Below are 57,671 nucleotides of genomic sequence, written 5' to 3'. Positions count from 1 at the left end.
TTCCTCCCCGTGGGGAACGTACCGCGACATGTACGAGACGAATGTGACAGGAACCATTCATGTCATCGAGGGCTGCAAACAACACGGCACCCGGCGTCTGGTCCATGTATCGACGCCGAGTATTTATTTTGCTTTTGACGACAAGCTGGGGATCCGCGAAGATGAGCCGATGCCCGTACGGTTTGCCAATACATACGCACAGACCAAGTATCAGGCGGAGCTGGAAGTCGACAAGGCGTTTCTTGCAGGGCTTCCGACGATAACGATTCGTCCTCGGGCCTTGTTTGGCCCTGGGGACAATGCCATTCTTCCCAGATTGATCCGCGCCAATGAAAAGAAATTCGTTCCGCTGATCGACGGAGGCAAGGCGATCATTGATTTGACGTATGTGGAAAATGTCGTGGACGCGCTGATCTTGTGCATGGATTCTCCAGCGCACACATTGGGACAGGCTTACAACATTACAAATGGGGAGCCAGTGACGATGATCGAGGTGTTGTCAGATGTGTTCCGTCGCTTGGGAGTTCCTCTGAAAACGCGCGAGCTGCCATATTGGAAGGCGTATGCGGCAGCTTGGGTACTGGAGACACTCTCCAAGACCGTTTTGGGCTACCGCGAGCCGGTTTTGACGCGTTACTCGGTAGGTGTGCTCGCCAAATCACAAACCTTGGACATCTCAAAGGCGAAGCGCGATTTGGGCTATGAACCGCGGGTGAGCATTGCCGAGGGCATCGAGACGTTTACAGATTGGTGGAGGACGCAAGATGGACGTTAAACTGACGCTGATGGACACGGGCTACTGCAAGCAGCTCGAGATGTTTTCCCGAAAAGGCGGCAGGATGAAAAACATCCCGTTTCACGCCATCGCAGGGCTTATCGAGCATCCCGTCCACGGGTTGCTGCTCTTTGATACGGGCTATTCGCAGCGCTTTTTTGAAGCCACGAGCAGGCTTCCTTATTCGCTTTACGGCAAAATAACACCCGTATTCTCAGAGGCACACGAGAGTATTTCTGAGCAGCTCGCAGTACGCGGAATCAAAACGACAGACATATCAGGAATTCTTATTTCTCATTTTCATGCCGATCATATTGGCGGTTTGCGCGATTTTCCGCATGCGCGACTATACTGCTTCGAGAGTGCCTACAACCACGTCAAGGGAAAGACGGGGTGGGCCGCGCTACGGGAGGCGTACTTGCCTGATTTGATGCCTGACGATTTCGAAGAACGGGTGACTTTCATTGATCTGGGAGGGCTGGTGGCATTGCCTGAAGCTTTCGCGCCATACACCGAAGGCTACGATTTGTTTGCGGATCAGAGTTTGTTCATCGTCGATCTGAACGGACATGCAATCGGGCAGTTTGGTGTATTCCTGCGTGATCGGGAGCATGGGGATGTATTTTTGTGCGCGGATGCCGCTTGGTCGAGTGAAGCCTATCGCGGCAACCTGTTGCCTCATCCGCTGGCTAGGTTGATCATGGCAGATCGACAGGCGTATCGTGAACATTTGCACAAGCTGCATGTGCTATCCAGCCAACGTCCCGACATGAAAATCATGCCGACACACTGCGGGGAAGTCTGGCAGGCCAGCAGAGGAGAGTTCACATGGAGATCATGACGCTCTTAAAGCAGTATGTAAAAACGAAGATGCTTGCCCGTCGGTTTTCCTCGCGTGAGCAGCTGGTGAAATGGCAAGAAGCGCAGGTCAGAGCGATGTTGTCTCGCATTTTACCTGCTTCTCCTTTTTACCGAGAGAGATTGGGAGCGCCAGAACAATGGAGACAAATGGAGCCGATTGATAAAAAGCACATGATGGACCATTTTGACGAGCTGAATACGTACGGGATCAAGAAGGAAGAAGCGTTTGCGATTGCACTGAAAGCAGAAACGACACGCGATTTCACTCCCCAATTAAATGGCGTGACCATAGGCTTGTCTTCTGGGACATCAGGCAATCGCGGGCTTTTTCTCGTGGGACCGCAGGAGCAGGCAAAATGGGCAGGGGTGATTTTGGCGAAAGCACTACCTGGTCAGCTATGGTCGACACAGCGCATTGCTTTTTTCTTGCGAGCGAATAGCAACCTGTATACGGCGGTCAACAGGCGTCGCATTCAATTCTCGTTCTTCGATCTGCAAATACCGCTCGATCAGCACCTTGATCACCTGAATCAGTATCAGCCGACGGTTTTGGTAGCTCCAGCCTCGATGTTGAGAATGCTCGCGACTGCCCAGCGTCAAGGGAAATTGCGGATATCTCCGATCAAGGTGATCTCGGTGGCAGAAGTGCTGGACCCGTTGGATCAAACATACATCGCAGAAGTGTTCGGGCAGATCGTGCATCAAATTTATCAATGCACAGAAGGGCTGCTTGCGGTGAGCTGCTCACACGGGACATTGCATGTCAATGAAGACCTCGTAGTAGTGGAAAAAGAGTATCTCGATGAGCAAAAGGAGCGATTCTTTCCGATTATCACAGACTTTTCCCGGACGACACAGCCGATTATCCGTTATCGTTTGAACGACATTTTGACCGAAAAGCGTACGCCCTGTCCATGCGGCTCGGTGTTTATGGCGCTGGAATCGATTGAGGGCAGGGCAGATGATCTGTTTGTTTTTCGCCATGAAAACGAAGCGCGATGGATATCGGTCTTTCCTGATTTCATCCGGAGGGCTGTCTTTACCTCATCTGATGCGATTGAAGAGTATACGGTACGGCAGCTAAGCAACGAGCTAGTAGAGGTAGCCCTGCTCATGAGGGATGGGGAAGGGCCGTCCACGCAAGAGCAGGAGCGAGTACGCCAAAGCCTGGAGCGCGTCATTGCCGATCAGCAAGGACAATTGCCTGCGATTGTGTTTGCGCCGTACGAGTTGAATCTCGGTACGAAAAAATTGCGGCGGGTAGAGAGGATGTTTGTTCAAGGTGAGCAGGCAATTGATTGAATGGTATGAAGGGAGCTCGGCGGGGCAAATCCCTTGGGAACAGGCGCAGGATGCCGACTACGTCAAAAGCTATTTGTTGCCCATGATGACGGAACAACCATCCCGCTATGTGCAAAATGTACAGACGCAGATGCATGCACTCCGTGTAGGCGATCGGATCATGCCCGTAACGGTGAACGATACCGAGTACGACAACTCGTATGTCAGTTCGGTGTTTACCCATTACGTGACGTACGCGAAGGAAGAGCTAGGCATGCTCGATTCAGGGGTGCTGAGGCGGGGATTGTCGACTGTACTCACAGGGCTTGGACGCTGGATGAAAAAAAGTCAATGCAACCAAATGGTCATCGTCAACAACTGGCTGTTATCGACGAATCTGTATCACGATGTGAGTGCAGATGAAGTGAAGGACATCACGGAAAACTGCATCCAAAAGTTCCCCGGCCATATCATCGCGTTTCGATCTGTTTGTCGCAGGCTGTATCCGGATTTCCACAAGGGACTCGTACAGAAGGGGTATCTCATGGTTCCCAGTCGCTACGTCTACCTTTTTCACCCCGATTGGCCAGCGCAGGGCAAGTGGCGGGTCCGCAATACGCTCAATCGCGATCGGAAAATGCTTGCCAAATCCGGCTATCGCATCCTGCGCCATGAGGAGCTGGGAGAACAGCATGTCGAGCGAATCGTTGCTTTATATAACGCGCTGTATCTGGATAAATACTCCCAACATAATCCACAGTTTTCGGTGGAGTTCGTCCGACTGGCGATGCAAAAGAGGACATTGACTCTCATCGGCTTGGAAAAAGACGGACGGCTGGACGGCATTCTTGGCTATTTTGAGCGAAAGGGTGTGATGACGACACCGCTATTCGGCTATGATACGACGCTTCCCAAAGAGACCGGGCTGTATCGGATGCTGTCGTGCCTCTTGGTACAAGAAGCACAGAGCAAGGGCATCCTGCTGCATCAAAGTGCGGGCGTAGGCGCATTCAAAGCGGACAGGGGAGCCGAAGGGGAACCGGAATATACAGCGGTGTATGTCAAGCATTTGCCGTTTTATCGTCAAACGGTCTGGAAGGTGCTTGCTGTTTTGCTGAATCAAATTGGGATCAAGATGGTGGAGAAATACCGACTGTAAACTATTTGTACACTTCGACCCTCATCGAACTAACCGTCAGGTACACTACATGTAAGAAGAAACAAGTAGCTTGCCTGAAACGGGGGAACAACGTCATGAATCGAATTTTGTTCGGGATACTTGTCGTCGTGACGACATCATTGATGGGCTCGTCTTTTGCGGTAGGAAAGATTGGATTGGCCTATTTTTCACCATTGCTGTTGGTAGGACTGCGTTTTACGTTGGCAGGACTGATCATGGGAGCGTGGGTATGGAAAAAGCCGCTTCCGAAGTCGGCGGGTGACTGGGGGAAGCTGTGTTTGATCGGATTTTTGCAGACGGCCGCCGTCATGGGGTGTATCTTTTTGAGTCTGCGTACAATCACAGCGGGTGAATCCTCGATCCTGACGTTTATGAACCCACTGCTCGTGGTCATATGGGGAACGTTGTTTCTAGGAATATCCTATCGGCTGACGCAATGGATGGGTGTTCTGATTGGACTGGTTGGGGTGTTCATCACGCTTGGCTTCCATCTGCAATGGGAGACGGGCACGCTGTTTGGTATCGGGTCCGCCCTTGCGTGGTCAATGGCCACGATTCTCGTCAAAAAGTGGGGAGTCCGCTTCAATGTGTGGGTGATGACTGCCTATCAGATGCTGTTCGGAGGAATTCTTCTCCTCGTGATGGGGTTCACGCTGGAAACTCCGAAGCTGATGGTGACACCGACCGCTGTGTTCGTCGTCCTATGGCTCGCAATCATGGCTTCCATTGTGCAGTTTGCGACGTGGTTTTACTTGCTGAATCACGGAGATCCGGGCAGGACGAGTGCTTTTTTGTTCCTCGCTCCGTTCTTCGGTGTTTTGTCGGGGTGGGTGTTACTGGGTGAGGTCGTGCAATGGCATGTGTATGTGGGAGGAATGTTGATTTTCGTAGGGATTTTTCTCGTGAATTGGACGTTTGCCCCACGAAGACTAGTAAGTGAAAAAGCACAGCTGGCAGAGTAGCAGGTGGGAACGTGGCAATTACTCACGAAACACTTACACTAATGCTCCAGTTTGGCGGCTTTATTGTCGGACTGCTGGGCCTAGTCGTAACAATCGTTGTTGCCCTGACCAAAAAGAAATGACCGCCCTTGAGACTGGCATCCAAGGCGGTCATTCTTGACTAACCTAAAATTTAGCTGAGCCGATCCCCTTGTAGGGAACCGTCTATTGTACTGACCGGCATGGTGTTGGCGCACCGTGCTGGTTTTTTTATTGTTCCCGTAATCTCTTGAAGTTATCGGAATACCGAAAATTTTTCTATCTTCATAATAGCACTCATCTTGGATGCTGACAATCCTCACCGTTATTCAAAGCCTAAGTTACAATCTCGCTTAGCTGTGCTTTTTGCCTTCATCCACATGCAGTCCGAACTCGGTCATAAATCCAGAGATGCCTAACGGCGTGACACGGACTGCTCTCCCTCCCGGCACTCGCTCGATCCAGCCAAGCTCAAAAAAGCGGTTGGTGAGTGAGGCCCCGAGGCTGCCTGCCAAGTGGTGGCGACGCTCGCTCCAATCCAAACACGGACGGGCAAAGCGACGTCTACTCTTCGGCTTGGCCACAAGGTCTACGCCGAGTGATTGCAGCTTGGTTTTTCCCGCTTCACTGAGCACGTAGTCTTGACCGGATGCTTCAATCAACTGCAATTCCAGCATTCTCTGCGTCAGGGTAACGCCCACTTCGCCTGCGAGATGATCGTAGCAGGTGCGAGCATAGCGGATGGCTCGCAATTGGTCGGACTCGCGCAAGGAACGAACCGGCTTAGGTGCAGCGATAGTCATTAACGATTCCAGGGCATGGGCGACTTCGGGGCTGGCCAGGCGATAGTAGCGATGTCGGCCGTGAGACTCGCTGACCAAAAGACCGCCTTCCACCAGCTTTGCCAAATGCGTGCTTGCCGTTTGGGGGGTGACTTTTGCGTTTCGGGCTAGTTCACTGGCGGGGAGTGCCTTACCGTTCATCAGGCTGACCAGGATGGAGACGCGGGATGGTTCTCCTATGAGAGACGCGACCTCTATAATATTTGGGCTGGTACTCATCAGACAGTGGACCTCCTCATCATTTTCTCTTCTTATCCATGACTCTAGCAGAATCTTACCGCGAAAAAAACAAGAGATGTTCCGAGAAAAATTGTTGTAAAATATATCCAAACACGAGATGGGGGAGATCCACATGGAGACCAAGCAATGGCGAGTAGGAATTTTTTTGTTTGACGATGTGGAGGTGTTGGATTTTGCAGGTCCGCTTGAAGTATTCTCGGTGACATCCATGGAAAATGGCAGCCATATACCTTTTCGTGTAAAAACGGTATCGGAAAAAAGGAACATGATTCAAACGCTGAATGGTCTAAAGGTTCAACCTGATTACAGCTTTGCCAATATGCCTGTTTTTGATATTCTCATGCAAAAAAGCAACGACCCATTGGGCAAGTCTCGAACGAATGGAAAAGGAATTTCCAGAAATCGTTGTGCAAAAAGGAGTAAAATTCATAGATGAAGGAAATATCGTGACATCTGCCGGGATCTCAGCGGGTATCAATATGTCCTTTCATATCATCAAACGATTAGTAGGTGCGGAAGTAGCAGAACAAACTGCGAAGACAATGGAGTATGATATTGTCCTCTAAAACAAAACGGCAGTCCATCTTTTTGGGTACAAGACAAAAGGATGGACTGCCGCTGCTTAACAGCTATACGATTTACTTCGCAGGAATGCTGTCACCTTGACGCGGATTCAATCCGTTCTCCCATTGCACGCGAATGGATTTGCTGTTGAACAAATCTTTGCCGTCAGAAACCTGGTAATGCAGATGAGGCTCGCTGGAATTGCCAGAGTTGCCGCATACCCCAAGCAAATCCCCTGTCTCCACACGATCGCCAACCTTTACCTTGGCGGAGCCTTCCTTCAAATGGGCGAAGTAGCTGAATTCTCCGTTGCCATGATCGAGGATGACGACATTACCAGCGGGCTGCTGCGCGTTCATCGCTCCGACAGGGACATTATCCTTGATATCATGGACGACATGCACGACTGTTCCTGCCTGCGGTGCGAGTATTTCTTGTCCGAATGCGAAGTAGCTCTCGTTTTTGGCTGGATCACCCTTGTAGGATAATCCGTCTTTGACCTGAATCAGATCATATGCATAGCGCTGGCTCTCCACCTCGTAGTGATAGTTTGAAAGGACATTCTGACCTCCCCAGAACACATACCACTCACCTGTAAACGGTGCGCTGTACACCAGCTTTGTCAAAGCATTGTCGGTGTCAGGGTAGCTTTGCAGTGGCTTTAATAACACCCCCGTAATGATCCCTTTTTCATCCGTCGTAAGGACAAGGCCCCGTTTGGCGTCCTGATCCACCCAGGTATCATAATAACTGCCGTTTACGTACGTGTGGGAATGGTGATTCCACGACTTCAACCCCTTGCTAAAAGAGGCATACCCTTCTACAAACTGTGCTTTTGAAACCTGCTGTTTGAATGACGAGCTTGTTTGCTCATATACATCCTCTATTTTTCCGTTAAGGAGAGCTTGCACAAAAGATTCCGCCTTTACAGTCATCGTCTTTGCACCTTCTTCTTTCTTTGTGGGGGATTCAGTAGTAGAGGGTATTGCGGTTGCTTCTGATTGCGCAGCACATCCTGTCAAAAGAATCGCTCCTACACCAAGTGAAATCCAAACTTTTTTCATGTCGCCACTCCTATCTTTTTCTTAACGCTAGCTCCATTATAGAAAGCCACTCTTATCGGACATGAAACGCTGGCTTACAGGATGCTTAAATCTGTCGCGGCAAAATTATGATTCCGTTAAGGTTGTTGTGGACGTGCGCTGACTCTATGCATGATAAAATGGAGGATAACGCAAAAGCGCAAAAGGAGCGAAGTGATCGTGAAAGATGCAGCTATCCTTCTCGTGGACGATGAGCAAGCTATTCTCCAGTTGCTTGAGACCGTACTGCACAAAGAAGGATTCCACTCGATCGACAAGGTGAAAACATCCGAGGAGGCGCTCTGTGCATGCGAACAAAAAAGCTATGACCTGATCGTCCTAGACGTAACGCTTCCGAACATGAGTGGCATAGAAGCTTGTCCATTCATCCGCCGTCTGACGGATGCGCCGATTCTGTTCTTGAGTGCGAGAGATACTGATTTTGACAAGCTGACCGGATTTGCCGTTGGCGGGGATGATTACGTGACGAAGCCGTTTAATCCGATGGAAATCGTCGCACGCATCAAGGCATTGCTCCGCCGTACGCGAAAGCCGAACCCGGTCGTACCGACAGCACCCGTTCAAGGGGCCTATGATTTTGGGCGTTTTCAAATTTATGAAGCAGCAGGGGAGCTCTATGTGGAGGGGAAAGTCATTCCTTGTCCGTCCCTTGTTTTTCAACTGTTGCTATTTTTGTGCAAAAATCCGAATCGGATATTTTCGAAAAGCGAGCTGTACGAACGAGTATGGGGCGTGAATAGCTTACGTGACGACAACACCATCATGGTGCATATCCACCGGATTCGGGAGCGCATCGAGCCCGATCCAGCGCAACCGGAGTTTTTGGTGAACGTCAGGGGACTCGGGTACAAAATGGTGAAAAAGGGCCTTCCTTATGAATATTAAGAGCAGAATCGCGCTCCATCTGATCATGTGGTTGGCATTGGTTGGCCTTATCCTCTTTGTGCTAGCCGGGTTTACGTTATATTGGACGCTTGAAGAAATGTCAAAAGTACAGTCCTCACGTCAATTTGAGAGTGTCGGCTTGCAGAGGCTGATCCAGACCATAGAAGTAGAGGGAGAGGATGTCCGTTTTGACCCGACGCTGCTGGAGAAGGTGCGAGAAAGCGGAGGTTGGCTCCAGCGGATTGATGAAAACGGTTATGTCACCGACTCTTTCTTTACCCCGCCTGACGTACCCAGCTCCTACGGTCCTGGCCAATTAACGGCTTATTGGCTCCGAAAAAGCCCGTTTCCGTATCAGTTATCGCTATGGATACAGGAAAAAGACGGTGTAGTACACACCTTGCTGTATGGGATGACGAACCGCGATGACGATTTCTTGCAGCAGGTGATGAAAGAAGCTGATCTTAAAAATAACGAGATCATGCTTCCTCCAAGCATCCAAAATCATCTGAAGAGTAAAGCGGGCTGGGTGCAGCTCCTGGACCCGAAGGGAGCGGAACTGGCTTCATTCAATAAGCCTGCAAAAGCAATCAAAGATTTCTCGGTCGAAGAGCTGGCGCTACGCTCGGTATATCCGGATCGCTACGGAGCAACAATCGTATCGCATTATGATCAAAAAAGCGGTCAAACCTGGGTACTCAGTTTTCCGTTGCCAGGAACGACTCCCGGGGAAGAGCCGCTATTGACTCCAGAAAGTAAGGCCCTTTTCATTGGGATGGGTGTGCTGCTCTTGTCGGCGATGTTCGTCTTCGGGATTGTGTCCTACTTGTTCGGACAGCGATTTGGCGCACCGATTGTTCACGTATTACGATGGCTGACCTTTCTGCGTGGAGGAAAGTACGAGGAGCCTGCCAATGCGGATGGTGTTCCGCTTAGCCAAGACAAGCGAGGGAAGAGAAAGCGCAAATACCGTATCTACCAAGATGTGATTGATTCGATGGACTCTTTGTCGCAAACGCTTTACCGCAACGAAAAGCTGAGCCAAGAAACGGAGCAATTGAGAAATGAGTGGATCGCAGGTGTTTCTCATGATCTAAAAACGCCGCTATCCTCTGTCAAAGGGTACGCTCATCTGTTAGGAAATGCTGAGTATACGTGGACGACAGAAGAGGTACATACATTCGCCAAAATTATTTTGGACAAGTCAGCATATATGGAAGACTTGATCAACGATTTGGCGCTGACGTATCGATTGAGGAACGGACAAGGCGCTCCTACAGTCGAGCTCGTTGACCTGAATATTTGCACAGCCGAAGCCATTGCGGAAGCAGCAAAACATCCATTGTACCCGGAAGGCTGCATCCGGTTTACCCCCTCTGCCGAGCCTGTTTACATTCTCGTCTACAAACCTTGGTTTCAGCGTATCGTGGATAATCTGGTTGCCAATGCCTTGATTCACAACGAGAGCGGTACGGTTGTGACCATTAGGGTACAGGCAGTCGAGCCATCAACAGCTGTACTCATTTTTAGCGACAATGGTAGCGGGATGGATGAAGAAACAGCAGATCGACTATTTGAGAGGTATTATCGTGGCACAGATACCGAGTCCCGGACGGAAGGCTCTGGTCTTGGTATGGTCATTACAAAAGCATTAGTGGAAGCGTTTGGTGGTTCAATCGAAGTGAAAACAGCTGTCGGGCAGGGGACGACGATCTCGATTACGTGGGAAGCGGAGCAACCGCCTCGGGCTTTGATAGGCTTAGATTGAGAGAAAAAGGCTGCATTTGCGAGGTCAGGGGTGACCAGCAATGCAGCCTTTTTCGTTTGAGCGCTTATGGTTACACCTTAAATTGCTGAATCGATTCATGCAGCTCGTCTGCCATTTTTGACAAGGAAGCAGCAGAAGACGAAATTTCCTCCATAGAGGCTAATTGTTGTTCAGCAGCAGCGGAAATGTTTTGTGTTCCGAAAGCCGTTGTCTCTGCAGTAGTGGCAATGGCTTCAATGGAATGGACAGCTTGCTCTGCTCCGGTTGTCATGTAATGAGTGGCTGTGGTCACTTGCTGAATCTGACGTGCTACTTCCGTCGTTCCAGACAAAATTTCCTGGAAGGCCTTGCTGGCTTCATGTACGACTTCGATTCCAGCCGAAACCTCAGATGTCGTCGTCTCCATCACGTATACGGCTTTGTTCGTATCGACTTGAATCGCGCTAATGAGGTCTTTAATCTGCTGAGTAGATTTTGCTGATTGCTCGGCCAAGATACGTACTTCATTGGCGACGACAGCAAATCCACGTCCATGCTCTCCAGCACGGGCAGCTTCGATCGCAGCGTTTAGCGCCAACAGGTTTGTTTGTTCGGCAATCGAGGTGATGACCTCAACAATTTTGCTGATTTCCGAAGAGCGATGTCCAAGCATTTTGATTGATTCTGCTAACTCGAGAACAGTAGTATTGATGGAATTCATTTGAGCGATGGCACCGTCAATCGCGTCATTGCCGCTTGAGACCAGCATGTTCGCTGTATCGACTGTCAGAGAGACTTGTTCGCTACTGGATGCAATTTGTTGCAGACGCGAGGACATGTCATTGATCGTCTTGACCGTTCCATCGATCGTTTTGGACTGATCCTCTGCTCCGACTGCGATCTCTTGCATCGTGACGGCAATTTGCTCGGTTGCCTTGCTCGTCTGTTCTGCACTCGCCGTCAGCTCCTCAGAGGTAGAAGCGACATGCAGGGAGCTGAGGCGGACTCGAGAAATGAGCTGGCGCAAATTCTCTGTCATATGGGTCACGTCATGTACTAATTGTCCGATTTCATCACGGTTTTTTACGACGATGTCTTTCCCGGACAGATCACCACCAGCAATTTCTTTCACACGCTCGGCAACCAAGGCAATAGGCTTGGAAATGAACCCGGAGGCATACCACGAGACGGCGAATCCGACGATCAAGGAGATTCCCAGCACGATCAGCAAATCAGACAGTACACTATCGGCAGGGGCATTGAAGTCTTCCATGTAGCTGCTTGCGCTTACGATCCATCCCCAGTGAGGGTCTAGCTTGGAATAGGCGATTTTCGGATAGAGAACATCTGGCTCCGCTGGCTTCGACCACTGATAGTACGTAAAGCCGCCACCTTCCTGACCGCGCTTAATCATTTCTTGGCTAAAAAAGTTACCGTCAGGATCTTTTGCATCCCATTGATTCTTCCCCTCAATAGAAGGAGAGGCGAGCATGACACCTTTCTCATCCAAAACGAACATGTATCCGCTGGCACCGGAATCGATATTTTTGTTAATCGAGCGGGTTCCATCCGACTGCTTGGGGCCGAGGATGCGAATTTTTACTTGCTCTTGTGCATCTTCTTTGCTGATTTTTCCAGCTTCGACCTGTTTCTGGAGAACATCAATCATTTCAATCGTCAAGTTCACGTTGTTTTTTAAGATGCGGCTGCCCAAGTCGTCCAAGCTGTAGCTCGCAGAATAATAGCCCTGAATTCCGATGTTAAGGCAAGGAATCGCCATTAGCAGAAGACATAACAGAACGAGCTTGGCACGAAGAGAGCTTGAACGGGAGAACTTGGCTGTTTTCATAAAGAACACCTCGTTGGTCCATAGTATTTGATCTAGAAAAGAAAACACCAAGATGATTGCCCCTAGACTTACGTCCATTATCGACAATATGAAAACGTTTTTATAGAGGATTTTCAAAAAATCCATAAAAAAATTAGATAAGGAAACAGTACTGCATACATGAGCAGATTCGAAACCAGTACAGACCAGCGGGAAATGGTATGATTAGGAAGATAGAACGTTTACGGATGGAGGCTAACTAATGAAATTCATCGATAATCAAAGGATTACAGATCCGCGCATCAATTTGGCGATTGAGGAGTACGCCCTGAAGCATTTGCCTAACAGTGACGACTACTTGCTGTTTTATATCAATGAACCTTCTATTATTATCGGGAAAAACCAAAACACAATTGAGGAGATTAATGCGACCTATGTAGAGGAAAACAATATCCACGTCGTTCGCAGACTGTCTGGCGGTGGTGCTGTTTATCACGATCTGGGCAATCTCAACTTCAGCTTTATTACGAATGATGACGGCGAGTCCTTCCACAACTTCCGCAAATTCACGGCTCCCGTGGTACAAGCCTTGAAAACATTAGGGGTAGAAGCAGAGCTGACTGGACGAAATGACATACAGGTCGGGGAACGGAAAATTTCTGGCAATGCGCAGTATTCGACCAAAGGACGCATGTTCAGCCATGGCACGCTGCTTTTTGATTCGGAGATGGAAAACGTCGTGTCTGCGCTGAAGGTAAACGCAGAGAAGATCCAGTCCAAAGGGATCAAATCCATTCGCAGTCGCGTCGCCAACATTTCGGAGTTTTTGGTGAATAAGATGACCATTGAAGAGTTCCGTCTGGCGATTCTCCGTTCGATTTTTGGAGAAGGGGAGATCGAAGAATACAAGCTGACTGAAAAGGATTGGGAGAACATTCACGAGCTTTCCCGTTCCCGTTACCAGACTTGGGAGTGGAACTACGGCAAGTCACCGAAAAGCAATTACCGTCAATCCAAACGTTTCGATATCGGCACCGTGGAGATCCAACTTGATATTGAGAAAGGCAAAATTAAAGAAGCGAAGATATACGGAGATTTCTTCGGTGTACGCGATGTAGCGGAGCTTGAAGCAGTGCTGCGAGATACGCCGTACGATCGTTCCTCTATCAGTGAGCGACTGGCTGATATCAATCTTCAGGAGTTTTTCGGGAAGTTGGATCAAGCGTCTTTTGTCGATCTACTACTCGTCTAAAAAAGTACATCAAAAACCTAACTTTTGTTAGGTTTTTTTCATTTCCTCCTCTGATAGCATGATGATGCATTCATTTAAGGGGGTATCAACATGAGTAAAAAACAGCCTAAAGTCAAAACCATTCTAACGGCTGTTGTTTCCACTGGTTTTTTGCTTTCTTTTGTCGGCAATGCCTATGCAGCCGTTTCCTATCCGATTAAAGAAATCCAGACAATCGGATCAGCCAGCTCGTCAGTAGCAGAATACCAAACAGATGAGGAAGTACGAGAGGCATCAGAGGAAGTAGTAGAAGAAGAGAACCAGTCATGGGAGTCCTTGCTAGAGTCAGAGGAGCATACAGCGACCAACGGCTTTATTGCCTATCGATTGGAGACAGCTCCAGACAAGGCACCTGTCGCAAAGGATTTCCGTTTGACGGCATCTATAGACGATCGAAAGCCCACTCGGATCAAAATCAAAAGCTTTGTCTGGCTAGAAGACGAACAGCTTGTTTTGCTCAGTTTTTCGCCGATTCGTGCAGCGAAAAAGGAACAGTCGGTTTCCCTGCGCTTGCAGTATGACGGCGAAGAAGAGGAATTTGAACCATTCGTGATCGCCGAAAGAGGGACGAAAGCGGAGCGGATCGAGCTGGTAGCGGTCGCCGAGGATGCCCGGCTATCTACCAAAGATCATACGGATAAGTCGCTGACGCTGATCGCCGTTGCATTTGATGAAAATGACCGCATCGTCACTGGAAGAGAGCTTCTCTGGAGCTCTAGCAATAGACGAATTGCCTTCGTCAACATCGAGGGCAAGGTAACAGCCAAGAATGAAGGCCTGGTAGAGATTACGGCAAAAATGGACGAGGCGGAAGCCGTCTATGAGATAGCCGTAGATGGAGCCGAACTGCCTGATTTGCCCGCGCTTTCTGTCAGCGAGGCGGTGATAGAAGAGGCAGGAGCAAATGATGGTAGCATCACGGCAAAACAAACGCTCAAGCTGTCTAACGGCAAGTTCCTTGGTGAATTGTCTGCCGATGATATCGAGGTACATAATCTGCCTGACGGGCTGGATATTGAGAGCAAACAAGAGAGCGACGACGAGCTCACCATTTTGTTTACGGGACAGGCCAGGAAGCATACAGTCGCGGACAATGTAAAAGAGGTCAGCTTCACGATCGACAAGCGACACATCAAGCGCGCACAGGAAGATGTCACGAGTGACAGTTTTTCTATTCGTTTCAAAGACCCTGTCATTGTGATTCCGCCCCCAATCGATCCTCCGCCGATCCCGGCTCTGCTAAAAGCGAAGAGAGCAGTTGAAGAGCTGTTTGTGGATGGGAAGAAAGAAGAACTACGGGCAGGCACAACCCAGAAACAGATCGATGATGCGAAGAAGCTGGTCGAGGGGCTGGACAATCGTGTATCGGAAAAGCCGGGTCTGCTCGCTGATATCGGGAAAGCACAGGAACAGTACGATGACTTGCTGCTAGTCGAAGCAAAAAAAGCCGTTCGTGACCTGTTCACAGATGAAAACCAGACCGCACTAAAACCGGGAGTGGTACAGGGCACCATCGATGCAGCGAAGGCAAAGGTTGATAAGCTAAAGGATGGCTCGGAGACAAAGGTATTCCTGTTAGCGGACATTCAAAAAGCGCAGGAGCTATTTGATCAAGGGAAAAATCTGCTGGAAGCGAAGTTAGCAGTTGAGGGGCTTTATACGACGAATGATATGATCGAACTGCGGGCAAAGGTCACGCAGGAAATGATCGATGCGGCCTATGCCAAGGTCGAGCTTCTGAGTGAGGGCCCAGAAAAAACACACTGGATGTCCTACGTAGTAAAAGCACAAATGTTGTTCAACAACCCACGCATAGATCGTTTGCCAGATGCTGAGATCGAGCTGCCGATTGCTCCGACGCACTCCCGTCAAGTTACGCTCGCCGACAAGTGGGAACAAGCAATGGACAAGAGGGCTTTGGGCGAATATCTTGAGGTATCTGTAAAAAATCAGCCCCTCTCATATCGCTATGACAAGCAGTTGGACCGTTTTGTGATCAATGAAAAGGAATACATCACCGTCGAGGTCGACGAGTCATTACTGGAAATGACCCATGGAGATTATGGAGTGACGATCAAGGCCAAACCAACGGTAACAGAAGATGACAATTCTTATGCAGTGTTCAAGCTGTATCGGGGTGAAAATTTGTTGGATACAGAGGAGATTGGTGTCGACTTTGACGCTACTTCTCCACAATTGTCCCCAGACGTCATCGAAGAGGGAACAACCTATACATTGTCGGCGTCAGAACCTCTTCGCAATGACCCGAACCCCAATTTGCGGTTGTTATTCTCACCTTCCGGGAATTTTGACGACATGAGAGAGGTAACGGGGTATGCCAATTTCAAGGTGTCAGGTAACATCATACGCGTAACGTTTCACGATAATTTCTATACCACGTTCGGGTCTCTCATCACAGCTCAGAGTAAGGTTTCCTTTGGAGCAGGCTTCATGAGGGATAAGGCCGGGAATCTTATACAAGGTACAGCAACAGCATCTGTAAAACCAAAGCAATGATGAAGCAAAAGTCCATCGAGGAGGTACGAACATTGCAACTAGAGGAACTGACTGCTAGTACTGCACGGGCGTATAAATCGTTGGTGCACCCCAAGCACCTGGAGTGGCTGGACCAGATCAACGGCTCGTCTGTTTGGGGATTCGGGGCTTCTAACAACAATCAGCCTGCGGGTATAGTGTTGGGGCGATCTGCTATAAACGAGGGACAAGCCAAGATCATCGAGCTCGTAGTAGCAGAGGAGCAACAACGGCGGGGAATGGGGATGAAGCTGCTGTGGCACGCGGAGCAAAAAATGAGAGAGCAAGGAATAAGCGACGGTCAGTTCACTGGCTTCATCAAAGCACAAGATTTTTCATGGCTCTCCAAAATGGCGATCAGGAAAGGCTGGCAGTTGCCAAAGGTAAAAACGTATATGTATACACTTGGCTCGATGCGGCTGGGTGAATGCCAATGGGTAGAGAGGCTGGAACTCCCCGAAGGTTTTACCCTCTTTCCGTGGAAAGACCTGACGCCAGCAGAGCGATTGGAAATTGAACAGGGGGAAGGGCAATGGTACACGCCGCTGTTGTCTCCGTTTTTTGAAGAAGGAAAATTCGATCCCGAATATAGTACAGGGCTGCGCTATCAGGGGAAAGTCATTGGCTGGGTGATCGTACAACGAATGGCTGGTAATCTGCTTTTGTACAAAACGATGTTCGTACAGGAGAAGTATCAGCAGCAGGCAAGAGGAATTACGCTGTTGATGAAAACCATTGCACAGGCTCAGCCAGCGTTTCCCTTTGGCATTTGCTTTATCGAGCATGACAACGAGCCAATGCTGCGGTTTATGGAAAGAAGATTGGGTCCGACGATTTTGCACCGGAAGCTCTGGATTGAAACGACAAAGGTACTAGTCGGACAATATTCGGATCACTTCTGTTAAAAATGTTTGCTTGTCATCATGAGCTATTGCACGCAGGGGTATCAGCGATCGTGGACATAATAAAAGGATAGAGATTCAGGGCTTCCTGAATTTCTATCCTTTCTTTTTTGACTACATGGACGGGACTTTTCTTCCACTCGGTTGTTGCTTTTTGACGGAACGGTATTGTAGTTGCTTTCTTTGGAAGTGGTTGTTCCCGATCAGGGCAAGAATCACGAGCAAGGTCCCGCACAATTCGTAACGGCTAATCTCATAGCCTTGAAACGCCATCATGGCAAAGGTCGTGATTGGAACCAGGTTGATAAACAATATGCCGTTGAGCGGAGTGAGCAGCTTGATGCCTGCATTCCAGCTCAAAAGAGCTACAAAGCCGGGTAAAAGAACCATGAACGCCATTTCGTATTTGATGGACATCACCGTTTCCACGGTAGGAACCGGAAGCCATTGAAAGAGTGAGGCAGTCGTGACAATCACGAAATTCACTCCTGTTCCCAAGAGGCACGTCAACGTGGAGTAGCGAAGCGTAGACCACGTGCTAAAACGCCCGCCGCCGATCGAGTAGACGACCCAACCCACGACACCGATGAAAATGAAAAACAACGGAATCAAATGCTCACTTGCTGTAGTAAAGAAGGTAAGATTGCCATTGGTAATAACAAGGACAGCGCCGACCAAAGCTACCAGAATCGTCGCGAAAGTATAGTACGGCGGCAGCTTTCTAGTGGTAATGGACAAAAGTACAATCGAGATCATCGGCATGAGTACTTCCATAATGGACGCTGCAATCGTGCCTGGCTCTCCCATCAAATCCTGCCCGAGAAATACTCCCATATTGTAGACGGTAAACGCCATTGTTCCAAAAAACAGCAGAGACTTCCCGCGCCCCTCAAAACGAAAAGCAGACAAGCCTTCTTTTGCCCAGAGCAAACCGCACAAAATGATCGTTACGAAAAAATAGCGAAGAAATGAGAAGTAAAATGGATCGATCTCTTGCAGAGCGATGTGCGCAACCGGAAACATCGCCCCCCATGACATACTAGCGACCATGCAGAAAATAGACCCCAAAAGTAGTTGCTTGTTCATTATGCGATTTCTCCTTTTCAATCTGAAGCTGACAAAGTTGACTTACCACATCATACTGGATGGAAATATGTTAGTATAATGATTGATAATAACTTTATGTATCATTTTAAGTGATATATAAAAGGAGGAGAGAGAAACGTGGAGATCAATGATTTGAAAATATTCCAGATGGTCGCCACATTGGGCAGCGTGAGCAAGACCGCAGCAGAGTTGAGCTACGTTCAATCGAATGTGACAGCGCGAATCAAGCTGCTGGAAAAAGAGCTGGGGACACCTTTGTTTTATCGCAATAAGCGAGGAATGACTTTAAATACAGAAGGGAAGCGCCTGCTCGAATATTCGCGAGAGATCATCGCCAAATTCGAAGAAATGCAAAATTACTTTCATCGGGCTTCTGAGCCGTCCGGGGTGTTGGAGGTCGGGATGGTCGAGACGATCAATGCCTTACCAAGGTTGTTATCTTCGTATTGCAGCCAGTATCCGCATGTGGATATCTCTCTCAAGGCAGGTGTGACGGAGAATTTGCTGGAAAAAGTATTGGATCTAGCGCTGGATGGAGCATTCGTGAGTGGACCGATCAACCATCCTTTAATCGAGCAGGAGCAAGTGTTTCAAGAAGAGCTGGTGTTGGTAACGAAAAGCAGTTCCTTCACTGCCAGTGATATCACAGGAAAAGCTCTTTTGCTCTACAAGAAGGGCTGCGGGTATCGAGAACGGTTAGAGACCTGGATGAAGGTAGAGGGCTTGATTCCGAAAAAAGTGATGGAATTCGGAACGTTTGAGACAATTATCGGGGGCGTAGCGGCGGGGATCGGCATTACCATTTTGCCAAAGTCGGCAGTACACCACTTGGTCGAGAGCGGAACGGTTCATATTCATCGCATCCCGGAGCCTTATCATGAGGTGACAACCGTTTTTATCCGCCGAAAAGATTCGTTTGTAACGAACACGATGCAAGCGTTTTTGGACGAAATCCGTTTGCAAAAAACGAAAGCGTAAGTGCTGCAATTTACTCCTTCCATCGTTCAGAAAAATATGGTAAATTTTATTTCAGAACAAACGTTCTGTGTTTGGCTGTGCAGAAGAAGGGGGGAGCGGCTCGATTGATGGACAGGTATATCGAAATTGATGAAGTGATCGCTTATATACATCGGCATTTAGACGAGCCTTTACCACTTTCCCGGTTGGCGAATCATGTTGCGTATAGTCAGTATCATTTTGCGCGGATTTTTAAAGAAAGAATCGGTCTCCCGCCTCTTTATTACGTATCAACCATGCGACTCCAAAGGGCAAAGGATTTACTGTTACGCACGAACATGAGTGTTCGGGACATCGGTCTGGAAATTGGCCAGCAGAGTCTGGGGACGTTCTCTACCCGTTTTACGGAGCGTGTCGGGGTATCCCCTAGTGAATTTCGAGAAACGGCCCAGCTAGCGGAAGACCGTCTCCGTTCCTTGCAGCAGTTGACAGAGTGGACTCGGTTACATCCGGCCCCCGAGCGACCGATGACCATAGCAGGGACAATCGAGTCCACAGAGCCTTTTCAAGGCGTCATTTTGATTGGATTGTTTGCCAAGCCGATTCCAGAAGGTCTTCCTTTATACGGTACATTGCTGCCCTCGCTAGGCAATTTTTGTTTTACCAATGTCAAGCCGGGCACGTATTACTTGATGGCGACGTCTGTTGCCTGGGGTATGCAGGCGATGGATTTTCTCTTGCCATACGAGACATTGCGCACACGTTCCAAGAAACCAATCATTGTCACACCAACTACGATCGTCCCTCATCAGCAAGTTACGCTTCATGTGCCTCATCCGGACGACCCTCCCATCTTGATTTCTCTTTCTTTGCTCATGAACAGATTCATTCAGCGGCTTCCTCAATAAGAACAATCGTCCCTTGTTTCAAAATGGCGGTCTTTACGAATCATCGGGCTGCCTTTTCGTCATGGTCTGGTTAGAATGGGGCTTCTTGGGAAAGCCTACTATCACAATAGTCGAACTTTTTTTCGTGAGCAGGATATTGGACGAAAAAGCGAAATGATAACTAGGCGCGAATATCATGCGCAAAAGAAAGGAAAGCAGGGAACGAGAATGTCAAAGCCTTACAAAAAAGTTTTTTGGGCAGCCGGTTTTGGCTGGATGTTCGATGCCATGGATGTTGCACTTTTATCTTTTATTATGGTGGCATTACGACAGGAATGGGGTTTGACAGGGGAAGAGGCTGGGCTCTTAGGGACGGGCAATCTCGTCGGCATGGCGATTGGGGCGATTGCAGGTGGCTATTTGGCTGACCGAATTGGCCGCAAGCCAGTGTTTTTGCTGACCCTCGTCTTGTTTGGCTTGGCGAGCTTTGCGAGCGCTTTCGCAACTGGTTTTGCGACCATGCTGCTGTTCCGCTTCCTGATGGGACTCGGTTTGGGTGCCGAGCTGCCAGTAGCCTCGACGCTGGTAAACGAATTTGCGCCACCGGAGAAGCGAGGTAGTACGGTTGTGCTGTTGGAGAGCTTTTGGGCGGTCGGTTGGATCGCGGCAGCCGTCATATCGTATTTCATCATTCCGGACTATGGCTGGCGCGTGGCTGTCATGATCGGGGCGTTGCCAGTTGTGTACGCCTTGTTTGCCCGGCGGAGCATTCCTGAATCTCCACAGTTTCAAAAGCAGGCCGAGAAGATTCCTGTTGCAACGCTGTTGACCTCCCATCGCAAAGAGACGATTACGCTGTGGGTCGTCTGGTTTGCGATTGCTTTCTCGTACTACGGCATGTTTTTATGGATGCCATCAGTTTTGGTCGACAAAGGTTTTACGATGATCAAAAGCTTCCAGTACGTACTGATCATGACGTTGGCCCAACTGCCGGGCTATTTCGCGGCTGCCTATCTCGTGGAAAAATGGGGACGGAAATGGACGCTGGCAACCTTCTTGTTCATGACAGGTGTGATGGCCTTTGCTTTTGGACAAAGCAGTGGCACCATGGAGCTGTTGGTGACGGGAGCCTTCTTGTCCTTCTTCAATCTGGGGGCCTGGGGTGCTTTGTACGCGTACACGCCGGAAAATTACCCGACACCGCTGCGCGCTACGGGTTCTGGGATGGCATCCGGTGTCGGAAGAATCGGCAGTATTATCGCGCCGTATCTCGTCGGTTACTACTCGTCGCATCATTACAGCTACACATTCATTTTTAGTGTATTTACTGCGGTGCTGATCGTGGGAGCAATCGTCCTGCTCGTGTGCGGACGAGAAACGAAAGTCCTTGCTAATTCGGGGCCTCGTACAGGCCAAGTATAGCACGCGCCTGCTCTGTGACCTCACGTTTCAGTTCTTGCGGCTCCAACACTTGGATGTGTGGGCCGAAACTGAGAATCAGCGAGCATGCTGATGCAAGTGTATGAAATTCTACTTCAGCTTCCATCCAGTCGTCTGTTGCGGCTTGGGTGGAAGCTATTTTTATATAACGCTCTTGTTTTACAGAAGGCAATGTCTCTTTTTTGACTAGCAAACGCGCAGGATAACGTGGGAGGCTGGATTTGAAGTCCAAGGTGGATTGTACCCAATAGGAAGCGAGATCGAAATCATTCGGGCGGATGAAGCCATCATCTAGCAGTTGTGCATCCAAAAGTCGTGAAATCCGGTACGTCCGCATATCCTCGTCCACTTTGGCGACCAAATACCAGATGCTGCGCTTGGCGACGAGTCCAAGCGGGCAGACAATGCGCTCTATGGCCACATCTTCTCGCATATAACGAATGAACAACTTGCGGGAAAGCCATACGGCATCCTGAACCACCGATAAGAAAGGAAACGTCTCAGTCGATTCATGCCAGCCAGCCCCATCGATATGAAGGAGCTGGCGTACGTGGATGGCATCCTGCTGAACGGTTTTTGGCAGAGCAGACAGCAGCTTGAGAAATGCAGCTTCATAGTTTTCATGCAGTCCGAGATCATTCAACAAGGCAGCAGGGGAGGCTACGAGCAGTGATTGCAGCTCATCTATTTTAATTCCGGTCAAATTACTGCGATACCCTTCTGCCAAAGCCCAGCCCCCATCTGCACCGCGCAGCGCGTAGACGGGAACACCTGACGCACTCAAAGCTTCCATATCACGATGAACGGTTCGCTCGGACACCTCCAGCCTTTCTGCTAATTGCTTGGAAGTCATGCGACCGTGGTTTTGCAAGAGCAACAAAATCGTAAGGAGTCGATCTGCCCGCATAAAAAGCCCTCCTAGAAGTAAAAACAACATTACTTTGATTGTATCTTAGCGAATATGACAGAGGTTGTCATATTTCCTTCGTTATTCTGGATGTATGAATCGATAAAGGAGGCATTGTGAATGAAACCATTACAAGGCAAAGTAGCGGTGGTAGCAGGTGGCACGAGAGGAGCAGGACGGGGGATTGCGGTCAGTCTGGGAGAAGCAGGGGCGACGGTATATGTGACGGGACGTACGGTGCGTGGTCAGCACTCTGATATGGCACGACAGGAGACGATTGAAGAGACAGCAGAGCTCGTGACGGCAAGCGGCGGAATCGGGATCGCTGTGCGAGTCGATCATACGCAGGAAGAAGAAGTAAAAGCGTTCTTTGAGCGAGTAAAAGCGGAGCAAAATGGACAGCTCGATCTATTGGTCAATGACATCTGGGGTGGAGATCCGTTGACACACTGGGGGACTCCGTTCTGGGAGCAGCCATTGGCAGACGGCCTATTGATGCAAGAACGCGCCATCCGTACGCATATGATCACCAGTCACTATGCGGTTCCACTCATGGTGGCACAGAAAAAGGGGCTGATCATCGAGATTACGGACGGAATCGACTATCGGTACCGCGGCAATCTGTACTACAGCTTGGCAAAAATCTCGACGATTCATCTAGCTGCGTCGATGGCAGAGGACCTGCGCCCATACGGGGTTACCGCGTTGGCTTTAACACCGGGCTTCTTGCGCTCAGAAGCGATGCTCGATCATTTTGGCGTGACAGAAGAGACGTGGAGAGAGGCAGTGAAGCAAGATAAGCACTTCATCATGTCGGAAACACCTACGTACATCGGTCGTGCAGTGGTTGCGCTGGCTTCGGACCCGGCTGTCGCAGAAAAAACAGGGAAAACGGTCAGTACATGGGGCTTGTCGGACGAGTATCCTTTTACGGATCGAGACGGCAGTCGCCCGCATTGGGGAAATTACGCAGAGGAACAGGGGTTTTACCGCTAGTTTCAGGGAACATACAAAACAGCTCCTCAGATTCATTCGAGGAGCCGTTTCTTAGATTGCTTATGATCCGCAATCGGAGCGATGTCTTTATCTTTATCAGGTTGAATACCTATGATTCGATACAGCTTGATCGTATCTCCCGCCTCAATCTGGTGATCGGTGAGGTTTTGAAACACGTTGTCCACGTCTACTTCATACACATAGAATACGAGGGTTTCGGTTTTTTCTTCTTTGTATGCTTTGGGAACGGAGCCTTTCAAAATAACCATGGCGTCTTGTGTGATTTCTTCTGTGGATGAAAAAGTTTTTGATAGCGCAAAACCACTTGAGGAGTGTGTGGACTCCTTCGTCGTGCAAGCTGAGCCGACCGCTAAAAGGAAAGCTGAAAGAGTGATGATACCAAACCATTTTTTCACGGGACACTCTCCTCACGTTCAGGCAGCTATGCCAACGGCTGCGTATTCTTCTTTTTCCCAAACCAGCTTTTCACATTGCCATTCAAAATCAGATGGGTGACCACCCCCGCAATCAAGCCCCAAAAAGCAGCGCCGATTCCGCCAATGGAAATACCGGAAATCGTGACGAGAAACGTAACCAAGGCGCATTCCCGTTCCTTCGCTTCGCTCATCGCCTGTGCGAGGCTGGAACTGAGCGAGGCAAACAGAGCCAAGCCAGCAATAACGGCAATCAATTCTTTGGGCAAGGCAGCAAACACCGAAGCCATCGTAGCGCCAAACATCCCGAAGATTAAGTAAAAGCCTCCGCAGGCAATCCCGGCAATGTAGCGCTTGGTATGATCCAGATGAGCTTCTTTTCCCGTGCAAATCGCAGCTGTAATCGCCGCGAGATTGATCCCTGGTGAGCCAAAAGGAGCGAGCAATAGCGACGCGATGCCAGTAGTCGTTACGAGCGGTCCAGCAGGGGTATCGTACCCGTCTGCTTTTAAGACACTAATTCCTGGAGCGTTCTGAGAGGCAAGCGCGACGATGCACAATGGAATCCCCAAGCCGATGATCGCATCGAGAGAAAACGTCGGCATCGTAAAGATGGGCTGGACGAGGGCCATCTGGACATTGTCCATTTGCAAACGCCCCAAAAGAAAGGCGACAACCAGGCCAACCAAAAGCGTAAGCACGACAGCATATCGTGGAGACCAGCGCTTGGCGAACAGGTAGCAAAAGATCATCGGCAGTGCCAATGCAGGTAGGTGCTGCATGGAAACAAAGACGTCGACGCCAAAAGACAGGAGAATTCCGGCGAGCATGGCGGTCGTAATGGACTGCGGGACGTATTTCATCAAGACGGAAAACAAACCGGAAACACCGACGAGTGTGATGACCACGGCCGAAAAAATATACGCGCCAATCGCGTCGGGAAAGGAGTATACCGTCAAGCTGGTGACTAAAAGGACTGCGCCCGGCGTTGACCAAGCCGTGATGACCGGGGTACGAAACCAGATGCTGAGCACAATGCACGTCAAGCCGCTCCCAATCGAGATGGCCCAAATCCAAGAGGCTAGGACAGCATCGCTGAGTCCGGCACCCTTGGCAGCTTGAAAGACAATCAGCAATGGTCCTGCATAGGAGACCATCGTAGCGATGAGTCCAACAATAACGGCAGATAGAGAGAAGTCAGCAGGGATTTTTTTCAGGGTCGAAAAAGGTTTTTCGGGTACCACGACGTGAATGCCTCCTAGATGCGCCAATGCAGACGTTATGCTTTTTCGTTCAAAATGTAGCGAATCGTCCGTTTGGTGATGTTTAATTTTTTGCTTAAAAGCTGTCTGTTTCCATTCGTTTCGGTCAAGCCCTTTTCGATAATCGTTCGCCCGATCTCGCCTTCGAGCTGTTTAACCCGCTTGATCAAATAGTCGAAGTCGATCCCGTCTACAGAGGTGACAAGGCGGAGTATCGTATCGACAAAGCGCTCGCATTCGTGATCGATCACTTGCTCGATCCGTTTGGGGACAGTGGGTGGATGCACCTGTACCGTGCGGCTCCGCAAATTCGCTGGCAAATGCTCGGCACGCAGTCGTTCGCATTCGTGCAACGCGATGGTTTGATTCAGTACGTTGATCAGTTGGCGGACATTGCCCGGCCAATCGTAGCGCTGCAAGAGCTCAATGGCATCCTGATCGATTTCGCATGGGCCTCCACTGCGCTTTTGCAAGTAGTAGTGCGCGATTGTGGGGATATCCTGAATCCGTTCGCGAAGAGGAGGAATCGACAGCTTGATCCCTTCCAGGCGATACAACAGGTCACTGCGGAAACGGTTCATCCCGACTTCATGCTCCAGATCGCGGTTGGTAGCAGAAATAAAGCGAATATTGCTCTGCCCGATCTGCTCGCCACCGACGCGCATGAACTCTCCCGTCTCTAGCGTTCGCAAGAGCTTCACTTGGACGGAAGGGGGAGCCTCCCCGATCTCGTCAAGAAACAGCGTTCCGTTATGTGCCAGCTCGAACAAGCCTTTGCGGGATTTGAGCGCTCCGGTAAAAGCGCCCTTTTCATAGCCGAACAGCTCACTTTCCAGCAAGGATTCCGGGACTGCCCCGCAGTTAAAAGCGACAAAAGGCTGCTGGGCGCGATTGCTTGCTCCGTGGAGAAAACGGGCCATCAGCTCCTTGCCGGTACCCGTTTCGCCTTCAATGAGCACATGGATCGCCTTTTTTGCTAATTTTTTGGCAATTGCGCATATATTGGCCATCGGACTGTCAGATGAATACACGATACCATATTGGGCGGCTTCTTGGGATAGGTGATCGCTGTGTTTGCTGGAAGAAGAGAGCACAGCGTCGATGACCTGCTCCAGACTGTCCAGATCGTCGAACGGTTTCTCCAAGTAATCGCGCGCGCCCCATTGCATCGCTGTCACAGCCGATTTAATCGTACTGAAGCCCGTCATGATCAAGACTTCGCAGGCGGGAAATACTGTCTTGATCTGTTTGAGCAGTGTCAATCCGTCGGCATCGGGCAGCTTCAGGTCCACGAGTGCAGCGTGAAAGCCGGTAGAATCCGAATGAAGCAGCCGTTCCACGTCCTTGCCAGAATTGGCGACGACGATATCGCAGTCTTTTTTCTTGAGAAAATAGGTGAAAAAGGTAGTCACTTCTGTTTCATCATCCACGATCAAAATCCGTTTTTTCTCCATTGTTGTCCTCCTCGTCAGCTAACAGTGGCAAAAGCATCGTAAACTTGCTGTACTCTCCCTCTACGCTTTCGGCAAACAGCTTCCCGCCGTGTGCCTCTGCAATTCCAAGACTGACGGAAAGCCCCAAACCTGTCCCTTTTGTCCGTTCCTTCGTCGAGAAGAAAGGCTGAAAAATTTGCGAAAGCTGTTCTGCACAAATGCCTGTGCCGTTATCGTAAACGGATAAGCCTACGTAAGAGCTATCCTCCTCTTGTACGAGGAAGGAACGGATGACAATGTGTGGAGATTCCCTGCCTGCCACAGCGTCCCGTGCATTTAACAGGAGATTGATCACAACTTGCTCGATCTGATGACGACTTCCATGAAACAGCAGAGGAGGCTCGGACATTTCCCGGGTTATGGTCAAGCCCGAAACAGAAAGCTGGTAGCCAATCAGCCCCAGTACGTCCTCTACGACCTCGTCAATAGAGGTAGTGGAAAACAAGTACTCTTCCTGCCGAGAGAAGGTGAGCAAGTTTTGAATGATTTTTTTGCAGCGCACCCCGCATTGATAGATGTCCTTCATCAAGGGAGCCTCTGGGGCATCTGTCATCTCGCGCATGAGCAATTGAGAGTTTCCGAGGATGGCTGTGAGCGGACTGTTCAGCTCATGGGCAATGCCGGCAGCCATCTCGCCAATCGCCGCCATTTTTGCGGATTGAATCAGTTGGGCTTCGATTTTGATCTTTTCATTCACGTCTTGAAAAAGCAGGCTGTTTTCTACGACGACACCGACTTGGCTGGCGACGAGCTGGATCAATTCGGCTTCGTCCCGATCGACTAGCTGCTTTGTTTGGCGTAAGAGCGTCAGAAAACCAAAGGTCTGATTCAACTGACTGCGCAACGGAACAGAGGCAGCGTGATGCTCAGGCAGCACTTCGGCAAGGGTAAGATGAACCTGCCCGGTGAGCACAGGGGCTTCTACTGAAACGGTCTGTGTCAGCGTATGGCATTGCCAATCCCCGTCATTCCACTTGGCGAGATAGGAGGAGAGCATGCCTCCCTTCACGATGGTCAGGGCGAAATGCTCGAACACGAGAATTTGCGAGAGCTGTGCGGCGATATAACTGGTTGTTTGTTGCCAGGTGGCGTTGATCTGAATTTGTGTCAGCTGGTTAATGACGGCGAGCTGCTTGTTTTTCTTTTTCATCTCCTCGATAAGATAGACGAGTTCACTGTAATAGCTTTTTCGCGAGGATTGAATCCCGGTCAATTTTTCCAAAATCTCTTGTTTAGTATGCATGACGAACCTCCTACAAGGCTTGGCGAAACAACGTCGCGACATCGTGGACGGTCATGTCGCGGGGATTGGTCGTCATACACACGTCCAGTACGGCGAGACTACTGAGCAGGTCGATTTGCTCTGGATGCAGCCCAATAGCCGACAACGATTGGGGCACCTCCAGATCGCTTACTAGCTCCTTGACCGCTTTGAGTGTGAGACGAGAGGCAGCATGTGTGCTCAAACCCGCCGTGTTTTCACCGAGGCATTCTGCGATTTGCCTGTATTTTTCCGGTGCCGCGATGTAGTTGTACTCAAGTACGTGGGGGAGCAGGATGGCATTCACCTCGCCATGCGGAGCGTCGAGGAATCCTCCGAGCTGATGGGACATGGCATGCACAGCACCAAGTATCGCGTTGGAAAAAGCGATTCCGGCTTGAAGGCTCGCCATGGCCATCGCTTGCTTGGCCTCCGTATTGTATTGACTGGCGACAGATGGGCGCAAATGCTTGGAGATGAGGCGCATGGCTTGCAGCGAATGCACCTCGGTAAGCGGTGTTGCGGCGAGTGAAATATACGATTCAATGGCATGAGTCAACACATCTATGCCTGTATTGGCAGTGAGCAGCTTGTCCTTGGTCATCAAGGTTTGCGGGTCGATGATGGCGATATCGGGTATGAGTGATTTAGAGATGATCGCCATTTTCACCTTGCGTGCACTGTCTACAATGATGGAAAATTGCGAAACCTCCGAACCGGAGCCGGCTGTCGTCGGTACCATCACCATGGGAGGAAGGGGATGCTGGATATTGTCAACGCCTTCGTATTGGACGATGCTGCCCTCGTTAGTAGCCAACAGCGCGATAGCCTTGGCTGCATCGATCGCACTGCCTCCACCGACACCGAGAATAGCATTGCATTCCTTGGCCCGATATTCGGCAATCCCGGCATGAATCTCGTAGTCTTTCGGATTGGCTGTCACGTTGGTCCATAGATGGTAGTCGAGCTTTTGTTGCTGCAAGTAAGAGATGATCCGTTCGATCCAGCCTGCGTTTGCGACACCAGGATCACTGACAAGAAAGACGCGAGAAGCTCCCAATCGGCGCAAGCTTTCCCCTACCTGGCCGAGAGACTGGTTCCCGAAAATGATTTCCGGCGTCATGAACTTGGATATTTGCATGCGTTCTCCCCCTTTTTCCACTACGTAGTAATACCGCAGGCAAGGATGAATACCCTTTTTCGGCCAAAAGGTTGGCAGGCGGGCCGTTTTTTCGGCTCATGTGCCGCAATATCGGCTGCTTGGAAGAAAGGTAGCCGTATGATCATTGGTTTTTTAAGCGCTTTCATGTTGGCATACTGCTTGCAATTAGTAGGAGGCGGGAAGAACACCTGCCCTTTATGCACCTGCCTGAAGGGGAAAAAAGAGGAGGAAGGTCAAGATGAAAGCAGCAGTAGTCAACGAGTTCCATCAAAAGCTGGAAGTAAAGGAAGTCGCCATTCCAGAAGTCGGACACGGTGAGGTTCTGGTAAAAGTCAAAACGTGTGGTGTCTGCCATACGGACCTGCATGCGGCACACGGGGATTGGCCTGTGAAGCCAAAGCTGCCTTTGATTCCTGGGCATGAGGGCGTAGGTGTTGTCGAAAAGCTGGGGGAAGGCGTTACCTCGCTGAAAATTGGTGATCGTGTAGGCATTCCGTGGTTATTCTCCGCTTGCGGCGAATGCGACTACTGCCTGACAGGGTGGGAGACACTGTGCTTGCAACAGTTAAACGGGGGCTATTCCGCTGATGGTGCCTATGCTGAATATTGCGTAGCACCTGCTGCTTACGTGGCACGCATTCCTGACGAGCTGGGCGATGTAGAAGCAGCGCCGATCCTGTGCGCAGGGGTAACCACGTATAAAGCATTGAAGGTAGCAAACGTGAAGCCGGGTGAGTGGGTGGCGATCTACGGTATCGGCGGCTTGGGGCATGTGGCTCTGCAATATGCCAAGGCGATGGGCTACAACGTCGTAGCGGTCGATATTCACAAGGAAAAGCTGGACTTGGCAAAAGAACTAGGGGCAGATGTGACAGTAAACGGCAGTGAGGTTGACCCGGTACAAGCCATTCAAGAGCAGGTGGGCGGTGTCCACGGGGCGATCAGCGTGGCAGTTACCAAGAAGGCGTTTGAACAAGCGTACAAATCGGTTCGACGTGGTGGTTCTCTTGTCGTTGTTGGCTTGCCGAATGCAGAGCTGCCCATCCCGATTTTTGACACGGTGTTGAATGGTGTGACGGTGAAAGGCTCCATTGTGGGAACGCGTAAGGATATGCAAGAAGCACTTGATTTTGCAGCACGCGGCAAGGTTCGCGCGATCATCGAGACACAGCCGCTGGATCAGATCAACGATGTATTGGAGCGTTTGGAAAAAGGTCAAATCAATGGTCGGGTTGTTTTGACGATGGAGTAATCGAAGGATATGTGAAGCTGTTGTCGGGCTATGCTTTCTCGAGCATTGTCCTGGCGACAGCTTATTTGTTTGGATAAATGAAAGAGGTTGTAGCAGGGGGGCACAGGAGCACAACAGTCGGAAGACAACAAATGCTAGAAAGCATATACTTGTCTCAACCTTCTTTCAAAAGATTACTACAGCTTACCCAATTTATGAACCGTAATATAGGAGGAACCCTATGATACCTTACGAAATTGTTTTCGATGATAAGGCAGATAAACTACGAATCTGCTTACCTGAACATCTCTCCCTAGTGCAAGAGTATTTGGAGGGCCAGGTTAGATCAGAACTCGCAAAAAGCCTAATCTTAGATAGGATACAAAGAGTTGTTTCCGGGGAAGAGGAAGTATCAGAAGGGACAGGAAATTTATACAGTTCCGAAATACGGATGGATTATACTCGAATTTATAACTCATACGTTGAAGAACAGCTAGAAGCGGGTATAGACACTGGCGAGGAATTGGAGTCGATCATTGAAACAAAGTATTTTGCAGAGCTCGTTACGATTTGGATGGATGCTCTAAATGCGTATAGACAACAACGTGATTCTAAGAAATGATTTAATAGTTTTAGCAAGAAAGGATAGTATTAAAGAAGACATATTGGATCCAAGTAGTAAGAAAATCCCAATCCACTACTTCTAAAGACAATTTGGTAAGGTGTTCAATGTTAAGGTGAAAAATAATATTGTAATTCGTCAAGTCAAATGCCTTAATAAGGAGTGGTACGGTAAGTATGCAAATAAATATAATGGAGTCTATAGAAATTCAAAAATTTCTATGTATATTAAATCTTGGTATGCTTGATTCTTTGCTTGAAGGAGCTGTAACATTTGAAGAGGCATATGTATATCTGTACCGTCCATATATAGGCCAACTACATTAGATTTACTTAAATCATTATCTAAATCAGGTAAGCCAATGTATTGGCTCAATAATTTTGATGAATGATTTAAAGACCTTGAGGGTTCCTACAAGGTCTTGTTCACACATCCACTTAAAGGATTATTATCCTAACTCTACCCCTGTAAAGAGATAGTTTTCCATTTTTTCCTTCCTTCACTCTAGTACGAAAGTGTAATCTATTTAAAAATGATTCAAAACGATTATATCATCCGTGGGTTATTGTGCTATCATATCCATAAAAAGGAATCATCAGGAGGGTGTATTTGCTGTGATTTCAGAGGGAAAGACCTTTGGGGGCATATTACGTGCATATCGAAATAGAGCAAACTTAACACTGACTGAGTTATCAGAAAGAACAGGTGTAGCTTCTGGAACCATTAGTAAGATAGAATCTGATGCCTTTACTTTACCAAATATGCAGCATGTAATGAAACTGGCAAAAGTACTGGATATTCCACTTTATACAGCGATCGTACCTTATTTACATAAAATGAAGCGCGAAGCGACACTTCGGTCTCTATTAGAGGCTGTGTTGCAAGAGAAGAATGTGGTTCTTACCAACAAAGTAGCTCTGCAATTGCTAAATTGTCCCAAAAGCAATACATTTCTTTCTTTAGACTATCTGTATCAAACAGCAGGAACGGAAGGGAATGAAGAACTGCGCTTGGCTCTTTATGACGTGATCTGTGACTACTCACGTGAGAATGGAATTCCTTTGTATCTGGCAAGATCGCTTTTCCAACGATATATGATTCGACGTGAAAATCTAAGCCAATTAGATCAGACCTATGTAGAGGGTAAGGAGCTATTACACTACACGTCCTATCTGCATATCAATGAGCGAATTTTGGCCTACTATAAATTTTCCTTCCATGCATTGCGCCTTGGATTCTATTCAGATTGTATTCATTTGTGTAAACAAGGACTTGAGATCGATCATAGCCAGAGTGAGCAAAAAGCAGCAGCGATCCTTGCGATCATCATTTCTTATTTTGAGCTGGAAGACTACACATTGGGACATTTTTATCTGGAGAGATACGAAATGTTCGATTATCCCGAGGTACATAAACATGCCAGACATATTCGGGGGAAACTATACGGAAAAACGGGGAAATTTGATAAAGCCATTCCGGTATTACAAGAGTGTCTTGCGCAACAAGCACAGGATGACAAGCTTGTGATCGCGAATGATTTGTTGGAGATTTATATACAGGTAGGAGAAGAAAAGAAAATTCGTGAACTATTTTTGGCAGAAGCATCGATCTTGCCAGAGAATTTAACTACTCCGAATCAATACAATCAAATGGGACTGTATTTTCGAACGAAGGGCATCTTTTGCATTCAAAATAATGAAGTAGATTTAGGAATCGATAGTCTTGTGGAAAGCGTGAATTACTATCGCGCAACAAATGAAATCAAACAAGCAGATAAAAGTCTTAGCGTTCTTTTTGAATTTTATGTGTCACAGAAAAAAAATCTTCCTGTTGGTATACTCCATAAATTGGTAAACGTGTATAATGGAAGTAATCATAGATCCAAACAGGAGGTATAGGTCATGAAGAAATGGATATTGTCTTTGTGTATGTTAACCGCCTTCATTACAATGCCAGTTTTAGTAGAACAACCAGCCAAGCAATCCAATATGATTATACAATATGGCTGGCCGGAACCTTGGTAATCACCTGAACAATACGATCAATGCCCTCCAATTGGAGGGCATTTTTTATACGTACAAAACGGACCACAACAGTCAGAAGACAACTTTTTCACTTGAGTATTTGGTTATAATTAATTATAACTAATTATATGTAGTTATAATTGGTATGGAGGTAGCGGATGCAGATGGTGACGACGACAATGGTCAATTCGCAAAAATTATGGATGGTGGTTAAGCGGATGGAGCCGCATTTGATCCGCAATCAAGCCAATGTGGAGAAGCTTTTGAAAATGCTGATGATCCATGATGTCTCCTCCGTCTCAGGTTCCTCCTTTCGCGGGCTGCGAATAGACGATGTTTCAAACGGCGATATCGAAGAGCTTTGGAGCGAGTTCGAAAGCAATGAGACGTATGAAGCGAAAGTCGCCCATGCCATTATTCGTCTGACCGACCAAATAGAAATCTAGCAGACTACCATATGCTGTGTCCTGTGCGGACTGGCTATGGTAGTTTTTTTCTGCTTTCGCACACAATGGGCGCATGAGCCATAGGCTGTTGGTAGCTTTTTTGCTGAGGTGATACACATGAGACGCCCGGATAATCAGCCAGATTTTATCGGTGCCCTTCTAAGTATGATCCTTGGAGTCTTCATATCGTTCGAGGCCTATCGTCTGGAGGCATTTTCGACGTCGTTGTACGTAGGGGATCACACGCTGCCCGCGATTCTCGGCTTATTGTTTTTTATGCTCGGAGGGGTACTGCTTATCCAATCATTCCGTGTGACGGAGGAAGCCTCTTCTCCAAATCCCGGACCGCTTCTTCCTGGAAAAAGGCTGCGCCTGCTGCTTTGCTTTTTATTTCTGTTGCTGTATGTTTGGCTGCTCGGTGCGATTGGCTACACAATGGCTACGCTCTTTGTCTCCTTTGCCTTTTTTATACTGATCGGCAGCTATCGGTGGCGTACGTCCATCGTGTACTCCGTCCTTTTGACAGGAGGGCTGTATGTGGTGTTCATCTATTCACTGCATATCACACTGCCTGGAGGAGATTTGTTTTAGAGCAAGCATGAGAAGGAGGTGCTGATCATCGAGACGTTCCAACTTTTATTGGCTGGTTTTGCTTCAGCCCTCACCCCGGAGCATTTGCTCATGGCAGCACTCGGCGCTCTTATTGGCACCTTTGTAGGGGTATTGCCCGGTCTCGGTCCCACTTCTGCCATCGCGATTCTGCTTCCGGTGACAGCCGTACTGGAGCCGACACAGGGCATGATCATGCTGGCAGGTATTTATTACGGTGCCATGTACGGTGGCTCGACGACGGCGATACTGCTCAATATCCCAGGGGAGCTATCATCAGTTCCCACGTGTCTCGATGGCTATCCGCTCGCGAAAAAAGGGAGGGGTGGGCCGGCATTGGGGATATCCGCAATAGCTTCGTTTGGTGCAGGGGTACTGGGGGTAATCGGACTCGTCTTTTTCGCTCCGATTCTGGCAGATCAAGCGTTAAAATTCGGACCGCCTGAATATTTTGCGCTGATGATTTTGGCTCTCACGCTGATGGTTAGTCTATCAGGAGGATCATTGGTCAAATCGTTTTTGATGGGGGCATTCGGCTATTCGCTCGCTCTAGTTGGGCTAGGACCATCCTCTGGCATACCGCGCTTTGATTACGGCATCCCCGCATTGGTCGGAGGCTTTGACATGATTAGCATCATCATCGGGTTGTTTGCGATTACAGAAGTTCTGAAAGGAATTGATGAAAAACGCACAGCTACCCTAATTGGCAAACCGGGCAGTGTCTACCCGAAAAAGGAAGACTTGAGAGTAAGTGCCGGGCCTATGCTGAGGGGCGGGATTGTCGGCTTTTTTCTTGGATTGCTGCCGGGCTGTTCGGCTGCGATCACGTCGTTTTTGGCGTACGATATGGAGAAAAAGCTATCGAAGCATCCCGAGAAGTTCGGTCAGGGAACGATCGAAGGGGTGGCGGCACCAGAAGCAGCGAATAATGCGACGAGCAGTGCGGGCTTCATCCCGCTGTTTTCGCTCGGGATTCCCTCCTCACCGCCATTAGCAATTTTGTTGGCAGGCTTGATGATCTACGGATTGACGCCAGGCCCAGTTTTGTTTGAGCAAAATGCGAGCTTTGTCTGGACGGTCATCGCCTCGATGTTCGTGGGGAATACGATGCTTCTCGTGCTGAACCTCCCGATGGTTTGGGTGTGGGTCAAATTGACGAGGGTGCCATATGGCATTATGGCTCCGATCATCCTGATGTTCTGCACGATTGGAGCATACAGTGTGCGGAATAGCATGTTTGATGTGTGGGTCGCCTTTCTTTTTGGCGGACTTGGGTATGTCTTTTCCAAATATAAATGGCCAGTTGTTCCGCTGGTTTTGTGCTTCATTCTGGGACCTCTTCTGGAAGAATCATTCATTCAAACGATGGCGATGGGCTCGGGTGATCTCAGCATTGTTTTGTTCCGGCCTTTATCGTTGACCATCTTGCTGGCAGCAGGAGCACTTTTGATCATCTCCATGATGTTGAACCGCCGGACACAGCAACGGTTGAAAGAAGAGCGAGACCGGGGAGTAGATGTCGCGTAGGGAGGAAGAATCATTGAGAGGGTATAAACAATGGGCGGCTGTCATCATGTCGCTGCTTTTGGCGGCAGCCGTTAGCGCATGTGGAAATCAAGGTACAGCCGAATCGGCCTATCCATCGAAGCAGGTGGAGTATATCGTGCCGTATTCTGCCGGGGGCGGAGTCGACCTCGTGGCCAGAGCGGCAGCTGATTATTTGAGCAAGGAATGGGGGCAGCCCATCGTCGTCGTCAATAAGGCGGGAGGTGGTGGGGCAGTAGGAGCGGAGTATGCTCTAAAGCAAGCCAAAAATGATGGTTACACAGCGCTTGCTGTCAATGTATCCAATACGACGATGCTCGCTGCTGGGATGAAAACGCCGCCGATTACAAACGAGGATCAAGTCTATACGGCCAGGATTGGTAAAGGAACGCTTGCTTTTGCAGTAAAAGCCGACGCACCTTGGAAAGATTTCGCTGAATTTTCCGCGTGGGTGCGTGCGAATCCGGAGCAGTTAACATGGACTTCTGTAGGGCCAGCAGGCTTTTCCGCGTTTGGGGTAGCAGAGTGGCTGGATATGATCGGAGCTGACTTCGCCAAGACGAGAATGATCGTGACAAAAGGCGCCTCTGATTCCGTCCCGAAAGTCGCTGGAGGGCACGCGATTTTGGCGGTGCATACAGTAGGGGAGATCATGCCGATGCTGCAAGCGGGCAAGGTCAAAATCCTCGCCGTATCCGGTGACACGCGTAGTCCGTTCCTGCCTGACGTCCCTACTGCGGAGGAGCAAGGGATTCAAGGCTTGTCGGTTTTCTGGTGGACGGGAGTGTCCTTTGCCAAAGGAACGCCAGAGTCGGTTATTCGCAAATGGGAAGAAGCGATTGCCAAGATGGAAAAGGACCCAGCCTTTTTGCAAAAGCTGAGTGAAATTCAGGTGGAGCCGGCATATGCGGCCAGTGAAGCATTTACGAAGGAAACACAGGCAGAAACGACGTACTACTTGGAATTGGCGACCAAGAAGGGCATTCGAAAATAAGGGTGTGAAAGAAAAAAGGGAGAATGGCCTGTAGCCGCTCTCCCTTTTCCATCTATCTATTTAGGTATCCGTTTTTCGTACCTGAATTTATAAAAACCATTCGCTGCGTTCGGCGCTGTCTCGCCGACCTTTTTGTAACCGCATTTTTCATAAAAGTGCTGGTTGCGTACGGCTTCATAGCCAGTATCGAGCGTCCACTTCTTGATGTGTGGATACGCGGCCTCCATGAACTGCATGGTTTGGCTTCCGATACGCAAGTTTTGTTTATCAGGATCGACATAGATGATCCCCAGCTCCAAATGCTCATGATCGACCGGAAGGAGGCAAAAACCGCCAACGATCTGGTCATCCAGCAAGATCGTATAGTAATGGGCCTTTTGCATGAACAAAATATGCTGGTCAGGTTGGTCATGTCCGGCAGGGCCTTCTCCATACTTTTGGACGTCTTCTGCAAAGCAGCGAACAGCAATTTGGGTGAGTTGCTCCGCGTTCGCGGGGACAGCCTTTTTGAAAAAAACCATAGGACTCATGAGATCATCTCCAGTTCGTCTGACTACTTCGAAATTGGTGTATGAATGATTAGAAAAATTCTCCTATATAGCAGACGGATGAACCCACAGATTGGTTACCCACTTATTTTTCTCATGAAGCTCTCCAACGGTCCCCTCTCGAACCAACGTCTCCATAAAAGCGTGAGCACAATGGAAAAGAGGAAGAATCCTACGGCGTAGAGCATCGCAAAAGTGAGCGTTTGATTTTCGAGTCTCCCAATCAATGCGAGGAAGCCGAGCCCGACAATGATATGGCAGACGTAGTGTGTCAGTGTCAGCTGTCTGGTTTTTACCCATGTCTGCGTAAACCAGCTGTTCGCGAATTTTTCCGCAAAGCTGACGCACAGAAGGATGATGATGACAGCGGTGCTTGAGCTGGACAGCACATAAAACAGGTTGGGTGGAACTGGTTTCGTTCCCCATAAAAATAGGGCGATCTCGCTTCCGACTACCGGAATAGAGAGCTTGATCAACCCATACGATAAAACCTCCAAGCTGACGAACAGGGCGGTTGCCCAGCCCAACATTTTTTTGCGTACAGATCGATCGAGCAGGTTGAGTCGACCCAGCCACAAGCCGAGAAGGAAAAAGCACATCCAGGGAAATACCGGGTGATAGCCGTTGAACAGCAAGTTGCGCAGGAATCCTTCGACTGTCCAAAAATCAAGATACTCGATAAATGGTTGCTTCGGGTCCCACCCTTGCATGTAGTTGAACGACAATTGTAGCGTTTGAGCTGTGAGCAGGATGCCGCTAAAAGCGAGAAGAAGCGTTTTCCCCGATACGACGAGGAGGAAGGATGCAATGAGCATGTAGACACCGTAGTAATGCAGGATGTCACCGCTCCAACTACCGAGATAGAGCAACATCCCGGTCACGAATAAAAACAAGGAGCGCTTCCAAAGGACGTGGCGGCTAGCCTGCAAGAGGGCCGGGTCGCCTGAGGTCCTCGCTTTTTTTGTCATATACGCAATGCCGATTCCTGCCAAAACAAGGAATACGGTAGATGCTCTGCCTTGAAACAAACTGGATAAAGCGATGAGCCAGTCAGGTCCGTTATGCTTTGCATTCAAGATGACGACGTAGTTGACGATCATCATGCCCAGCATGGCCCACGCCCGCGCAAAATCGAGACCAATGACTCTGGTAGAAGACACGTTCATCCGGGTTCTTTCCTCTCCACTTTTATTTACTTACCGGTAAGTAAAATATAATGGGGTGGATTGTAAATAGCAAGCCCTAAAATGTTGGAGATGGATAAGCACAACTGTCCTTTGCCCGGACACAGATGTCTCATACCTGTCTGGATTTGAGAAGGTCGAGATTGCTTGTCACTTGTAAAAACCACGTGTGGCAAGAAGTGATTCGGTTGGTATCCAACTTGCAGAGCTTTTTTCTGAATGCGGATGCAGTTGCAGAGGAAGGGAGAGAATGGCTTGGATATGCGGGAAGTGGTTGCCATTGTAACGGGTGGTGCTTCCGGTTTGGGAGAAGCCGCTGTGAGGAATGTAGTTCAACACGGGGGAAAAGTAGCCATTCTTGATTTGACGGTAGAGAGGGGGCAAGCGCTGGCGAATGAGCTGGGGCGAGAAAATGCTTTGTTCGTGCATACGGATGTCATGAGTGAGGTGAGTGTACGGGAGGCAATCGATCAGGCTGCTGGCACATTCGGTACGATTCACGCCGTGGTCAACTGTGCGGGGACCGCTTTGGCACAGAAAACGTTGTCGCGAAGCGGTCCACATCCACTGGAATCCTTCAGCAAAGTCATTTCAGTCAATCTGATCGGTACTTTTAATGTCATTCGGTTGGCAGTGGAGCAAATGGCAGGAAACGAGCCGAACCAACTGGGGGAGCGGGGGGTCATCATCAATACCGCATCGGTGGCGGCTTTTGAGGGGCAGGTGGGGCAGGTTGCCTATAGCGCCTCCAAAGGCGGAATCGTAAGCATGACCCTGCCGCTAGCAAGAGACCTGGCTTCGTATGGCATACGCGTGATGGCGATTGCTCCGGGTCTATTTGACACGCCGATGTTCGATCAGCTCCCGCGCTCTGAAAAAGCGGCGTTGGGTGCGACTGTTCCTTTTCCCGCACGCATGGGTGATCCGCGAGAATACGCGATGCTCGTGAACAGCATCATCACCAATCCGATGTTGAATGGAGAAACGATCCGGCTGGATGGGGCAATCAGGATGGCCCCGAAATAGAGAAGATGTGTTGACAGAAAAGTAGTTAGGTGCCATACTACATCCATGACAAACCATTCAAACGGAAGAAAACAAGAAGACGCGACCCCATCGCTTGTTCAATCGCAGCGCCAGATTGATCGGTATGGACTCGATGTTGATGCGCAAGCTGTACTCGTCGCCGCCAGACTGATGGAGGCAGGAGCCAAGCTTGGGCATGCGGCTGAAATACATTTTGCCAGATTCGGCTTATCAACGGGACGATATCGGTTATTGGCAGACCTTGAAGATAACGGTGGGGAAGTGCTGCCGTCACAATTGGCAGAGCATCTGGGGGTAACACGTGCTACGGTTACTGGTCTGATCGACATCCTGGAGCGCGATGGCCTTGTTTCCCGACGAGCGAGTGCAAAAGATGGCAGGCAAAAATCGGTCATTTTAACGGAGCTCGGGGCTAGCAAGCTGCGTGAAATGGCGCCTGAGCACTTTGCGAGATTGGAAGCGATGGTCGGATTGCTCAATAATGAGGAGCGTAGTGTGTTTCTCGACCTGCTGGGCCGCGTGACACAAGGCATCTCGGCACTGACAGACGAATAGTAGGCAGCGGGCAAGTAGTAAAGCGGGCTAGGCAGCTAGCCCATTTTCACTCTTATATAATTAGGTTCCTAATTACTTTTTGAAAAGGGGAGAGGAGGTGAAAAACATGCATGACCCTGCAAAAACGGGAGGTGTTTATCCGATCAAGGGGGCACGTTCCGAGCGAAAGGCATTTGTTTTATGGAGAGAAGTAATCATGGCTTATTTGTCTCCTGCGATCATGGCGAGCATAGGTGGATGGATCACCGCTGACAAAGGGCTGCAAATAGGGGCATTGACCACGATTGGCGGAACATCCGCATTGATTGCCGCACTCCTTGGGCGATGGTTACAGAGCCGTGGTATACATAAACGCTGGGTCACCCGCACGCCTCATTTGGCGCTGGTAGCGGTTATGGGGATGATAATGGCAGTGATTGGTCTCTTGGCAGCATGGCTAACAACGGAGTTACTCGTCATCTTTGCTCCCGGTGAATCGTTGGCTTGGCTAAGTCGTGTCTGGATCGACTTCCCGCTGTCAGCGATAATCGCCAGCACATTAATCACATGGCGGTGGCGTAATGGCAAAATGAATCAGTTACGGAGGGGTTAGAAAATGATCGTAGTCATGGGAGCAACAGGAACTATAGGTAGTGCACTTTTGAAACGATTGATAGAGCTTGGTGTCCCAACCCGTGCATTGAGCAGAACACCAGAAAAACTTCAGATGCTAATGGGAGAACGGGCAGCATCTACGGTGGAAGTCACAGCAGCGGAAGCTTCTGACCCTGAATCGTTGCGCCGGGCGTTTGCAGGTGCGAATCAGCTCTTCCTTTCCCTTTCAAACAGTCCCAATCAGGTCGAGCTGGAAACATCGATGATTCGCATAGCAGCTGAGGCTGGAATCCAGCACATTGTGAAAATATCCAGTCCAGCCTACGACGAAAAGGCGCCAGTCGCTGTAGCGGGATGGCACCAGGAAATCGAGAGCGCGTTATCAGAATCGGGTATGAAAAGTACCGTGCTGCGGCCGTACGCCTTTATGCAAAATCTGCTCCGCTTCGCACCGACGATCAAAACGCAACATGTTTTCTTCGGTACGATGGGCGAAACAGCATGCAACTTTATCGATTGTCGGGATATCGCCGATGTTGCTGCAGAGGTATTGACCCATCCCGAAAAGGCAGGTCGTGTATACACCCTGACTGGTTCTGAGGTTTTCAGCTATCCGCAAATTGCGAGCAAGCTGTCCGATCTGCTCAACCGCCTGATTACGTACATCAACAAGGATAGCGAAGCTCTCCGACGTGATCTGATGGAGCACGGAAACATGCCGGAGTGGCTCGCCAGTCATGTCATTGAAATTCAAGCTATGTCAGTAGCGATCCCGGAAAAGCCGACAGACGATGTAGAGCGTGCCCTCGGCAGAGAACCTCGCAAGCTGGACGCTTTTCTGTATGAACATATTGAAAAGTTCCGTTAATCAACAGGGCTATTTTCAAGCAGCGAAATTTCTTGCGCTTTCAGAAGAGCTTGCGTACGATTGGTGACACCGAGCTTGCCATATATCCGATGCAAATACACCTTGACCGTCCCGAGCGTATTCCCTAGCTCTTCGGCGATCATCTTGTTGGATGCTCCTTGGGCCAGCATGGAAAGGATGATTATTTCCTTTCCGGTTAGCGGCTCGATCAAAGGAGCTTTTCTTTTCTCCATTTTCTTAGGAAAAAGGGATAGCAGTTGATTGACATACGCAGCCGATACAGACGGACCTGGTTGTTGGGATCGTTTTTTCAAGCGTAGTTGGTAATCGTGCAAGAGGTGAGACATCGCCGTTCCTTCGTCCAGAAAGCTACGAGCGTAGCAGTTGTTTCCGCCAATCAAGAGCGCTTCGTGGAGGGAAGCCAGCGCTTCCTTTTTGTTGCCGCACTGCTGGTGGGCGAGTGCTTGCAAAATGGCGATGTCTACCTGACTGATCAATAGCTCCTCACGAATACTGGATGGCTTTAGGATTGCTAAAATACGCAATGCCTCCTGTTCCTGCTGCTGGGCGATCAACAAACGGACATAGGTCAAAACCTCTAATTCTCTATGAATGCTAGGTTGATTGAAAATGGAGGGGGGAAGCTTGGATAACTCCGCTTTCGCCAAAGCGATGTCCCCTTCCTGGATCGCGATGTGTGCGAGAAATGCTTGTAACGGGTTGAACCAATACGTAGCACCCCAGCTTGCGACCGTTTCCCGTGTCTCTGAAATGATTTTTCGTGCCGCAGCAAAATTCTCCTCCACTAGCTTGTGCTTAGAGTATGTCAGCGCATAGGGGACGAGCAGGCCAGGTATTTGCTTTTGCAGTGCGACGAAACGAACTCGCTGAAGATGATCGAGGCTTTCTTCCAGCCTGTTTTCCTCATACAGCCCCTCCGCCAACGCCTGAATGGTGTACAGGTTGATCAAAGAATCCTTCCAGCCATGAGCCTCGAGTATACTGGAGAAATGCTTGCCGACAGCCTCTGTCTGATCGGACAGCATCCCTTTTAATCCGAATCGCGTACGGCGAATAAATGGCTCAGTCGTGTTGTAATTAAAATGGTAAAACAACGGGCTCTCTGGCAGCTCACCACTTAACTGTGATGAACTGGCAATCCAGCTCTCAAAATCTCCGGTTGCAAACACCAGATTCGCTCGCACAAAAAACAGCCCGCTCAAAAACTGCTGATGCTCCGTCGAGTCTTCCAGGCTCGCAACGCTTTGCTCCAATTGGGTGAGGGCAAGCTCTGCCCGATCCGTATAACCGCAAGCAACCAAAAGGAACACATAGATCAGGCGAAAAAGCGGTGAGAAATAGTTCGCGTGATCGGGGATGCTGTCCAGCGTTCTGAGAAAGCTGGAAAACTCGCCGCGTTGGAGCAGTACCGGAATATGCTGCGCAAGGAAGCTTACAGCCAACGTGTAATCGGCAGCGGCAATCGCATGATCGATCGCTTCGTCCATCATTCCACGCCCTGCATAGCTCTCACTGGCTAGCCGGTGCAGCTCACGTGCTTCTCCGGGAGCTGTCAGCTCCAATTGACTGCGCAAAAAATCGGCAAACAAGTGATGGTACCGATACCACGTCCCGTAATCATCCAGTGGGATTAAGAAAATGTTTTGGCGGTGCAAGTGGGTCAGCATTTGTTGGCACTGGGGCAGGCCGGTCAGAGCGTGGCACACGTGAGCGTCCATTCTCGCCAGCACAGAGGTTTTGAGCAAGAAGCTGCGCTCCTCTTCCGGGAGTCGCATGATTACTTCATGAAACAAATACTCCGAAATATTGCGATGAGAGCCAGTAAATCCGGCAAAAAATTGATCGTGGTTCTCCATATTCACGAGTGAAATGGCGGCGAGCTGCAAGCCGGCGACCCAGCCCTCCGTACTTTTCACCAGCTGTTCAATTTGCGTTTCGGTCAGTGGTAAATCGTGAACCTGCCGGTAAAAACTGTCCGTCTCTTGATGACTGAAAAGAAATTGTCCCGCCTCAATGTGACATACTTCATGACGTACGTTCCATTTGACTGTAGAAAAAGGCAACGTGTTGCGACTGGCGATGTACAGATGGACGTGACTCGGGATGTATTCCAAAAAATAAGCAAGACTGTTGTGAATCGTCTCATCCGAGATCATGTGATAGTCATCGAGAATGATAGCAAGGGGCTGTGTCGTAGCAGCGAGTTCATTGAGCAGAGAATCGATGAAGGTAAAGATCGAGGTATGACTGGTTGCCTTCATGGCTGGTTCCATTCGCTCGGAGAGTTCTGCGAAGTCAGATTCAGTCAGCGTAAATACGATGTATCTCCAAAAGCGAATCAGGTCATTATCCATCTCATCGAGTGAGAGCCATACGGTGGAACCGCCGTACTGATGAGCCCATTGACTGAGCAAGGTCGTTTTTCCGTAACCGGCTGGGGCGTATAGTGTGGTTAGTCGGCATTGCAGACCAGCGTCCATTTTTTGCAGCAGTTGGCTCCTATGAACGCTATTCGACCGAACGGCGGGCATTGCTGTTTTGGTTTTCAGCATAATGGAATGATGGAGCATGTTTGTACCGTCCTATGTATTAGAATCTTATGTGTCCATTATACTTGTTATCGGCAAAAATCGACATTTGGAAAAATGAGGAATGTTTTGACTGGGGGAGCAGGCAACAAACCGCCATCTTTTGCATGCCCGTCACTTTTCGGCGAGAAATTTCCATGGAAGCCAGACATGCTTCAACAGGCTTCACATCCAGCGGCTTCTAGAATGAAAGCAAAAAAGAGAAGTGGGCGAAAGAGGCATGAAGATCAGACGATGGAAACACGCCGTAATCGTGGTAGCTGCTGTGATACTCTGTTTTGCGATGGGAACGGAATCTGTCGCCGTCCAGGCGAGCAGCGAAGGGGATGTGCAGGAGCAGGATTCCATTCGAGTAGCGTTTGTCGGGGATATCATTTTGGATAAGAGCGTCGGGAATCAGATCGGGCGTTACGGCGTCGATTATCCGTTTCAAAAAACAGCGGATTTTCTCAAGCAGGCAGACTTGACGATTGGCAATCTGGAGACGCCAGTCAGTACGCGGGGACGACCAGAGAAAAAGGAATATACCTATCGTGCGAAGCCAGAGTCGTTGAAGGGGCTCGTTAACGCGGGCTTCGACGTGGTCAATCTGGCGAATAATCATTCGCTGGATTACGGAATGGACGCACTCTATGACACGATGGAGCATCTGAAAAAGGCGAAGATCGGTTACGTGGGTGCGGGGAAAAACGAGGAAGAAGCATTCGCATCCTACATCCAAACGATCAAGGGGAAACGCGTGGCAGTCATCGGGATTAGCCGTGTCCTTCCAAACGAGCGTTGGTATGCGCGAAAAAACAAGCCAGGTCTCGCACATGCCTACTCTTATGAGCCGATGCTGTCCCATGTAAAAAAGGCAGTGGCGGAGTCAGACATTACGATTGCGGTCATGCACTGGAATCGGGAGTATAAGGATTATCCAGAACCATATGCCCGTGAGATGGCGAAAAAGCTGATCGACAGCGGTGTGGATGCCATTGTCGGGTCGCACAGCCATTCGATTATGGGCGTTGAGTTTTATAAAAAGGTGCCGATCTACTACAGCGTAGGGAATTTTGTGTTTACCACCTCGCGCAACCCAAAAGGTCGCGAAGCCATGATGGTCCAACTGACGTTTTCAAAAGACGGGAGCAAGAGCCACGTGATCCCGGTGAAGCTCACGAACGGTCAGCCTGCTCCGATGGACGAGAAAAACAAAAAGAGGATCATCGACAAGCTCAATCGCATTTCCTATGGGGCGAGCATATCCGAAAAAGGGGAGGTAACCGAGTCTAAGCCTCAATAATGAATCGCCGCATCATTTCTCTTCGTGTGAAACCATACTGTTCATATAAGCCATGAGCATCCCGAGTAGCGAGTATCATGCTCGTATGTCGGATGTCTGGATGTTCCACCATCACTTCCATGAGCCATTTGCTCAATCCCTTACCTCGATGCTCCGGGTCGACGAAGACATCACACACCCAGGAAATCGTCGCGTAATCACTCACGACCCGGACGAACCCAGCCTGTCCATCCTCACCATACAATCCGAAACAGAGTGAATTTTTGATACTTTTTATGATCATTTCCCTGGAGCGTTCTTGTGCCCAGTACGTTGTTGACAGCCAATCGCTGATGCGCTCGATATCGAGTAAAGCTTTCTCATCACTGATTTTGTAAGGCATTGTCGCGTGTCTTGCTTCCATCTGTATCCCTCCGTATTTGTATTTACTCCTTTGCTTACGATTCACTATACTCAAGGGACTAGGGCGCATAAAGGAGAGAAAAGTGAATCTGTACCCACACAGATAATGGGGGAGTGAACGGGATGAAGAATAAATACGAAGTGGTGAAAGACAGCATCAAAGAACAGCTTCGCACCCATACAATCAAGCCAGGGGAGAAGCTGCCGTCCATTCGTACTGCATCCGAGCGTTGGTCGTGCAGTTTGAATACGGCGATACGGGCGTATCAAGAGCTGGAGAAGGAGCACTTGATTTATTCCATTCCCAAAAGCGGTTATTATGCGGTTCTTCGCCCTCTTCAAAGTACGCGTTTTCCAGAGGAGCGAATTGACTTTACGGCAGCCAGCCCCGACTCAGAAGTCATGCCATTCAAAGATTTCCAGCATTGTCTAAACCGTGCGATTGAATTATATGAAGAGCAGTTGTTCTCCTATTCCGACCCCCAGGGCTTTTTCTCCTTGCGCCGGGCATTGGAGAGCCATCTCGCGCAATCACAAGTGTTTGCATCCCCTTCGCAAATTTGCATCGTTTCGGGAGCTCAGCAAGCGCTGCATCTGCTTGCCTCCATGCCGTTTCCAAATGGAAAGAATGCAGTGCTGGTCGAACAGCCTACCTTTCACGGCATGCTGCGTTCACTCGAGCTATTGGAAGTTACCGTTCTGGGCATCCAGCGGACTGCGGCAGGCATCGACATGGATGAGCTGGAGCGGCATTTCCGCAACAATCAAATTAAGTTTTTCTACACGGTTCCCCGGTTTCACAATCCGTTGGGGACAAGCTATACAACGGAGCAAAAGAAACAAATCGCCAAGCTGGCTCAGCGCTACGATGTATACATCGTCGAGGATGACTATCTGGCCGACATGGAAACCAGTCTGAAGACAGACCCGATCTACAGCTATGATCAATCAGGTCGTGTCCTGTACGTCAAAAGCTTTTCGAAGATCATGCTGCCCGGACTTCGATTGGCGACAGTCGTCCTGCCCCCTTCCGTGATGGAAACGTTCCGGTTGTTTAAAGCATCATGCGATTCCAGTACGGCCGTCTTGTCTCAGGCGGCTTTGGAGCTCTATTTGAATTGCGGGATGTACGACCATCATGCTACCCTTGTCCGGGAACGTTATCGCCTGCGGATGGAGACATTGGCCGAGTGCTGCCAGCGCTATCTTCCCCCGCAGCTTCACGCACAAATCGGAACAGGCGGGATTTTTTCGAGAGTGCTGCTTCCTGATGAGCTGGACGCCCAGGATATCATCGCGGCGTTGCACCAGCAAAACGTGCGGGTCATGTCCACGAACCAGAGCTATTTGGCTACCTTCCCGCGTGAAAACGGGTTGCGAATTAGCATTATCCAAACAGATGCTGATAAGATAGAGAGAGGGATCGCCCTGTTAGCGGAAACGGCTACTGCACTCTTGCAAAAGCAAAGAAAAGAGGGGCAGTGGCGAATCGTTGATTGGATCTAGTGGTTATGTATACTTGAGGAATGGGCAGAATGGAGACGTATATCATCACGAAAAGGAGTGATTGTCAGTGCAAGCTATCACTACGTTTTTCATGTTTCATGGACAAGCGGAAGAAGCGATGAAGTTTTACACTTCTATTTTTGATCGCTCAGAAATCAAGCAGGTTATGCATCACAAGAATGGACAAGTCCTGCAAGCTACCTTCACGTTAAAAGGCCAGACTTTCATGTGTATTGATAATACGAATGGTGACTATCACGCCTTTACTCCGGCAATTTCGTTGTTTGTGGACTGCGATACGGAGGAAGAGATTGACCGTGTTTTTGGACAGCTTTCCTCGGATGGACAAGTTCTTATGCCGCTTGGACAATATCCGTTCAGTGAAAAGTTCGGATGGGTTCAAGATCGTTACGGATTATCGTGGCAGATTAATTTACCGAAAAAATAAAAGCAAGAAAAGCCGGTTACCTCTTGGTACCGGCTCTTTTTATTTTTATAAACGTTGCTGTAGTGGGGGGAGAAGCGAATTTCAAGTCTACGCTTCGGAATAAATGGCGGGAGCGCTTCAAACGTAGAAATTTCGAGGAGGTAGTTCATAGGTGAAGCTGAAATTCCCCGCCATTTTTTCCTACGCTGGGGCGGGCTCCAGAGGCGCTTGGACTGGAAATTCGCTTCCCCCGACCACAACAGACGGAATATAGTGTATTTTTGTCTACATCGTCATCAACTGACGAAAACTGCGGCGATAGCTCCACAGCAAATACACTTCCAAAATCGCGACAATCAGTCCCATAGCAAGCATGTCGGGATCGACAAACAGGTGGAACGTCAAGATGTTGACAGCAAGCGGAGCAGTGGCGGTTAGAGCCAGTGGGACGAAGCGGTTTGTCAGGAATAGCAATCCACAGATGATTTCAACGGTTTTGACCAGAACTAACAAATACCCTTGTAGAAGCTCCATGGCAGCAGGACTGGTTGGAAAGATAGGCTCGAATCCAAACAAAACAATGTAACCATTCACACCTGCTCCAAGCAAAATCAATCCAAGGATGATACGGGCGAATACGGGCAATGTCCGTGCCATCAGGCATCACTTCCTTGTAGTGGAATATGGATGATGAAGTCTTCGAGGAAAGTATAACTCCGCTTTGACCACCTGGTCAATATGCGTTATGATTAGGAAAAGGAAGAACGAAGAGAGAAGGTGACGGACATAAAAGGAATCTGGCAGGACGATACGCTGGAGCCGAACAAGCGAAAGCTGTTGGAAGCGGCCCTTGTTGAATTTTCCGCGAAAGGCTATGAACGAGGCTCCACCAATCAAATTGTTCAGAACGCAGGCGTATCAAAGGGAATGCTGTTCCACTTTTTCGGGAATAAAAAGGGACTGTTTCTCGCGATTGTCGATGCTTGTATCGAACGTTTTTTTGCCTATATACAGACGCGAATGGAAGCTGTGCCGCAAGACTTTTTTGCGCGATTTCTTCATGTCAATCAAGCGAAAATGGCGCTCTTTGCCGAGGAACCAGCTATTTATCAAATGGCAGTTGCGACCTTTTTCGATTATCCCGAGGAATGCCGGGCTGAGATCGAAGACAGAGAGGCCAAGTTCAATACGCGATATCTTCCCTTGTTTCTGGATCAAGTCGATACGTCGTTGATCAAAGCGCAGTTCGATCCACAGAAGGCGCTGCATTTTTTGCTGTCGGCAGTAGAGGCATTGACGCAAAAGTACGTCCGCGAAAACTACGAAACCAGTGATAAAGGCTTCGCACATGTCCAATCCTTTTTTGCGGAATTAGAATCGTACATGGAAATGATGAAGGTAGGGCTGTATAGACAATCAGACAGTGGAGCATAAAGGGGGAAAAATAATGGATGAGAAATGGACACACCTTGTACATAACATGAACCCGCCAGCCAAGCTCCTTCGTGCATGGGAGCTAAAAGGCGGGATTTCTGCACAGGTCACCGCGCTAGAAATGGAGAGCTCTGACGGCACGAAGAAAAAAGTAGTCGTCCGCGAGCACGGTCAGGCTGACCTCAAGCGAAATTCGCAGATCGCATCAGATGAATTCAAACTTTTGCAAATACTGAAGTCAGCTGACTTGCCGACTCCAACGCCCTATCATCTCGAAGCAGCCAGCGATATGTTTCCCACACCGTGCCTTATCATTGAATTTATAGAAGGGGAGACAGTCACTGCTCCAGCCGATTTGTCCAGCTTTCTGCAACAAACAGCTGAGGTGCTGACTCGCATCCATTCGGTAGACGCTTCTAGGTTGGCAGGCATTTATTTGCCAAAGCAAGAAGAAGCGATAACGAAAAAGCTCCACAAAAGACCTGCGAGCCTGGACAAATCATTGGATGAGGGACTCATTCGCGAAGTGCTGGAGTCCGTTTGGCCGCTGCCGCACGCAAATCCGGCCGCTCTTTTGCATGGCGATTTCTGGCCGGGAAATACGATGTGGAAGGAAGAAAAACTGGCTGCTGTCATCGATTGGGAGGACGCTGCGATCGGCGACCCCTTATCTGATCTCGGCAATGCCAGACTGGAGATTTTGTGGGCGTTTGGAGTGGAGGCCATGCATGAGTTTACACTTCACTATCAGTCTGCGAGCAAGACACTCGATTATACCCAGCTCCCGTATTGGGATTTGTGTGCGGCACTGAGGCCAGCTTCGAATCTATCTGATTGGGGATTGGAAAAAAGGATAGAGGAAACCATGCGTGAGCGACATTCTCTATTCGTGATGCAGGCGTGTGAAAAACTAGGCATTTCGTATAAAGGACATGCCACTAATTAGAGCCTCGAATAATCGGGGCTTTTTTTGTTTGGAAAAAAATGTTGACCGATCCGGTGTCGATACCTATAATCTAATTCATAGTAAACAGGTAAGAATTATTAGTTATTATCTTTTGATCCGACCGGACCACCGGAGGAGCGGTTTCACTGAGTGAGTGGATATGAAGGAGGATCACCATGAAAAAAAGGCTTTCGCAAATCATTTCAACTTTGCTGCTAGGGACGTTACTGGTCACAGGGTGCAGCTCCGAAGGCAGTGCGCCGGCTACCTCGACACAAACGGCGACTCCGTCGACAGAAGCATCAGCACCTGCTGCCAGCAAGGTGCAAGACATAAAAGACGGCATCAATTTGGCCACAGATTTATCCAAGCTGCCGGAAGCAGCCGCCAAAAGGAACGATACATTTATTGCGGGACTGACGGAGCCAGGCGGCGTGTTTAACCCGTTTTTTTACCACAACGGCTACGATGGCAACGTCTCCTCAGCAATCTTCGAATCACTGGTGGATGTCGATGCGACAGGAAAGCCAGTACCCAAGCTCGCGGAAAAATGGGACGTATCTCCTGACCAGCTCACGTATACGTTCCACCTGAGACCGAATCTGAAATTCAGCGATGGTTCGCCGCTGACGGCAGAGGATGTAGCCTTTACACTGACGATTCTGCACGACAAAGCGTACGACGGTGAAACGGATATTTTCGTAGCAAGTATCAAGGGTGGTCGTGAATACAAGGAAGGCAAAGCGAACACGATCGAAGGAATCAAGGTGATTGATCCGCAGACGATCCAAATCACGACGGAGAAAGTGAACGCCAAATCTCTCGTCCTATTAGGCGGGCAGGTGCTCTCCAAAGCGTACTACGGCAAGGAGTACAAACCGGGAAATCTGGAGTATCTCCGCACCCTGCATGGCAAGCCATTGGGAGCTGGACCTTACAAATTTGAGGCGTACATTCCTGGTCAAGAAGTCCGCTATCTCGCAAACGAGCACTATTACGCGGGCAAGCCGCAAGTCGAGCACTTTATCTACAAGACGACCGAGGGCGACGCTCTACAGTTTATCCAGACAGGGGAAATGGATTACAACTCCTTTACTGTCAACTCGGATAACATTGAGCAGTTGCAAGAGCTGGGATACGTGAATATCAATCTGTACACATCCAGTGCCTATTCGTACATCAAATTCAATCATTCCAAGCCATTTTTCAAAGACAAGCGCGTCCGCCAAGCCTTCATCTACGGACTGGATCGCCAAAAAATCCTGGACTTGACCTATCAAGGATACGCCCAAGTCGCCAATGTACCGATCAGCCCTGTTTCGTGGGCATATTCGGAGGATGTCAATCCGTACGCCTACAATCCGGAAAAGGCGAAGCAGCTCCTGGATGAAGCGGGCTGGAAGCCGGGCGCGGACGGTATCCGTGAAAAAGACGGACAAAAGCTGATCGTGCATTACTACACGACAAAAGGAAAGCTGGGAGAGGTACTGATCCCGATTGCCAAAGAAAACTACAAAGAGCTGGGTATCCAGTTTGAAGCGGAAATGATGGACTACAACGCCGTTTTGGCACGGACGGAAAAAGGCGATCACGACCTCGCTTCGTTTTCGACCACGATGCTGATCGATCCCGATGACGGTGTAGACGCCTTCTCGACGAAAAAGGGCAAGAGCGGATTTACCGGAACGAATGGTTACTCCAATGCCAAAGTAGACGAATTGCTGGAAGCAGGTCTATCTACGCTGGACATCGAGAAGCGCAAAGCGATCTACAAAGGCCTGTACAAAGAGCTGAGCGATGACCCACCGTACATCTTCCTCGGCTACCGTAAAATTTTGTCTGCGCATAACGGCAAGATCAAAGGCTTGGAACCGAATCCATTCACGGGCATTTCGACCAGCCTGCCTGGTATCAAAATTGAGTAGCAAGTTCGAGTAACTGACTCACGAATGTTGTGCCCGGCCCTGGGGCTGGGCTTTCTTTTTTTCCCCAAGCATGAAAGGAGGCCAACGATGACGTCCTACTTCCTGAAAAGGGTCTTTTACATGGCGTTGACGCTCTTCGGCGCATCCATTTTGATTTTTTTCCTGTATGCCCTAACGCCCGGTGATTTCGTCGATACGAGTCCCAAGCTGACAGCCGAACGAAAGCTGGAGCTAAAAGCGATGTACGGGCTGGATAAGCCTGTCGTCGAACGGTATTTCATCTGGATGAAAAACGCCTTCCAAGGCGATTTTGGCTATTCCCTGCAGTACCAGCAGCCAGTAATGTCGCTGTTGAACGATTACATCTGGAATTCGTTTTTGCTGGCGATTACCTCCACCTTTTTTACGTGGCTGATCGCGATATCAATCGGAGTTCTGTCTGCTGCAAGGCAGCATTCCTGGTTCGATGCGCTCGTGACGATCGGCGTTTTTGCAGCGATGTCGTTGCCTGTCTTTTTCGTTGGATTACTGTTTATCAAGTTGTTTGCCGTCGATGCCAAGCTGTTTCCCGCAGGGGGCATGATGACGATCGGTAGCAAGGAAACAGGGCTCGCCTATGCGTGGGACGTGGTTCAGCATATGTTTTTGCCTGTGACGGTTTTGACTTTGCTGAGCGTGGGGACGCTGACTCGTTATTTCCGCACGAACATGCTGGAGGTCATTCAACAAGACTTCGTGCGCACGGCCCGGGCAAAAGGGCTCAAGGAAAAAGTCGTCCTGCACAAGCACGCGCTGCGCAATGCGCTCTTGCCCGCCATTACACTGCTAGGCTTTGAGCTGCCTGCATTGTTCGGTGGGGCGATCATCACGGAAAAAATCTTTAACTGGCCCGGAGTCGGACAGTTGTACATGCAGGCGTTTTCTGTACGGGACTACCCGCTCTTGATGGGCTTTACGATGTTTCTGGCGATTCTCACCGTCATCGGAAACTTATCTGCTGATTTGCTGTACAGAGTGGCTGACCCGCGGGTTCGGTTGAAATAGGAGGGAAAACGATGGCATCAACGGTAAGTGAAGTAGCGGAGGTGACGAGACCGGAGCAGGTAGCGTTGCGTTCTTCCTTGTGGCACGAGGCGTTTTTGCGACTAAAAAAGAAGCGTATGGCGATGTTTGGACTTGTGTTTTTACTCGTCATGGCAGCGGCATGCTTCATCGGTCCGTTTTTTTCTCCGTACGCATCCGGCAAGATTAATACGGCCATGATCAACAAGCCGCCAAGCTTCTCCCATTGGCTCGGGACGGACAGTTTGGGCAGAGACATTTTGACGAGGTTGATGCAGGCTGGCCGAATCTCATTGACAGTCGGCATCGCTTCCATGGTGCTCTCCGTTTCCATTGGCGCCCTTCTCGGTGCACTGGCTGGCTTTTACCGCGGGTGGGTTGATCAAGTGATCATGCGCGTAGCAGACGTGCTCATGACCATTCCAGGTCTGCCACTCTTGTTTATTATGGGCGCAGTCCTCTCCGAATGGAAAATCCCGACCGACTACCGCATTTACATCGTCATGGTCATGCTGAGCCTGATCGGCTGGCCCGGCTTGGCGCGAATGGTCCGCAGCCAGATGCTCACCCTGCGTGAAAGTGAATTCATGCAAGCAGCAGAAGTACTCGGTCTGCGCGACAGACGCAAGCTATTCTTCCATTTGCTCCCCAATCTGACACCACTCTTGATTGTAGTTGCCACCTTAAACGTTGGTGGTGCGATCCTGAGCGAATCTGTATTATCGTACTTCGGCCTCGGAGTCGTTCCGCCAACGCCGACATGGGGCAACATGATGGATGCAGCGAATACCTTGATCGATTTTCAAAAAAGACCGTGGCTGTGGGTTCCTCCTGGGATTGCTATTTTCGCTACCGTGATCTCGATTAATTTGTTGGGGGATGGATTGCGGGATGCTTTGGATCCAAAGCAGAAGCGTTGAGGGGTGTTTTGAATTGTTTTTACCTTCATGAACTTACCTTCAAGAGAATACTGAAGCAGCGCAGGGAGAAGGGATTTCCAGTCCAAGCGCCTCTGGAGCCCGCCCTAGCGTAGGAAAAAATGGCGGGGAATTTCAGCTTCACTTATGGACTACTTCCTTGAAACTTCTACGTTTGAAGCGCTCCCGCCATTTTTTTCGAAGCGGACAGTCTTCCCCACTTGCGGGGCGTAGGCCGAAGCGTAGACTGGAAATCACTTCTCCCCTCCACTACAGCTCCTTCTATACACGAAAAGGCAGGTGAGCCAAGCATGAATGCTTTAGTCGAAATCCAAAATTTAAGCACCTACTTCAAGTCCGAACAAGGCGTGGTCAAAGCAGTCGATGCCCTCGATCTGCGCATCCATGAAGGAGAGACCGTCTGCATCGTAGGCGAGTCGGGCTGCGGCAAAAGCGCGGCAGCCATGTCATTGATGAGATTAATCCCGGAGGCGGTAGGCAATATCGTTTCAGGTGAGATATGGTTTGCAGGCCGTGATCTGCGAAAAGTCAGCAAAGAAGAGATGCGAAAGCTCCGTGGCAACGAGCTGGCAATGATTTTTCAGGAGCCGATGTCGTCACTCAATCCCGTACTGACCATCGGTGAGCAAATCATGGAGCCGATCATGGAGCATCAAGGTCTAAGCAAAAAAGCAGCCCAAGCGCGAGCCATTGAGCTGATCGAGCTGGTGGGAATCCCGCGGGCAAAAGAAATCGCCAAGTCGTACCCCCATGAATTGAGCGGGGGCATGCTGCAACGCATTATGATTGCCATCGCAATATCCTGCAATCCCCGCCTGCTGATCGCTGATGAGCCGACGACTGCTTTGGATGTGACCATTCAGGCGCAAATTCTCGATCTGCTGCGCAAAATTAAGGACGAAGCCCAAACTGCGATTCTTTTTATCACGCATGATCTGGGTGTCGTAGCGGAGATGGCCGATCATGTGGTCGTGATGTACGCAGGAAAAGTGGTAGAGGTGTCTCCTGTCGTCGAGTTGTTCGAGGAGCCGAAGCATCCGTATACACAAGGTTTGCTTCGCTCCAAGCCAGTGTTGAATCAACGCAGAGTCAAGCTGTATTCCATCCCAGGTCAAGTACCGAATCCGACCACACTCAGTGAATCCTGCTATTTTCATGACCGATGCGATCAGTGCTTGGACATTTGCCGGGTGAAACAGCCGCCTTTGCGTGATGGGGGACACGGCAGAAAGGTCGCGTGCTGGCTGTATGAGGAGGAAATCGCCCGTGGACAGTAATTTGCTGGAAGTGCGCCGATTGAAAAAATATTACCCGATTGCCGGAGGGCTTTTAGGCAGGACGATCGGCCATGTAAAAGCGGTGGATGACGTCAGTTTTTCCATCCAAAAAGGGGAGACGTTCGGGCTGGTGGGGGAATCCGGCAGCGGGAAAAGCACGACAGGTCGCACCATCCTGCGGCTTTTGGAAAAGACAGAGGGAGAAGTCCGCTTCCAGGGTATCGATGTGCACGCCTTGAATCGCCAAGAGCTCCGAACTTTGCGCCCGCGGATGCAATATATTTTTCAAGACCCGTACAGCTCGCTGAATCCCCGCGTCCGAATCGGAGAAGCACTGGGGGAAGCGCTGCTTGATCACAGGCTGCTCCCACAAGCGGAGGTCAGAGAAAGAGTCTTGGAGGTCATGGCTTTATGTGGATTGGCGCCGTATCATATCGATCGATATCCGCATGAGTTCTCGGGCGGCCAGCGTCAACGGATCGGTATTGCACGGGCCATTATGATGAACCCTGATTTTATCGTCGCGGATGAGCCAGTATCTGCTCTGGATGTGTCGATCCAAGCCCAAATCATCAATTTGTTTGCAGAGTTGCAGGAGCAAAGGAAGCTGACGTACTTATTTATTTCGCATGATTTGAGTGTCGTGGAGCATCTGTGCACGAGGATCGGCGTCATGTATTTGGGGTCATTGCTGGAACTGGCACCTCGGGATGAATTGTTTTTGGAGCCGCTCCATCCGTACACCAAAGCATTGCTCTCCTCTGTGCCGCTCCCGATCCCAAAGAAAAAGCGCGAACGCATCGTCCTGCAGGGAGACATGCCAAGTCCGGCGAATCCTCCAGCAGGGTGCAAATTCCACACACGCTGCCCGTATGTGAAAGACATTTGCCGGCAGGAAGTGCCTGCTTTTCGGGAGGTTAGCACCGACAGATTTGTCGCCTGTCATTTGGTGTAACGGGTATCATGGAGGAATGAAGAACTGCACAGGGCATTGACCGATAGCGGAATCGTATGGTAATATTTTTATATCATAGTAAATGTATCGGTTTTTAAACAATTAGCTGATCGGTCGACCGAAAGCTCCCGCGAGGACAAAGACAACCAAGCTGTCTAGTTGCGCAGGGAGCTTTCGTCAATCGAAGGAAAATGAGGTGAGAAGAGCCTCTTGCTGCCCAAACTGTTTGACATTGACAGTTATGGGGAGCAAGAGGTATTATCAGACCACAAAACAAAGTAAATAGGTATGAATAATATGTATTGATTTTGACGAAACAGGAGGGTGATCCCCATGACCAAAAATGAGATTTCCCTAGACGATTTCTTATTAGAGAAAATTGCGCGCGCACTGGATGGACTGGAATACGGCTCCATACATATTGTGGTTCACGATTCACAGGTCGTTCAGATTGAGCGAACGGAAAAATACAGACTCCCGACGGAAAAGCCTGAGGCAAAGATTTCGCAAGTGCGCACCGGAAAATAGAAAAGTAGGCGTGAAAAAAAGAGAGGAGGAAGGACTATGGCAGGCGTTCTTGTGGTAGGAGGAGATCGGGTAGCAGAAATCGAGAGCTTGTTGCAGAACAGAGGGTTTCAGAATGTCTATCACGTATCAGGTCGCAAAAAATCCGATGTGAAGGCGACCATTCCTTCTGATACGGAGCTTGTTCTTGTCTTTATTAACTTCGTCAGTCACAGCCTGAGCAAAAATATCAAGAAGCTGGCGAAGCAAAAGCACGTCCCGATCGTTTTTTGCCGACGGTCATGTGATGCGGTAGCCATGTATGAGCCAGCGATAAGCTAGAGAGGACAGCCTAAATATGCGCGGATGAATAGAAGTATTCAAAGATGAATACTTCTTTTTTGCGTGACAGAGACTACTAGTAGAAACTTGTCGGACCGACTCGGATAAAAGTATTCAGCAGGGAATAAAACCAACAAAAGAACAACGGAAAACACGAATGGCATAAAATTTGCAGAATATTTATTTAATAATCGGTTATCCGACACAAACAGGGGGGTACAGCATGAAAAGACCAGTTGTCATGACAAGTCTCTTCGTTTTGCTTACGGGATTATTTGCAGGCTGTAGCAGCGGCAATACGCCGACTCAAACCGCAACAGACAACCAGCAGCAACCAGCGCAAGCACAGCAGGCAACTGTGCAGACTGCGTCAGAGCAGACCTTGCGCATGAATGCCGCCGAGCCTGAAACACTTGATTCAGGCATGTCCAACGATGTGATTTCCGGTGCCTTCATCCGTTCGTTGTACGACGGGCTCGTTCGATTGGACAAGGATGGCAAGCCAGCCAATTCCGTTGCATCCGACATTCAAGTATCGGAGGACAAAAAGGTGTACACCTTTACATTGCGCGACAGCAAGTGGAGCAATGGCGACCCGGTTACGGCTCAAGACTTCGCCTTCGGCTGGATGCGCGTGCTCAATCCGAAGACAGCCAGCGGCTCCGCCTACAAGTACTATCCGATCAAAAATGCCCGCGCCTTTTACGAAGGGAAGGCGAAAGCGGAAGATGTCGGCATCAAGGTCGTCGATGACAAGAAACTGCAAGTCACCTTGGAAAACCCTACCCCTTACTTCCTGACACTTGCGACTTTCTACTATCCGGTCAATCAAAAGGTAGTAGAAGCCAATCCCGATTGGGCGAAAAAGCCAG

Annotated in this window: 55 protein-coding genes and 1 pseudogene (2 of these 56 cut by a window edge); 41 read left to right on the top strand and 15 right to left on the bottom strand. The window is 49.4% G+C overall.

Annotated features, from left to right (window positions below):
• From ACKKE8_RS25015 to ACKKE8_RS24990, 6 genes are all read left to right on the top strand, one after another.
• On the top strand, positions 1 to 775 hold the 3' portion of the coding sequence (locus ACKKE8_RS25015; RefSeq protein WP_409175395.1) for an NAD-dependent epimerase/dehydratase family protein. 227 nt of this gene lie to the left of the window's left edge; 775 of the gene's 1,002 nt are visible here — the last part of the coding sequence; the start codon falls outside the window, past its left edge; its stop codon occupies positions 773 to 775.
• The gene (locus tag ACKKE8_RS25010; RefSeq protein WP_409175394.1) at positions 765 to 1,616 is read left to right on the top strand and encodes an MBL fold metallo-hydrolase; all 852 of its coding nucleotides are present in this window, start codon (positions 765 to 767) and stop codon (positions 1,614 to 1,616) included. The genes ACKKE8_RS25015 and ACKKE8_RS25010 overlap by 11 nt, the downstream gene beginning before the upstream one ends.
• Positions 1,604 to 2,938: a F390 synthetase-related protein gene (locus tag ACKKE8_RS25005; RefSeq protein WP_409175393.1), complete on the top strand. Its 1,335-nt coding sequence runs from the start codon at positions 1,604 to 1,606 to the stop codon at positions 2,936 to 2,938. The genes ACKKE8_RS25010 and ACKKE8_RS25005 overlap by 13 nt, the downstream gene beginning before the upstream one ends.
• Complete coding sequence (locus ACKKE8_RS25000) at positions 2,931 to 4,076, top strand: GNAT family N-acetyltransferase (RefSeq protein WP_409179197.1); 1,146 nt, start codon at positions 2,931 to 2,933, stop codon at positions 4,074 to 4,076. Before ACKKE8_RS25005 ends, ACKKE8_RS25000 begins: the two co-directional genes overlap by 8 nt.
• 95 nt (positions 4,077 to 4,171) lie before the next feature.
• The gene (locus tag ACKKE8_RS24995; RefSeq protein WP_409175392.1) at positions 4,172 to 5,059 is read left to right on the top strand and encodes a DMT family transporter; all 888 of its coding nucleotides are present in this window, start codon (positions 4,172 to 4,174) and stop codon (positions 5,057 to 5,059) included.
• An 11-nt stretch (positions 5,060 to 5,070) separates the two neighbouring features.
• On the top strand, positions 5,071 to 5,181 hold the full coding sequence (locus ACKKE8_RS24990; protein ID WP_255577108.1) for a putative holin-like toxin: 111 nt from the start codon (positions 5,071 to 5,073) through the stop codon (positions 5,179 to 5,181).
• A 249-nt stretch (positions 5,182 to 5,430) separates the two neighbouring features.
• Here the strand turns inward: ACKKE8_RS24990 and ACKKE8_RS24985 are convergent, their stop codons facing one another.
• Entirely contained in the window at positions 5,431 to 6,138 is a 708-nt protein-coding gene (locus tag ACKKE8_RS24985) for an ArsR/SmtB family transcription factor (protein WP_409175391.1), read from the bottom strand.
• A gap of 133 nt (positions 6,139 to 6,271) precedes the next feature.
• Between ACKKE8_RS24985 and ACKKE8_RS24980 the strand changes: the two are divergent.
• A pseudogene (locus ACKKE8_RS24980) lies at positions 6,272 to 6,725 on the top strand (DJ-1/PfpI family protein).
• 72 nt (positions 6,726 to 6,797) lie between these two features.
• On the opposite strand, the gene ACKKE8_RS24975 reads toward ACKKE8_RS24980, so the two are convergent.
• Complete coding sequence (locus tag ACKKE8_RS24975) at positions 6,798 to 7,787, bottom strand: peptidoglycan DD-metalloendopeptidase family protein (protein ID WP_409175390.1); 990 nt, start codon at positions 7,785 to 7,787, stop codon at positions 6,798 to 6,800.
• Positions 7,788 to 7,985: 198 nt separating this feature from the next.
• Between ACKKE8_RS24975 and ACKKE8_RS24970 the strand changes: the two genes are divergently transcribed.
• Both ACKKE8_RS24970 and ACKKE8_RS24965 read left to right on the top strand, forming a co-directional pair.
• A complete protein-coding gene (locus tag ACKKE8_RS24970; protein WP_409175389.1) occupies positions 7,986 to 8,711 on the top strand; it encodes a response regulator transcription factor in 726 nt (241 codons plus the stop codon).
• Positions 8,701 to 10,479: a sensor histidine kinase gene (locus ACKKE8_RS24965; RefSeq protein ID WP_409175388.1), complete on the top strand. Its 1,779-nt coding sequence runs from the start codon at positions 8,701 to 8,703 to the stop codon at positions 10,477 to 10,479. The genes ACKKE8_RS24970 and ACKKE8_RS24965 overlap by 11 nt, the downstream gene beginning before the upstream one ends.
• A gap of 70 nt (positions 10,480 to 10,549) precedes the next feature.
• Here ACKKE8_RS24965 and ACKKE8_RS24960 read toward each other — a convergent pair whose 3' ends face one another.
• Entirely contained in the window at positions 10,550 to 12,307 is a 1,758-nt protein-coding gene (locus ACKKE8_RS24960; RefSeq protein ID WP_409175387.1) for a methyl-accepting chemotaxis protein, read from the bottom strand.
• Between the two features lie 241 nt (positions 12,308 to 12,548).
• Between ACKKE8_RS24960 and ACKKE8_RS24955 the strand changes: the two genes are divergently transcribed.
• The 3 genes from ACKKE8_RS24955 (at position 12,549) to ACKKE8_RS24945 (ending at position 17,017) form a co-directional block, all read left to right on the top strand.
• Positions 12,549 to 13,538, top strand: a complete 990-nt coding sequence (locus ACKKE8_RS24955; protein WP_409175386.1) for a lipoate--protein ligase — start codon at positions 12,549 to 12,551, stop codon at positions 13,536 to 13,538.
• A 90-nt stretch (positions 13,539 to 13,628) separates the two neighbouring features.
• Positions 13,629 to 16,094: a toxin Cry1Ac domain D-VI-related protein gene (locus ACKKE8_RS24950; protein ID WP_409175385.1), complete on the top strand. Its 2,466-nt coding sequence runs from the start codon at positions 13,629 to 13,631 to the stop codon at positions 16,092 to 16,094.
• A 32-nt stretch (positions 16,095 to 16,126) separates the two neighbouring features.
• Positions 16,127 to 17,017 carry a GNAT family N-acetyltransferase gene (locus ACKKE8_RS24945; RefSeq protein ID WP_409175384.1) on the top strand — a complete coding sequence of 297 codons (891 nt, stop codon included), beginning with the start codon at positions 16,127 to 16,129 and terminating at the stop codon, positions 17,015 to 17,017.
• A gap of 111 nt (positions 17,018 to 17,128) precedes the next feature.
• Here the strand turns inward: ACKKE8_RS24945 and ACKKE8_RS24940 are convergent, their stop codons facing one another.
• Positions 17,129 to 18,100, bottom strand: coding sequence for a DMT family transporter (locus tag ACKKE8_RS24940; protein WP_409175383.1), 972 nt, complete (start codon positions 18,098 to 18,100; stop codon positions 17,129 to 17,131).
• Positions 18,101 to 18,238: 138 nt separating this feature from the next.
• Here ACKKE8_RS24940 and ACKKE8_RS24935 point away from each other — a divergent pair, with 138 nt between their 5' ends.
• From ACKKE8_RS24935 to ACKKE8_RS24925, 3 genes are all read left to right on the top strand, one after another.
• Positions 18,239 to 19,099: a LysR family transcriptional regulator gene (locus tag ACKKE8_RS24935; RefSeq protein ID WP_409175382.1), complete on the top strand. Its 861-nt coding sequence runs from the start codon at positions 18,239 to 18,241 to the stop codon at positions 19,097 to 19,099.
• A 107-nt stretch (positions 19,100 to 19,206) separates the two neighbouring features.
• Positions 19,207 to 19,986 carry a helix-turn-helix domain-containing protein gene (locus ACKKE8_RS24930; protein ID WP_409175381.1) on the top strand — a complete coding sequence of 260 codons (780 nt, stop codon included), beginning with the start codon at positions 19,207 to 19,209 and terminating at the stop codon, positions 19,984 to 19,986.
• A gap of 207 nt (positions 19,987 to 20,193) precedes the next feature.
• Complete coding sequence (locus ACKKE8_RS24925) at positions 20,194 to 21,387, top strand: MFS transporter (protein WP_409175380.1); 1,194 nt, start codon at positions 20,194 to 20,196, stop codon at positions 21,385 to 21,387.
• On the opposite strand, the gene ACKKE8_RS24920 is transcribed toward ACKKE8_RS24925, so the two are convergent.
• The gene (locus tag ACKKE8_RS24920; protein ID WP_409175379.1) at positions 21,356 to 22,312 is read right to left on the bottom strand and encodes a helix-turn-helix transcriptional regulator; all 957 of its coding nucleotides are present in this window, start codon (positions 22,310 to 22,312) and stop codon (positions 21,356 to 21,358) included. The two genes, ACKKE8_RS24925 and ACKKE8_RS24920, sit on opposite strands and share 32 nt — an antisense overlap.
• Positions 22,313 to 22,432: 120 nt before the next feature.
• Between ACKKE8_RS24920 and ACKKE8_RS24915 the strand changes: the two genes are divergently transcribed.
• Positions 22,433 to 23,308: an SDR family oxidoreductase gene (locus tag ACKKE8_RS24915; protein ID WP_409175378.1), complete on the top strand. Its 876-nt coding sequence runs from the start codon at positions 22,433 to 22,435 to the stop codon at positions 23,306 to 23,308.
• 32 nt (positions 23,309 to 23,340) lie between these two features.
• Here the strand turns inward: ACKKE8_RS24915 and ACKKE8_RS24910 are convergent, their stop codons facing one another.
• The 5 genes from ACKKE8_RS24910 to ACKKE8_RS24890 are packed head-to-tail and all read right to left on the bottom strand — an operon-like array spanning position 23,341 to position 28,899.
• Entirely contained in the window at positions 23,341 to 23,724 is a 384-nt protein-coding gene (locus ACKKE8_RS24910) for a hypothetical protein (protein WP_409175377.1), read from the bottom strand.
• 26 nt (positions 23,725 to 23,750) lie between these two features.
• Positions 23,751 to 24,986, bottom strand: a complete 1,236-nt coding sequence (locus ACKKE8_RS24905; RefSeq protein WP_409175376.1) for a benzoate/H(+) symporter BenE family transporter — start codon at positions 24,984 to 24,986, stop codon at positions 23,751 to 23,753.
• A 35-nt stretch (positions 24,987 to 25,021) separates the two neighbouring features.
• On the bottom strand, positions 25,022 to 26,458 hold the full coding sequence (locus ACKKE8_RS24900) for a sigma-54-dependent transcriptional regulator (RefSeq protein ID WP_409175375.1): 1,437 nt from the start codon (positions 26,456 to 26,458) through the stop codon (positions 25,022 to 25,024).
• Positions 26,427 to 27,740 (bottom strand): sensor histidine kinase, encoded by a 1,314-nt coding sequence (locus tag ACKKE8_RS24895; RefSeq protein ID WP_409175374.1) that lies wholly within the window; start codon positions 27,738 to 27,740, stop codon positions 26,427 to 26,429. Before ACKKE8_RS24895 ends, ACKKE8_RS24900 begins: the two co-directional genes overlap by 32 nt.
• Positions 27,741 to 27,750: 10 nt before the next feature.
• On the bottom strand, positions 27,751 to 28,899 hold the full coding sequence (locus ACKKE8_RS24890) for an iron-containing alcohol dehydrogenase (RefSeq protein ID WP_409175373.1): 1,149 nt from the start codon (positions 28,897 to 28,899) through the stop codon (positions 27,751 to 27,753).
• A 259-nt stretch (positions 28,900 to 29,158) separates the two neighbouring features.
• Here ACKKE8_RS24890 and adhP point away from each other — a divergent pair, with 259 nt between their 5' ends.
• The 8 genes from adhP (at position 29,159) to ACKKE8_RS24850 (ending at position 36,391) form a co-directional block, all read left to right on the top strand.
• Complete coding sequence (gene adhP / locus ACKKE8_RS24885; RefSeq protein WP_409175372.1) at positions 29,159 to 30,172, top strand: alcohol dehydrogenase AdhP; 1,014 nt, start codon at positions 29,159 to 29,161, stop codon at positions 30,170 to 30,172.
• 220 nt (positions 30,173 to 30,392) lie between these two features.
• A complete protein-coding gene (locus ACKKE8_RS24880) occupies positions 30,393 to 30,773 on the top strand; it encodes a hypothetical protein (protein WP_409175371.1) in 381 nt (126 codons plus the stop codon).
• A 614-nt stretch (positions 30,774 to 31,387) separates the two neighbouring features.
• Positions 31,388 to 32,671, top strand: coding sequence for a helix-turn-helix domain-containing protein (locus ACKKE8_RS24875; RefSeq protein WP_409175370.1), 1,284 nt, complete (start codon positions 31,388 to 31,390; stop codon positions 32,669 to 32,671).
• Between the two features lie 3 nt (positions 32,672 to 32,674).
• Positions 32,675 to 32,797, top strand: coding sequence for a hypothetical protein (locus ACKKE8_RS24870; RefSeq protein WP_409175369.1), 123 nt, complete (start codon positions 32,675 to 32,677; stop codon positions 32,795 to 32,797).
• A gap of 158 nt (positions 32,798 to 32,955) precedes the next feature.
• Positions 32,956 to 33,243 (top strand): hypothetical protein, encoded by a 288-nt coding sequence (locus ACKKE8_RS24865; RefSeq protein ID WP_409175368.1) that lies wholly within the window; start codon positions 32,956 to 32,958, stop codon positions 33,241 to 33,243.
• A 117-nt stretch (positions 33,244 to 33,360) separates the two neighbouring features.
• Positions 33,361 to 33,834, top strand: coding sequence for a tripartite tricarboxylate transporter TctB family protein (locus ACKKE8_RS24860; RefSeq protein ID WP_017251225.1), 474 nt, complete (start codon positions 33,361 to 33,363; stop codon positions 33,832 to 33,834).
• An 18-nt stretch (positions 33,835 to 33,852) separates the two neighbouring features.
• Positions 33,853 to 35,379 (top strand): tripartite tricarboxylate transporter permease, encoded by a 1,527-nt coding sequence (locus ACKKE8_RS24855; protein WP_409175367.1) that lies wholly within the window; start codon positions 33,853 to 33,855, stop codon positions 35,377 to 35,379.
• Positions 35,369 to 36,391 carry a tripartite tricarboxylate transporter substrate binding protein gene (locus ACKKE8_RS24850; protein ID WP_409175366.1) on the top strand — a complete coding sequence of 341 codons (1,023 nt, stop codon included), beginning with the start codon at positions 35,369 to 35,371 and terminating at the stop codon, positions 36,389 to 36,391. Before ACKKE8_RS24855 ends, ACKKE8_RS24850 begins: the two co-directional genes overlap by 11 nt.
• 56 nt (positions 36,392 to 36,447) lie before the next feature.
• Here the strand turns inward: ACKKE8_RS24850 and ACKKE8_RS24845 are convergent, their stop codons facing one another.
• The gene (locus ACKKE8_RS24845; protein WP_409175365.1) at positions 36,448 to 36,921 is read right to left on the bottom strand and encodes a GNAT family N-acetyltransferase; all 474 of its coding nucleotides are present in this window, start codon (positions 36,919 to 36,921) and stop codon (positions 36,448 to 36,450) included.
• A gap of 95 nt (positions 36,922 to 37,016) precedes the next feature.
• Positions 37,017 to 38,105, bottom strand: coding sequence for a DUF418 domain-containing protein (locus ACKKE8_RS24840; protein ID WP_409175364.1), 1,089 nt, complete (start codon positions 38,103 to 38,105; stop codon positions 37,017 to 37,019).
• Between the two features lie 273 nt (positions 38,106 to 38,378).
• On the opposite strand from ACKKE8_RS24840, the gene ACKKE8_RS24835 reads away from it, so the two are divergent.
• The 4 genes from ACKKE8_RS24835 to ACKKE8_RS24820 all read left to right on the top strand — a co-directional run bounded on the left by ACKKE8_RS24835 (position 38,379) and on the right by ACKKE8_RS24820 (position 41,187).
• The gene (locus tag ACKKE8_RS24835) at positions 38,379 to 39,149 is read left to right on the top strand and encodes a 3-hydroxyacyl-CoA dehydrogenase (RefSeq protein ID WP_409175363.1); all 771 of its coding nucleotides are present in this window, start codon (positions 38,379 to 38,381) and stop codon (positions 39,147 to 39,149) included.
• A gap of 45 nt (positions 39,150 to 39,194) precedes the next feature.
• Positions 39,195 to 39,725, top strand: coding sequence for a MarR family winged helix-turn-helix transcriptional regulator (locus ACKKE8_RS24830; protein ID WP_409175362.1), 531 nt, complete (start codon positions 39,195 to 39,197; stop codon positions 39,723 to 39,725).
• A 106-nt stretch (positions 39,726 to 39,831) separates the two neighbouring features.
• Positions 39,832 to 40,317, top strand: coding sequence for a hypothetical protein (locus ACKKE8_RS24825; protein ID WP_409175361.1), 486 nt, complete (start codon positions 39,832 to 39,834; stop codon positions 40,315 to 40,317).
• 3 nt (positions 40,318 to 40,320) lie between these two features.
• On the top strand, positions 40,321 to 41,187 hold the full coding sequence (locus ACKKE8_RS24820) for an SDR family oxidoreductase (protein WP_409175360.1): 867 nt from the start codon (positions 40,321 to 40,323) through the stop codon (positions 41,185 to 41,187).
• Here ACKKE8_RS24820 and ACKKE8_RS24815 read toward each other — a convergent pair.
• Positions 41,184 to 43,778 carry a LuxR C-terminal-related transcriptional regulator gene (locus tag ACKKE8_RS24815; RefSeq protein WP_409175359.1) on the bottom strand — a complete coding sequence of 865 codons (2,595 nt, stop codon included), beginning with the start codon at positions 43,776 to 43,778 and terminating at the stop codon, positions 41,184 to 41,186. The genes ACKKE8_RS24820 and ACKKE8_RS24815 overlap by 4 nt on opposite strands.
• Positions 43,779 to 44,016: 238 nt before the next feature.
• Here ACKKE8_RS24815 and ACKKE8_RS24810 point away from each other — a divergent pair, with 238 nt between their 5' ends.
• Complete coding sequence (locus ACKKE8_RS24810) at positions 44,017 to 45,081, top strand: CapA family protein (RefSeq protein ID WP_409175358.1); 1,065 nt, start codon at positions 44,017 to 44,019, stop codon at positions 45,079 to 45,081.
• Here ACKKE8_RS24810 and ACKKE8_RS24805 read toward each other — a convergent pair.
• Entirely contained in the window at positions 45,068 to 45,484 is a 417-nt protein-coding gene (locus ACKKE8_RS24805; protein ID WP_409175357.1) for a GNAT family N-acetyltransferase, read from the bottom strand. The genes ACKKE8_RS24810 and ACKKE8_RS24805 overlap by 14 nt on opposite strands.
• A gap of 122 nt (positions 45,485 to 45,606) precedes the next feature.
• On the opposite strand from ACKKE8_RS24805, the gene ACKKE8_RS24800 reads away from it, so the two are divergent.
• Positions 45,607 to 46,989 carry a PLP-dependent aminotransferase family protein gene (locus tag ACKKE8_RS24800; RefSeq protein WP_409175356.1) on the top strand — a complete coding sequence of 461 codons (1,383 nt, stop codon included), beginning with the start codon at positions 45,607 to 45,609 and terminating at the stop codon, positions 46,987 to 46,989.
• A 61-nt stretch (positions 46,990 to 47,050) separates the two neighbouring features.
• Complete coding sequence (locus tag ACKKE8_RS24795; RefSeq protein WP_409175355.1) at positions 47,051 to 47,437, top strand: VOC family protein; 387 nt, start codon at positions 47,051 to 47,053, stop codon at positions 47,435 to 47,437.
• 264 nt (positions 47,438 to 47,701) lie between these two features.
• Here ACKKE8_RS24795 and ACKKE8_RS24790 read toward each other — a convergent pair whose 3' ends face one another.
• Positions 47,702 to 48,073, bottom strand: a complete 372-nt coding sequence (locus ACKKE8_RS24790; protein WP_409175354.1) for a hypothetical protein — start codon at positions 48,071 to 48,073, stop codon at positions 47,702 to 47,704.
• A gap of 120 nt (positions 48,074 to 48,193) precedes the next feature.
• Between ACKKE8_RS24790 and ACKKE8_RS24785 the strand changes: the two genes are divergently transcribed.
• From ACKKE8_RS24785 to ACKKE8_RS24740, 10 genes are all read left to right on the top strand, one after another.
• Positions 48,194 to 48,850 carry a TetR/AcrR family transcriptional regulator gene (locus ACKKE8_RS24785; protein WP_409175353.1) on the top strand — a complete coding sequence of 219 codons (657 nt, stop codon included), beginning with the start codon at positions 48,194 to 48,196 and terminating at the stop codon, positions 48,848 to 48,850.
• A gap of 13 nt (positions 48,851 to 48,863) precedes the next feature.
• A complete protein-coding gene (locus tag ACKKE8_RS24780; RefSeq protein WP_409175352.1) occupies positions 48,864 to 49,796 on the top strand; it encodes a phosphotransferase family protein in 933 nt (310 codons plus the stop codon).
• 176 nt (positions 49,797 to 49,972) lie between these two features.
• A complete protein-coding gene (locus ACKKE8_RS24775; protein ID WP_409175351.1) occupies positions 49,973 to 51,721 on the top strand; it encodes an ABC transporter substrate-binding protein in 1,749 nt (582 codons plus the stop codon).
• An 87-nt stretch (positions 51,722 to 51,808) separates the two neighbouring features.
• Positions 51,809 to 52,765, top strand: coding sequence for an ABC transporter permease (locus ACKKE8_RS24770; RefSeq protein ID WP_144612698.1), 957 nt, complete (start codon positions 51,809 to 51,811; stop codon positions 52,763 to 52,765).
• Between the two features lie 11 nt (positions 52,766 to 52,776).
• Positions 52,777 to 53,703: an oligopeptide ABC transporter permease gene (gene opp4C / locus ACKKE8_RS24765; protein WP_409175350.1), complete on the top strand. Its 927-nt coding sequence runs from the start codon at positions 52,777 to 52,779 to the stop codon at positions 53,701 to 53,703.
• 308 nt (positions 53,704 to 54,011) lie between these two features.
• A complete protein-coding gene (locus ACKKE8_RS24760) occupies positions 54,012 to 54,998 on the top strand; it encodes an ABC transporter ATP-binding protein (RefSeq protein WP_409175349.1) in 987 nt (328 codons plus the stop codon).
• Positions 54,988 to 55,953 (top strand): ABC transporter ATP-binding protein, encoded by a 966-nt coding sequence (locus tag ACKKE8_RS24755; protein ID WP_409175348.1) that lies wholly within the window; start codon positions 54,988 to 54,990, stop codon positions 55,951 to 55,953. The genes ACKKE8_RS24760 and ACKKE8_RS24755 overlap by 11 nt, the downstream gene beginning before the upstream one ends.
• A gap of 333 nt (positions 55,954 to 56,286) precedes the next feature.
• The gene (locus ACKKE8_RS24750; protein ID WP_409175347.1) at positions 56,287 to 56,481 is read left to right on the top strand and encodes a YezD family protein; all 195 of its coding nucleotides are present in this window, start codon (positions 56,287 to 56,289) and stop codon (positions 56,479 to 56,481) included.
• A gap of 36 nt (positions 56,482 to 56,517) precedes the next feature.
• On the top strand, positions 56,518 to 56,799 hold the full coding sequence (locus ACKKE8_RS24745; protein WP_409175346.1) for a DUF2325 domain-containing protein: 282 nt from the start codon (positions 56,518 to 56,520) through the stop codon (positions 56,797 to 56,799).
• Between the two features lie 223 nt (positions 56,800 to 57,022).
• Positions 57,023 to 57,671, top strand: the 5' end (the start) of a protein-coding gene (locus tag ACKKE8_RS24740; RefSeq protein WP_409175345.1) for a peptide ABC transporter substrate-binding protein. The gene runs 995 nt beyond the window's last position; 649 of the gene's 1,644 nt are visible here — the first part of the coding sequence; its start codon is at positions 57,023 to 57,025; its stop codon lies off the right edge, out of view.

This window comes from Brevibacillus fortis (assembly GCF_046196545.1).
GTDB lineage: Bacteria > Bacillota > Bacilli > Brevibacillales > Brevibacillaceae > Brevibacillus > Brevibacillus fortis_A.
The sequence above is the reverse complement of the archived record's forward strand: the minus strand, read 5'-3'. Positions and strand labels throughout refer to the sequence as shown.

Bases quoted from the DNA above. Each gene is read 5' to 3' on its own strand.
- ACKKE8_RS25010 (WP_409175394.1), top strand. From the start codon at position 765: ATGGACGTTAAACTGACGCTGATGGACACGGGCTACTGCAAGCAGCTC.
- ACKKE8_RS25005 (WP_409175393.1), top strand. From the start codon at position 1,604: ATGGAGATCATGACGCTCTTAAAGCAGTATGTAAAAACGAAGATGCTT.
- ACKKE8_RS24995 (WP_409175392.1), top strand. From the start codon at position 4,172: ATGAATCGAATTTTGTTCGGGATACTTGTCGTCGTGACGACATCATTG.
- ACKKE8_RS24985 (WP_409175391.1), bottom strand. From the start codon at position 6,138: ATGAGTACCAGCCCAAATATTATAGAGGTCGCGTCTCTCATAGGAGAA.
- ACKKE8_RS24975 (WP_409175390.1), bottom strand. From the start codon at position 7,787: ATGAAAAAAGTTTGGATTTCACTTGGTGTAGGAGCGATTCTTTTGACA.
- ACKKE8_RS24965 (WP_409175388.1), top strand. From the start codon at position 8,701: ATGAATATTAAGAGCAGAATCGCGCTCCATCTGATCATGTGGTTGGCA.
- ACKKE8_RS24960 (WP_409175387.1), bottom strand. From the start codon at position 12,307: ATGAAAACAGCCAAGTTCTCCCGTTCAAGCTCTCTTCGTGCCAAGCTC.
- ACKKE8_RS24955 (WP_409175386.1), top strand. From the start codon at position 12,549: ATGAAATTCATCGATAATCAAAGGATTACAGATCCGCGCATCAATTTG.
- ACKKE8_RS24950 (WP_409175385.1), top strand. From the start codon at position 13,629: ATGAGTAAAAAACAGCCTAAAGTCAAAACCATTCTAACGGCTGTTGTT.
- ACKKE8_RS24940 (WP_409175383.1), bottom strand. From the start codon at position 18,100: ATGAACAAGCAACTACTTTTGGGGTCTATTTTCTGCATGGTCGCTAGT.
- ACKKE8_RS24930 (WP_409175381.1), top strand. From the start codon at position 19,207: ATGGACAGGTATATCGAAATTGATGAAGTGATCGCTTATATACATCGG.
- ACKKE8_RS24925 (WP_409175380.1), top strand. From the start codon at position 20,194: ATGTCAAAGCCTTACAAAAAAGTTTTTTGGGCAGCCGGTTTTGGCTGG.
- ACKKE8_RS24920 (WP_409175379.1), bottom strand. From the start codon at position 22,312: ATGCGGGCAGATCGACTCCTTACGATTTTGTTGCTCTTGCAAAACCAC.
- ACKKE8_RS24915 (WP_409175378.1), top strand. From the start codon at position 22,433: ATGAAACCATTACAAGGCAAAGTAGCGGTGGTAGCAGGTGGCACGAGA.
- ACKKE8_RS24900 (WP_409175375.1), bottom strand. From the start codon at position 26,458: ATGGAGAAAAAACGGATTTTGATCGTGGATGATGAAACAGAAGTGACT.
- ACKKE8_RS24895 (WP_409175374.1), bottom strand. From the start codon at position 27,740: ATGCATACTAAACAAGAGATTTTGGAAAAATTGACCGGGATTCAATCC.
- ACKKE8_RS24890 (WP_409175373.1), bottom strand. From the start codon at position 28,899: ATGCAAATATCCAAGTTCATGACGCCGGAAATCATTTTCGGGAACCAG.
- adhP (WP_409175372.1), top strand. From the start codon at position 29,159: ATGAAAGCAGCAGTAGTCAACGAGTTCCATCAAAAGCTGGAAGTAAAG.
- ACKKE8_RS24880 (WP_409175371.1), top strand. From the start codon at position 30,393: ATGATACCTTACGAAATTGTTTTCGATGATAAGGCAGATAAACTACGA.
- ACKKE8_RS24870 (WP_409175369.1), top strand. From the start codon at position 32,675: ATGAAGAAATGGATATTGTCTTTGTGTATGTTAACCGCCTTCATTACA.
- ACKKE8_RS24865 (WP_409175368.1), top strand. From the start codon at position 32,956: ATGCAGATGGTGACGACGACAATGGTCAATTCGCAAAAATTATGGATG.
- ACKKE8_RS24860 (WP_017251225.1), top strand. From the start codon at position 33,361: ATGAGACGCCCGGATAATCAGCCAGATTTTATCGGTGCCCTTCTAAGT.
- ACKKE8_RS24850 (WP_409175366.1), top strand. From the start codon at position 35,369: ATGTCGCGTAGGGAGGAAGAATCATTGAGAGGGTATAAACAATGGGCG.
- ACKKE8_RS24845 (WP_409175365.1), bottom strand. From the start codon at position 36,921: ATGAGTCCTATGGTTTTTTTCAAAAAGGCTGTCCCCGCGAACGCGGAG.
- ACKKE8_RS24840 (WP_409175364.1), bottom strand. From the start codon at position 38,105: ATGAACGTGTCTTCTACCAGAGTCATTGGTCTCGATTTTGCGCGGGCG.
- ACKKE8_RS24830 (WP_409175362.1), top strand. From the start codon at position 39,195: ATGACAAACCATTCAAACGGAAGAAAACAAGAAGACGCGACCCCATCG.
- ACKKE8_RS24825 (WP_409175361.1), top strand. From the start codon at position 39,832: ATGCATGACCCTGCAAAAACGGGAGGTGTTTATCCGATCAAGGGGGCA.
- ACKKE8_RS24820 (WP_409175360.1), top strand. From the start codon at position 40,321: ATGATCGTAGTCATGGGAGCAACAGGAACTATAGGTAGTGCACTTTTG.
- ACKKE8_RS24815 (WP_409175359.1), bottom strand. From the start codon at position 43,778: ATGCTCCATCATTCCATTATGCTGAAAACCAAAACAGCAATGCCCGCC.
- ACKKE8_RS24810 (WP_409175358.1), top strand. From the start codon at position 44,017: ATGAAGATCAGACGATGGAAACACGCCGTAATCGTGGTAGCTGCTGTG.
- ACKKE8_RS24805 (WP_409175357.1), bottom strand. From the start codon at position 45,484: ATGGAAGCAAGACACGCGACAATGCCTTACAAAATCAGTGATGAGAAA.
- ACKKE8_RS24800 (WP_409175356.1), top strand. From the start codon at position 45,607: ATGAAGAATAAATACGAAGTGGTGAAAGACAGCATCAAAGAACAGCTT.
- ACKKE8_RS24790 (WP_409175354.1), bottom strand. From the start codon at position 48,073: ATGGCACGGACATTGCCCGTATTCGCCCGTATCATCCTTGGATTGATT.
- ACKKE8_RS24780 (WP_409175352.1), top strand. From the start codon at position 48,864: ATGGATGAGAAATGGACACACCTTGTACATAACATGAACCCGCCAGCC.
- ACKKE8_RS24775 (WP_409175351.1), top strand. From the start codon at position 49,973: ATGAAAAAAAGGCTTTCGCAAATCATTTCAACTTTGCTGCTAGGGACG.
- ACKKE8_RS24770 (WP_144612698.1), top strand. From the start codon at position 51,809: ATGACGTCCTACTTCCTGAAAAGGGTCTTTTACATGGCGTTGACGCTC.
- opp4C (WP_409175350.1), top strand. From the start codon at position 52,777: ATGGCATCAACGGTAAGTGAAGTAGCGGAGGTGACGAGACCGGAGCAG.
- ACKKE8_RS24760 (WP_409175349.1), top strand. From the start codon at position 54,012: ATGAATGCTTTAGTCGAAATCCAAAATTTAAGCACCTACTTCAAGTCC.
- ACKKE8_RS24750 (WP_409175347.1), top strand. From the start codon at position 56,287: ATGACCAAAAATGAGATTTCCCTAGACGATTTCTTATTAGAGAAAATT.
- ACKKE8_RS24745 (WP_409175346.1), top strand. From the start codon at position 56,518: ATGGCAGGCGTTCTTGTGGTAGGAGGAGATCGGGTAGCAGAAATCGAG.